The sequence below is a fragment of the Arundinibacter roseus genome (genome assembly GCF_004348825.1).
Classification (GTDB): domain Bacteria; phylum Bacteroidota; class Bacteroidia; order Cytophagales; family Spirosomataceae; genus Arundinibacter; species Arundinibacter roseus.
On sequence record NZ_SMJU01000002.1, the window covers coordinates 287,175 to 344,845 of the forward strand.

Below are 57,671 nucleotides of genomic sequence, written 5' to 3' on the forward strand. Positions count from 1 at the left end.
TTCTCCACGCAGCGAAACCCGGCGGGTGTCGCCCTCTAAATTGTTTTCAAAGGAAAGTGTAGAGTTATAGTTCAAATGCACAACCGTGCCATCAGGTAATGTTTTTTCATACGTATTTTGTTGGGTTGAAACCGCCACTACCGGAGTAGTGGGTTGCTCTTTGGAAAAATAGAGCCAGCCCCAGGCTGCCATGAGTAACGTTAGGGTAGCGGCCGCCCAGAAAATGGGGTTTAATCGTCTCGATTTTTCGGGAAGTTCCTGCGGGCTGGCAGCAAAGTTTTCTTCTATTTTGGGTATTTCAGGTGCAGAACGAACGGATTTTGCGTGCATATTGGCCTGCATTTTTTTCCAGGCCGCCTCCGTATCTACCTGCCGACGGGGCTGCCCCACGGCCTGACTATGCTCCCAAAGTTTCCGGTAGCCTTTTAGCTCCTGCACACGGTCCGGCGATTGCTCAAGCCAGGCTTGCACCTGCTCTATTTCGGAGCGGGTAGCCTGATTGGCCATGTATCGGGCCAGCAGTTCGTCGGTTAATATGGGTCCAGGTTTATTCAAGGATTTATTTAAAAATTGAGGTTAAAAAACAACTGACCAATGGCAACAAGCACCGGCAGGTAATCGGCCAATTCTTGTCGCAGAATTCTTAACGCTTTACCAATCTGATTTTCAATCGTTTTGATCGAAAGCCCCAGGTGATCAGCAATTTCCTGGTATTTCATTTCTTCAAAACGGCTCATTCGGAATACCAACTGACACTGTTCGGGCAGTTTTCGAACGGCACGTTCGATACGTTCTTCCAGTTCCTGCCCATAAATCGCTTCCGCCACCGAATCCTGCCCGTGCGGCTGTACATACAGCGAATAGTCCCGGTGCGCTTCCCGAACGCCGTAGTGTTTGATGCGGTTGAGGCAGTGGTTGTGCACAGCCCGGTAGAGGTAGGCTTTGAGCGATAACGTAATTTCAAGGTCCGCCCGTTTTTCCCAAATAGTCAAAAAAACCGTCTGCACCATTTCTTCGGCCTCGTCGCCATCTTTCAAGAGCGAAGTCGCATACTGACACAGGCGCTCGTAGTATGTACGAAACACCTGCTCAAAGGCGGACTCTTCTCCCTGACGGATAGCGCTGACGAGTTCTGGGTCGGATAAGGTACTCAATGCGTTCGGTTTTTTTCTCCGCAAAAATACATATTCCGGGGCAGGTTCAGCTTCTTGATTGGGAAGAGCGGTTGCTATCAAGTTTGAATTTCTTTTTCCCTGCGACAACCAATCGCCTGCCTTACCCCTATGGCTATGTTCTAAAAAAGTTTTTTTACCGGTCGTGGGGGGATTTACTCCGTAGATTGTCCCAAAAGAAAGAACATTTATTTAGTACGTTTATAGCCATTTGTACCTATTAGCCATGAAACAATCTATTTTTAATTCCGCCCTGCGTCTCACACTCCTGACACTTTTTGTGAGCACACTGCACTCGTGTATTTACATCAACACCCGCGACAACGATATTCCGCCGCGCGGAGTGACAAGCAAGGAAATTGATCTGATTAACTTTGATGGAATCTCCCTGGGAAATGCGTTTGTGATACATGTTTCGCAGGGAAATGAATTCCAGATTCGTGCCACCGGCGAACTGAACGACCTGGATGATTTGGACGCCCGGGTTACGCGCAGCGGTGTTCTCGAAATCCGGTACCGCAACACCTGGCGAGCCCGGCGTGAACGCATGGAAATTGATATTGTAATGCCAGACCTCCGTTCAGCAGATTTCTCGGGTGCGTCCGTTTCTTCCATTCAGGGTTTTAGTAGCCTTCCCTCGCTCGATTTAATTTTGTCAGGAGCCTCAAAACTGACCTATACGGGATCTGTTAGAAATCTTGACATCAATCTTTCGGGAGCCTCGGAGCTGGATATTGCAGGAGCAGGCAGCTCACTTTCAGGCGAGATGTCGGGTGCATCGCAGCTGTATGCCTTTGATTATGAGGTGTCAAATGCAGATTTAGTCCTTTCGGGAGCAAGCCGGGCACGCGTACTTGTGACTGACCTTCTGAAAATTGATGCGAGCGGTGCCAGCAATCTTCGCTACCGAGGTACCCCTACGGTAGATCAGCGGCTGTCGGGAGGCAGTACCTTAATTCGGGAATAGTTTCTTCGCCCAAATCCTACTTGATGATGCCGTAGCGAGCTTTGGCTTGGGCGCGTGACATTCCGTCAAAATGCCACCACTCGGTTGTATTTACGGTAAAGCCCGCCTGCGTCATTGCCTTGCGCAAAATCGCCCGATTGGCTACTTGCTGTCGGGTGAGTTTTCCCTGATTGAGCATTTGCTGCTCCATGCGCGGATAGGCAAGGGGTCCAAAAAAATCGTAGGGAGTACCCATGTCCAGGGGTGCTCCCTTTGTTGTTGCTACGGTGAGGTCGATGGCGCAGCCAAAATTATGGATTGATCCCACGGCCGGATTAGCCACATACTGAGGTTTTTGCTTTTCCGGAATGCGAAGTCCGTCCAGTGCATCCCACAGAATATACTGCACAGAATTGGGCCGGGCTGCGTCGTATACTAGCAACCGGAGGTCCGGATGCGACGTTTTCAGCAGGCTATGTGCACGCAGAAGTTTCCTGGCAATGTCAGGTTGTAAGTACGCTTTTTCCAACTCACCATAGACATCTTTTTTTACAAAATTATCAGTTGTTGAGTACTTCAAATCTACCAAAAGTGTAGGATCCAGTTTTTGAATATCCACCAGACCTTGCTTGATCATTTGCTGTTCAAGTTTCGGAAGAGATTGATTAACAGGCTTTACTGTCGAAGTTTGTGGCACAGAATCCGCCTTGCTTTGGGTTTCCTGACTGGTTTTAGGTTGACAGGCGAGTTCAATGAAAATGTAGAAAATGACTAAAAACATGCGTTGGAAGTACATACGTTATGAATGGTTTCGGGCTGACAAAGTAGTTTTGTTATTCTTTCATTTCCACTACTTAATCCACAATGATCGGTTGTTTACGTCAAAAAGCCCCTGCAACTATTGCCTTGTTTAATAAGATTACAAAAATATATTTATCCTGATTCGATTGTAGTAAATTATAATGTATCTTTCTTGAATCATTTTTTTAACCCCAAGAAAGTTTGCATTTCATGTAAACAACTATTCCTGTATACCCTACCACTACCTATGAAAGAAATACGCGTGCTACTTGCAGATGATCATGAAATTGTGTTGGATAGTTTGGCCATGATGATATCCTCTATTAAAGGTATCAGCGTGTCCACTACGGCAACAAATGGCATGGAAGCTCTCGAAAAGCTTTCACAATTCCCGGTCGATATTGTCTTGTCAGACATGCACATGCCGAGTTTAAATGGCATTGAGCTTGCCCTTCGTATGCGGGAGAGTTACCCTCAAATCAAGCTGATTTTGCTGACTATGGAAGAAGGCCCCGAGATTATTCGTTCTGCGTTGCATGCAGGTGTATGGGGTTATGTATTCAAAAAAGTATCGCGGCGGGAACTGGAAACGGCGCTATTTACTGTGGCCGGAGGGGAGCGCTATTTTACCGAAGATGTAAATCAGCAATTATCTCAGCTCAGCAACGATGGGGCCGTCAACGGCTACGAATCATCCGATACCATTAATTCGCTCAGTAAGCGTGAAATTGAGATTATTCGCTTGATTGTCAATGAAGTACCAACGCAGGAGATTGCGGATAAACTGTTTATTTCTCCCAAAACGGTAGACACGCACCGTCGAAATATTTTCAAAAAACTGGATATTCATACCGTTGTTGCACTTACCCGGTTTGCCATTAAATACAAACTTATCTAAGCAAATAGTTTAGTAGTTGGTTTTACCAGTTTTCGCGGAATACGCAGCGTTACGGTGGTGCCCTTTTCGTTTTTCATGGGATAAATTGAAAAATGACCTTGCAGGGAATTAATCCGGTGAAGAATATTTTCAAGCCCATTTCCATACACCAAATTCTTCGGGTTAGGAATCCCGACGCCATCGTCGGTGATCAGTACTATGTAAAAACGCTCGGTTTGGACAATTTCAATCACGACCTGACGGGCATTGGCGTGTTTCAAGATGTTATTTACCAATTCGAGCACACAGCTGTACAATTCAAAAGATATTTTATTATTCTCAATATGTATATCTTTTGGATAATTAAGTTCAAAATGAGCCTTTCCGGTCCGATTCAGATCATTGACTAATTTTTCAAGCGCCGGCATCAGCCCTTTCTTTTCCAGAATCGAAGGCATTAAGTTGTGGGAAATATGCCGGACCTGATTATAAGCATCGGTGATGAGCCTTACGACACTTTCGTGTAATTTTTCTTCCGAAGGCGATAGGTGATTGAAATCGATGGCTTCAAGGCGCCATTTCAGAGCCGATAGTAAGCTTCCTAAATTGTTGTGTAGTTCTGCCGCAACACGCTTGCGTTCTATGCTTTGCCCGCGAATCAGTGCTTCCTGAATCTCGTTATTTTTGAGCGTCAGGGCCCGGTTTGCCTGCATCAGTTCCCGCGTGCGCTGCTCCACGCGTGTTTCCAGCGTAGCATTCGTCTGTTGAAGCAGTTGCCCCATTGCCAGCAGCTGACGATTGGTATGATCCAATTCTTCTTTTCGTTTGCGCAGCAAGCTATTGATACGAAAAAGGGCCAATACCAGAAGCAAAAAGATGATAATGCCGAGAATCAGCCCATTTCGAATATGACTTTGCTGCACCATGTCCTGTTCAAGGACCTGCATTTGGGCATCTCTTTGCTGTGCATCATACTCATAGCGCAAAGTCTCAATCCGCTTTTTTTGTCCTTCGGCCATAGCATTGTCCCTAAACTCAACAAATTGAACATACCATTGCAGAGCGCTATCGGGATAATTCAGGTATTTATAGGTTTCATACAGATTAAAAGCAACCCGCTCTTTCACGTGCGGCCACTCATAAGCAAGGTACAACTCTGCCCGGCCTGCGTAGTTTAGGGCCTCTTGCTCGGCATTCTGTTGACTCTTTATCAAACTCAGCAACGACAACAATTCAGCATTGGCGCGCCCATTGAGCTGTTGTTCAAGAGCTAATGCTTTCAAACCATACTTTTCGGCACCCGCAATTTTTTCCATGTTCAAATAGGTGGCGGCAAGATTGAAGTAGGCTTTTCTTTCAAATCGTGGATTTTGAACCTCCTGATTGACCTGCAAGCCTTCTTCCAGAATTTGTAAAGACTCCTGATATAGGCCTCTTGCCCGCAAAATGGCGCTCAGGTCGTTGGAAGCGCCAAGAAAATCCGGGAGGTTTTGGGTGTCTTTGTATAATTTTTTGGCCTTGGTTTCCGCGGAAGTTGCCTTTTCAAAATCTTTCAGATCGGCATAGCAATCTCCGATCATATCCCAGCTGAAAGCCTGCTGAGAAGTGTCATTGGCAAGTTCAGCGTATTGGAGTCCCTTAAAAAAATACTCAATGGCATTAAAAGTTACACCTTTTCGCAAATAGATCTTCCCGATTTGGTTGTGGGTGTAGGCAAGCCATGTGTAGGAGTGAAGATTAAGAGCGACTTTATAGCCTTTGTGCAGCCACGCAAGCGAACTGTCGATTTCAGAAACTAGTTCGGCACTTTTGGCATACAATCGGATCAGCGTGGTGTCCCGAAGCTGAGAGCCGGGTTGACTTTCCCAGTATAAAATGGAAGAGCGCGGTACGTCTGTGGCATACAAAGGCGGGAGAATCCCGGGGAGTAGAAAAAGCAAACCAACGAAAAAAAAGGTTTTTTTCATGCAAAATCAGGATTTCTACGTCACCTTTTCCAAAATACAGTCGAATATACAAGGAAAATACCAGAAATACAGTATTGTCAGTTGCAACATTTAATTCGACTTTTGTAACACAATAATTCAAAGATAGATAATTAATGCAAAACATGTAATGCTTCTGGCACTTGTGATGCATCCGATATAAAAGCTGTCAGCGAGACCCACTCTATCCATAAAAAAGAACGTTGATTATCGTTTCAATACATTGATATCAACTTTTTTCCGTGATTTCATTGCGCGGCAGACGAAAATGGTTTGCTAAACATATGGTTACTTATTAATCTGGTTTAGTAAATCCGTCTGCCCACGGTCTGACATACTATTAATTAACTTATAAAGTCGTTCCCTTATCTCATTCCAAGCAATACGCTTTGCCACACCTTACACACACACACACACTAATTTTCAATCATTTAATCCGGTCAGCAATGACCGGATTTTTTGTTGGTTCTCGGCCTTTCAACGATCAGTTCTCCTTATCTTCTTTGGTCCAATCTACCTTAAACTTCCCGTTCGTAATCGTAATCGTGTCGGTCTCGCTGGTTTTTTTAGAATTTTCGTGATAGTGCGGATCGGTATTTGCCACCATGCCTGCACCGGCTTTGGTCAATAGCTTCTTTTCAAGATTTCCGCGCAGGCCTGTTCCTGTCATTGTTGCCAGTGCTCTTTTCTGATAGTAAACTCCTTTCAATGTGGCCTCAAAAGTACCTTCTACGGAAGTTTCGGTGGCTGCCGTAATTGTCACAGTTCCGCTTTGCGATTCTCCATCATGAAATCCGTGCCCCATTTTTTTGGTTTCCTCGCTATAATCTACCAACGCCCACATTTTCCCTTCTGACTTGGGTTTGTAGCCCTTTTTCTCCATTTCTTCGAGCGATTCAATCGGGTAAGTTCCCGGTTGCAGGGCATCACCCGAATAGTAAAATCTGAGCCATAGCTGCACATCAGGGCTTATTTCAAATCCTGCCAAAGCCAGGTATCTGACATTCTTAACCGGAATTTTAAGGCGTTTTGCTTCGGCTTTCCATTCTTTACCGTCAATTGTTGCCGAAATATAATTGCCTGATTCCTGTGCGAAAATCGGCGCAAGTGTCAGGAAACCCAGCAGGAGAGTTAAGGTAAAATTTTTCATTTGGTAAAAGTATGTTTGATGATTAACCAAATATAGAAAAAGTTAGAGGTGGCTTCAAGCCGTTTGAAGTTCTACTTAGTAAACGGCAAGCCTGAGTTTGTAAAAAAATAAAACGGCTTCTGACCGGGTGATTCCGGGTCAAAAGCCGCTATATAAATGATTGAAATTAAATGTATTAGTAGCGTCGAATCTTTACTTCCGACAATCCTGCTTCGTAACGAATGATGATTTTGCGACTTGTCTGCTCAAATCCGGGCGAGCGGTAAAGCCCGTCCGAAATTTTTACCAGATCGTCTAGTTTTTTTACATTCAGGGCACCATCCAAACGTACTTCACAACCCACAGATTCGGGCACTTCGACCGTGACGGAAGCTACGCCTGACTCAATTTCGACGTCCATAGTTTCCAATTTGTCGCCAAGTTTAAGGTCAAGATCCGCCACACCGGTACTTACTTTGAGTTTTTTGACTTTAAAATTGCTCAAATCAAAATCAGCCGTTCCGGCGCCAACGCCCATGTCAATTGTCCAGATCGGGCTTTCGCTAAGGGAAAATTCAACGCTGTTTTCGATATTTTTCCCTTTGAGATTGACCTTGTTGTTTTCCATTTTGAAATCAATCTCCGCCGACCCAACGTTGCGGTTGTTGCGAATTGTGGAGGTAAAGCCACCGAGAGATGAGCGAGTATCGGCCTCAAAAAGCTTGTTGGTGTTTCCTTTGAGTTTGAATTCACCGGCTCCTCCCTCAAATTTCAGGGTAGCCTGTTGCAAACCCGATTCCAGATCGTACTCGTAGTGATCGTTGCGGCTACCGCGCCGGCTGCTTGAAGAATCTGCATCGTCGTCCTCATACTTTTGTCCGCGCGGGTCAGATTTTCGATCCCTTTCACGGTTACGGTCTTTATCCCGGTCGCTGTCCCAATCCCAGTCTTCGTCATCATCCCAGTCAAACCCCCAATTGTTTGAGTGGCGATCGAGTGCCCGTTCGGTCCGGTGGGTAATTCCGCCCAAAACGGCAAGTACGATGAGGATTCCGGCCACGCCGCCCCCAATGCCGCGCCGCTCGCCGCCGGAAGCCAGCAGGCTCAAACCCGCCAAAATGAGTAATGCGGGCCAGAAACGGGATACTTCCTGCCAGTCCAGGTAAAGGTAGCCCATGTTTCGCAGGAGCCAGACAACTCCCATCACGACGAGCAGCCCGCCCCAGAATATTCCATTTGATCGTTTCATAATACGTTGAGTTTAGTAGTTGGAGTTGGTATTTTGACCCGAACTAAACTGATGCTTTATAAGAAGCATACCACCTGACACGATAAGTACGATGGGCAAAAAGTAGCTTCCAAAATCAAAATCGGAGAGTTCTTCCACCAAAAATAAGGTACCAATGACAATGAGCATAATGCCCCAGAAAACGTTTTTAAAATTCATGGCTATGATCGGTTTTAGGTTGTAAGGTTTTTTTAAATCAGGTTTTGGGATCAGCCCACATGCGTTTATTTAATCTGTGGTGAATCGCCGTCGGTTCCCGAAGGTAAATCTTTGTCCGGATCAATAGGCATTCCGGGCTCATTGCTGTCAAACGGACGGTAAGGTACGGGATCCGGGTCGACGGGCGGCATTGGATCAACGGGCGGCGTGGGAGGAGGTGATGTAAAATCCGTTCCGCTACTTTGGGTATACTGCTCTTTATCGCGCTGCCGCAGAAGCAGATACGCACCTGCTCCAATGAGCGCTACCGGCCATACATACTCCCGGAAACGATACCAATAGGGGAGTTCGTCCAGCAAAAGAAATGCACCAACGGCCAATAGTGCGATACCGAGAATTTTTACGGTCCGGTCCGGATTGGTTTTCGCATCCGAAAAGTAAGAACGGGAGGGAGGTGTAGTCGATGGGTCTTCACCAGGCATATAGGTTGTGGATGGATGGCTTTCGGGCAAAACTGCCCAAAAAATGATATAGGCGACAGTTGTCCAGAAAAAACTGGGAGGAACCGGCAGAAGCAGCGCTACTACCCACAAAATGCGGATGATGGTTTTGTCAATGCCAAAGTAGTGGGCCATTCCCGAAGCTACGCCACCCAAAACAGCATCTTCGGGTATGCGGGTTAATTTCTTTTCCATGGTTTATAAATGTTCAGGTGATTGTTTTTTTGAAGGACGATGGCCGTTTTGACCTGCGCCTTTTCTTCAAAGTAATAAAGTTTTTCCTTTATTTGCAATCAAAGGTAGTAGGTAATGCAAGATACCTTCATCAGAAAACTTATAAATGGTTTTTGAAACGGTTGAATGGCGATTTTTATGGGTGAACTTTGCGACAATCTATCCGAAAATCAGGAAGTTTAGCGGCTAGTCATCCGTTTCGAGCGCTTCCAGAATATCCATCAACGCGCCAAAATCTTTGTAGCCGGGCCGGAGTTCGGCGCTTCCGCGCAGGGCAATGCCGGCCACCTTGGTTTGGGACAAGGCTTCTGTGACCTTATCTGCATCATCAAGCCCAAAGCCCAGGAGAATAGGATAATCGCGCACGAGTGCACCAATCATCAGTTTCCAATGCTCGGTCAGGGGCTCATTTTTCTCGGTTTCCAGCAAAAAATACGTTACATCCGACGCATAGCGCCCCATGAGGGCTTCCAGTTCTCCGGCTTCATAATGATCCACATCCACGCGCAGCAGCAGCGGCTTATTTAGCTCAGTTGACAAAAATGGCAACAGGTTAGGATCCTCAACCTGCACCGCTTCGCAGGGGTATAGCGAAAGTTGCTGCACTAACCGATTTGGGTCGGTTTCTCGGGTTTCGATAACAAGCTGCACGCCAGCAATCCATGCCCGCATTTCTTCGTACTTTTTTGGGGAAATATAAAACGTTGAGGATTCATCCATGGAAAAACCCAACATATCTACGCCCATCCCGGCACAATAGCGGGCGTCCGAAAGGTTAGTCACATTGCTGATTTTTACAAAGGTCGATAGCATACTAGATACGGGAAAATGAAAATTAAAGCCGTTAGTTTCAGGGTCAGGCAAGTTCCGAATATCCATGATTTGACAGGATCGTGAATTGCTTCAATATGCCAAAACTAGTACAATCTTCTGTTCTGTTCTAAAAAGGAACTAAATTTGCTGTCCGGAACGTTTCGTTCCGATACCATTCAATCAACCTAACCAATCGGAAGGCTTTGACCCTTCGCAGATTACCTATATGAGTAAACACGGACGAATTCTGGTCGCTATGAGCGGCGGTATTGATAGCTCGCTTGCGGCTGTGATGCTTCACGAAGAAGGTTACGAGGTCATCGGAATGACCATGAAAACCTGGGACTATGCCGGCAGCGGCGGCACCAAAAAAGAAACGGGCTGCTGCTCGCTCGATTCCATTAACGACGCCCGAAGCATTGCGGTGCAGCTCGGGTTTCCCCACTACATTCTGGACATACGCACCGAATTTGGTGACTATGTCATCGATCACTTTACAGGCGAATACCTGGAAGGTCGAACGCCCAATCCTTGTGTTTTGTGTAATACGCACATCAAATGGGATGCCCTGCTGCGTCGCGCCGACCGTCTTGACTGTCAGTATATTGCCACCGGGCACTACGCCAACATTCGCCATGAAAACGAACGCTATGTGATTTCCAAAGGCAAAGATGCCTGGAAAGATCAGAGCTATGTGTTGTGGGGCGTTTCGCAGGAAAGTCTGAGCCGTACCAAACTTCCGTTGGGACATTTGCACAAATCCGACATTCGGGAAATGGCCAAAGAACGGGGTTTTATTGATTTGGTCAATAAATCGGAGAGCTACGAAATCTGCTTCGTGCCCGACAACGACTACCGCGGTTTTCTCAAAAGACGACTGCCCGGTTTGGAACGGGAAGTCGCCGGGGGGAATTTTGTGCTCGAAGACGGCACCGTTCTTGGCAAACACGAAGGCTATCCGTTTTATACCGTAGGCCAACGCAAAGGCCTCGGAATTGCACTCGGAAAACCCGCCTTCGTTACCGAAATCAGAAAAGAAACGAACGAGGTTGTTTTGGGAGATTTGCCCGATTTACTTCGGAATGGCATGTATGTCAGCAAATTAAATATGCAAAAATACGCTGCGCTGGATCAGCCCCTCGAAACTGTGACCAAAGTACGCTACAAGCATGAAGGAACGTCGGCCATTATAACGCAGGAAGAGCCGGACCGCATGCGGGTTGATTTTCACGACGGCGTCAATGGCATTGCGCCCGGTCAGGCAGCCGTTTTTTATGAAGGCGACGATGTAGTAGGCGGCGGCTGGATCATGAAAAGTTTTCGGCAGTAAATAGCTGCTAGCTTTTAGGTTATTAGCAATTAGTCTTGTTGTCATTTGTGATTGCCTAAAATAAGTTGACCACAAATCAACTTATGACAAGGGGGGAATCTATTTAATAAACTGAATATCAATTAGATGAAAAAGCTAACAGCCGGGCGGCGTTCCGCTAATCGCTAAATGCTCATAGCTACTAATATGAAACCAACGGTTCAAATCGAATATTGTCCGCAGTGCGGGTGGTTGTTGCGGGCGGCCTGGATGGCGCAGGAATTGCTCACCACGTTTAGGGATGAGCTTTACGGCGTAACGTTGCACCCTTCCGAAACCACCGGACGATTTACCGTAAGTGTAGGTGACGCTATTTTATGGGATCGAAAACAGGAAGGCCGATTTCCCGAACCCAAAGAACTCAAACAGCGGCTGCGGGATCAGATAGCGCCGGACAAAAAGCTGGGCCACAGCGATCGGTAACAGGTCGGGGAGGATTTTCTTCCCCGACTTTTTTTTGTCGGCCACTTCCTTACCGTCGCAGGACTTCTGTATATGTTTTTTTGTAGACATCCATGGGGATTCTTCGCCACTTTTCTTCACAGTATAAAATTTATTTAGTAGCCTAAGGCTATTTATAAAGCATTGAAATTCAGATGGTTAAATTTTATTTTAAAATATAACTTTAACTAACTTATCCCCAGTAAATGAAAAGCCGGACTGGTTCGATTTTTTAGCTTTGATACCTGAACAGATACTAAAAAAGTATCTGATGAACTTTCATCAACTAAAACATTAAGAACCATGTCGGATAAAATGAAAAATCTGGATGATTTGCTGGAACATCAGCTAAAAGATTTGTATAGTGCAGAATCACAGATTATTAAGGCTTTGCCGAAAATGGCAAAGAAAGCTTCTGACGAGCAACTCAAACAAGCGTTGACCGATCATTTAGCAGAAACCGAAGAGCAGAAAAAACGTTTGGAAGAAGCCTGCAAGATTTTGGGCTTTAAACCCAGCGGAGAAACCTGCAAGGCGATCGAAGGAATTCTCAAAGAAGCCTCCGATTTTCTGTCCGAATCAGCCGAACCTGCTGTAATGGATGCCGGAATTATTGCCGAAGCACAGCGTGTGGAGCATTACGAAATCTCAGGCTACGGAACTGCCGCCCGCTACGCCAAGCAGCTAGGACATAAAGAAGTAGCTAAACTGTTGGATCAGACACTCGCCGAAGAGCAAAATGCTGATACTAAACTGAACAATTTAGCAATTGAACGCATAAATGTTGAGGCAGAATAAATGCCTTCCCAATACCTCTAAGGTAGGAATTCAGGAGCGTCGAAGAAATTTTTCTTCGACGCTATTTTTTTGCTTTTACGCATCAAGCAAAGGAAAGTATCGTTCCTGCAAAATCCGACGATGATGTAACGCATGTCCGGCGATGGTAAAACCCAACGCTGCTACCGAAATAGCCTGCCCCGAAGCCGTCCCCTGACGAAGTAATACGTCAGCATCAAAGCACTTGAATTGCAGCAATGTACACATGCGGAGCGCTTCAAATTCTTCCATTAAATCTGTCAGGCTGCGTTGTTGGGCGCGGGCTTCCTGTGCGAAATCGTTTTCTTCAAAACCGGGCAGAGGCGTTTGATCGTTTCTTGCAATCCGCAACGCCCGGTAACTCATGATTCGCTCGGTATCGATGCAATGTTGCAGAATATCCCGAACGGTCCATTTTCCTTCTTCATATACCTGATCGCCAAGTTGTTGCAAGCGTTGCTGATCTGCAAAAAGTTGGGCAGGACGAAACTTTTCGAGCGCCTCCAACAGCGGAATATCCTCGACCTGATGTATATAGCGATCAAAAAAAACGGGCATGAAAGGCAAGGTAGATTTTTCCATAATTTGCTGAATTTTAGTAGTAGAAATTAGCGGGCAATGGCGGTTTTAATTCGTTGACCTTTTAATTTTTCCTGCGAAATCCGGGCTACGACACGTTCAATTTTGGAGCGTTTGACCGCCGCAAATGAGCCAACATCCTTTATTTCTATCAGCCCTACTTCGTCTTTGGTAAGTTCTCCTTTTTTCATCAAAAGTCCGGCGATATCTCCTTTACTGATTTTATCTTTTTTTCCAGCCGAAAAGTAGAGCGTTTCCCACTCAGGTTCGGCGGGTAGCCGGTCGTATTCGGGTAGGGTCAATTCTTCCGGTTCAATCGATACATACGACGGTTTTTCGTCTTCTGCCAAAAGTAGATAGGCATGTCCCGAAGCGTGCATACGGGCGGTTCGTCCGTTTCGATGTACAAAAGCCTCTTCGGTCAAAGGCATTTGGTAATGTATAATTGACTGTATTTCAGGAATATCCAGCCCGCGCGAAGCCAGATCTGTGACGATCAAAATTCGGGAACTGCCATTTCTGAATTTCATTAGGGCCCGCTCACGGTCGGGTTGTTCGAGCCCGCCGTGAAAAATGGTGTGCACAAGCCCGCGCGTGGTCAGTACCTCACTGATGCGTTCGACGGCGTCGCGGTGATTGCAAAAAACCAACGTAGACGTAGAGCCTACTGCACATAGCAACGAGAAAAGCGTACTGAGTTTTTCGGGGCCCGTGGTCAGTACCGTTTGCAGGTGCAGGTCGGGAGCAGCGGTACGGTCTTCCAGAAAATTAACTTCGGTCAACGATTCTGTTTGGGCAAAATCGGGCAGCGGCGAAATCGTCGTAGCTGAGGTATATATTCTTCGTTTAAGGGTGGTCAGTGATCTGATAATAAAGGTCATATCGGCCTGAAAGCCCATTTCCAGCGCTTTATCAAATTCATCAAGTACCAAAGTCTGAATCGTTTCGGGCGCCACATTTCGCTTTCGAATATGATGCGCAATGCGGCCCGGCGTACCAATCCAAACCGTGGGTGGCTCAATCAGGCTATTTTCTTCGGTCTTGACGGCATGCCCACCGTAGCTGCAACTAACCTTTCGGCCTGTTCCCATAGACTTAAAAACACTTTCGATCTGCAAAGCCAACTCGCGCGAAGGCGCTACCACAAGCACCTGAATACCTACCGGTTGGGCAGGAAGTTGTTGCAGCGCAGCAAGCAAAAAAGCCAGCGTTTTGCCCGATCCGGTGGGAGAAAGCAGCAGCAAATCCTGGCTTGGGCTAGTGTGTAGCACGGCCTCCTGCATGGCGTTCAGGGCGGTGAGCTGTAAGGTTTTTAGAATAGATTCTACCATTGGTTTCGAGTCTCGTTTGAACAGGCAAAGGTACTTTAAATAATGCGAGCTACGGGTATTCAGTAAATATTAGCTTTGAAGGCAAGTGCGGTAAAAGAAGTCCGTTTAAAAGGCCTGCAAAAGATTATTTCATTCAGAAAGTACGAGTCGTTGGGTAAAGCAAACGGGGCGAATTATCTTGCACAAAAGACTAAAAACAACCGTAAACTCTATGAAGAAATTACTGCCCGCCCTGGGTTTGGCTTGTATAGCCCTCCTTTTTTTTCCTGCCCACGCACAGCTAACCGTGGAAAAAATCATGCGGGATCCTAAAACCTGGATCGGTACTTCGCCCTCAAATGTGCATTGGTCGGAAGATTCACGCACCATCTTTTTTGACTGGAATCCCGAAGCCGCACCGGGAGATTCTCTATACCTTTATTCTCTGTCGGATAAAAAAACTATGAAGGTATCGCAGTCGGAACGCCGTAAATTGCCCGCCGCTCAGGGTGTCTATAACCGACTATTTACCCTGAAAACCTACGTGAAAAATGGCGATTTATATTTGCTTGACTGCAAAACCAATCAGGTCCGGCAGTTGACCAATACCGTTGAAAATGAGAGCAATCCGACATTCAGCGGCGACGAGCAAAGCGTTCTTTTTGAAAAAGATGATAATATTTTCAGTATTTCACTTTCAACCGGATTGCTTACGCAACACACTGATTTTAAATCGGGTAAGAAAAAAGAAGAAGCAAAAAAATCGATTCAGGATACATGGCTGGAAGCCGATCAGCTGGCGATGTTTGAGATTCTTAAAGAACGAAAAGAGAAGAAAGATGCAGGAAAGAAGATCAGCGAAGCCGAAAAACCAACCCGACCCAAAGAAATTTACCTGGATGAAAAACGGGTCAGCGGGCAGCAGCTTAGTCCGGATGGACGGTTTGTGACCTATCAACTAAGCAAAGCCGACAAATCTGCCAAACGTACCGTTGTGCCAAGCTACGTGACGCAGTCAGGTTTTACGGAAGACCTGCCCGCTCGCGGGAAAGTCGGCGCGGCGCCTACGGCTTTTGAGTTTTGGGTGTATGATGTAAAAAAAGATACAACCCGGCAGGTAAGTACCAAAGAAATTGTGGGTATTTCGGACAAACCGGACTACCTGAAAGATTACCCAAAACAGGATTCTCTGTGGAAAAATAAAAAACGCGATGTGGTCGTTTTGGGTCCGTTCTGGTCACCCGATGGTCAAAATGCGGTGGTCGTGGTGCGGTCGCTGGACAACAAAGACCGCTGGATTATGCGGTTTAATCCTGATTCTTTGTCTCTCTCGCTTCTGGATCGTCAACGCGACGAAGCCTGGATTGGCGGCCCCGGTGTGGGAGGCTATTCTATGAGTGCCGGAGAGTTGGGGTGGGTAAATTCCCAAACGCTTTATTTTCAAAGTGAAGCCGATGGTTACTCGCATCTCTACACACTAGATGTGAAAACCGGAAAGAAAACGCAGTTGACGCGTGGAAAATTTGAAGTGCAGAGCGTGCAACTTTCACGGGATAAGCAGTGGTTTTATATGACAACCAACGAAGTACACCCCGGCGAAAAACATTTTTACAAAATGGCCGTCAGCGGAGGTGAGCGTCAGCAATTGACCAAAGCCAAAGGGGCGCATGAGGTCGTTCTCTCGCCCGATGAAACGCAGCTTGCCATTCGATATTCGTCGAGCAATCAGCCCTGGGAATTGTTCCTGCAATCAAATGACGCATCATCAAAGACCGAACAACTCACGAAATCAACTACCGAAGAATTTAGAAAATATGCCTGGCGGGAAGCAAAAATTATTACCATAAAAGCCTCCGACGGCGCCGATATTTATGCCCGGATTTACGAACCCAAAAAGTCAAATGGCCGTGCGGTGGTGTTTGTGCACGGCGCCGGTTATCTGCAAAATGCGCATTTCTGGTGGAGTAACTATTTTCGGGAATACATGTTTCATAACCTGCTCACCGACAAAGGCTATACGGTACTGGACATGGATTATCGGGCGAGTGCCGGCTACGGTCGTGACTGGCGCACGGGAATTTACCGGTTCATGGGAGGAAAAGATTTGACCGATCATGTGGACGGAGCGGCTCTTTTGGTGAAAAAATACGGCATTGATCCTAAAAAAATTGGCGTGTATGGAGGTTCTTACGGAGGATTCATTACCCTGATGGCGCTCTTTACCACGCCTGATGTGTTTACTGCCGGAGCCGCACTTCGGCCCGTGACCGACTGGGCCGCCTACAATCAGGGCTATACGGCCAATATCCTGAACGAGCCACAGGCAGATAGCCTGGCGTATCGCCGCAGTTCGCCGATTTATCATGCCGCCGGGCTAAAAAATCATTTGCTGATGTGCCACGGAATGGTCGACGTTAACGTGCATTTTCAGGATGTCGCGCGTCTGTCGCAGCGCTTGATCGAGCTTGGCAAATCCAACTGGGAGCTTGCGGCCTATCCAATGGAGGATCATGGCTTCGTGGAGGCCTCTTCATGGACGGATGAATACAAGCGAATTTTGAAGCTTTTTGAGGAAAAATTGCGCTAAACTCTTGGAATAGAGTATATAATGGTTTTGAAAAAATAGTGAATAACCAAGAGTTATTCACTATTTTTTGTATTTTAGAAGTACCAAAGAACTATTCACCCGAAAGTTAGGTTAAGCAGAAAGATGTATATACATTTATTTTTTCAAATACAAAATAGCATAAAAACATGAAGACATCTTATCTATCTCTTGCCGTACTGGGTTCAGCGCTGGTTTTATTTACTGCCTGTTCATCCAACGAAACTACTACCGAAGAAACCGCCGACTCTACTGCTTCCGTGGTTGCCGATGGCTCTATGAGCATTGATACTGCCGCCAGCAATGTGATGTGGAAAGGGACAATGGTTGGAATGTACGATCACTCGGGCGACGTAAAACTGAACTCGGGTAACGTAACTGTTGCTGACGGTAAGGTAACGGGAGGTACGTTTGAAGTCAACTTGAAATCGATTGTCCCTACGGATAAAAACTACAAGCCCGAAGAAGATCGTACGCCGGAGAAATTGGTAGGTCACCTGTCTTCCAATGACTTTTTTAACGTAGAAGAGTACCCAACGGCAACTTTCGAAATTACCGGTTCGGAAGGAACCACGATCATGGGGAACCTAACCGTACGTGGAAAAACGAATCCTGAAAAAGTTGAAAATGTAACAATTTCGGAAGAAAACGGGCAGGTTGTTATGACTGGTGACCTCACCTTCGACCGGACCAAATACGATGTGTCTTTCAAGCACCCGATGCAGGAAATGGTTCTGTCAAACGATATTGAACTGGCCGTTAAATTGGTAGCAGCCAACTGATTTTTGAGTGAAATAAGTCGATAATTCAGAGAAAAGAAAAGCACTTCTACCTTAGGAGTGCTTTTTTGGTTTTAAGCAATTACGTTTCTAAATCTTACCTATGGAGTAGTAAATCATAAGGAACCAAGCCTTATGAAAACAGCTAAAACTACACGTAGGATGCAAAACGATTGGACAACAAACCGCCGGAAATTTTTACAAAAATCTGCACTTTTGGCTGCCGGTACTTTCGCCCTTGGCAACCAACCAACCTGGGCACAACCAACACCTTTGGCCAATCCGCTTCCTCGCTGGAAAGGTTTCAATCTGTTGGATTTTTTTGCGCCGGATCCGGCCAATTCACGCCCGGCAACCACCGAGCAGCACCTGAAATGGATGGCAGACTGGGGCTTTGATTTTGTGCGCCTGCCTATGGCTTATCCTTCGTACGTATCGTTTGACCGTAGTAAACCCATTCAGGTTGAACAGGTCCGAAACATTGATACACAGGCCACTGATAAAATTGAGCAGCTGGTATTTCTCGCCCACAAGCACGGCCTGCACGTCAGTTTAAACCTGCACCGTGCACCGGGGTTTTGTGTAAATGCAGGATTTGAAGAGCCTTACAATCTTTGGCAGGATGCGCAGGCAATGGACGATTTTGTGTTTCACTGGTCGTTCTGGGCGAAGCGTTTTGCACAAACCTCTCCTGACAAAATAAGTTTTGACTTGCTGAACGAGCCCTGCACACGGGAAGATATGAACGATCAGCACTCCAAACGAGGGCCGATTCCGGGGGAATTATACCGAAAAATGGCGATTCAGGCTTCGGAAGCGATTCGGGCGGCGAACCCTAAACACCGGGTTATTGCGGATGGAAACAACGTGGGAAGTAATGTGATTCCGGAAATCACGGATTTAGATATCGGCCAAAGTTGTCGGGGCTATCATCCGGGCATTATTTCGCACTACAAAGCGCCCTGGGTTTTTAAAGAAATGGATCAGCTACCGGAGCCCAAATGGCCCGGGCAAGTGGGCAATCAGTACCTTAGCCGGGCTATGCTCGAAACCATGTACGAGCCCTGGATTGCGCTTACCAAACAGGGCGTGGGTGTTCACTGCGGCGAGTGCGGGTGTTTCAATAAAACTCCTCATGCAGTATTTCTGGCCTGGTTTGAAGATGTACTGGATATACTGACAGAGCACAAAATTGGCTATGCGCTCTGGGAATTCAGAGGGAGTTTTGGGATGTTGGATTCTGGCCGGGACGATGTGGCCTATGAAGATCATCATGGCTATAAACTGGACCGGAAACTCCTGACGCTCCTTCAAAAGTACTAGGTAATTTTGGGAAAATACTCCTCCAAAACTCAGCCACAAAACAGTGTAAAATATGTCGCACGAATTGCAGCCTTTATTACGGTACCTCGAACTTTTGTCGGTAAAAGTAGCCAAACTGGAAGCTGAGCAGATTGTGGCCCGTAACATGATTGGAAAACTCACGGCTACATTACATCAGGCCGAACTGACTGATATTGAGGCCTTACAGCGACGATTGGAATATACCACAAAACTGGCGCTTCTGCCATCCATTATGGAAGGAATGGCGGTCTTGTCCGAAGCGGAGGTACGCCGGTACCTGGGTGTTGAAGATGTCTGAGGGTTGGGTTTTATCTGGCATAACAATTTCTCTGTTCCGGTAAAATTAATCGACCATGATTGTTAAACCGATTGAAACCGGCTGGGAAGTTATTTACCAGCATGCCCACGGATTACTGGCTGCCGAACTAGCCCTGCATTGGAAAGTCAGCGAACGACCACCCTATTTTATGCAAACTTTGGTGGCAATTGCTGAGCACGACGACGGCCTGCTCGACTACCGGCAAACCGACACCCTGACCGCTGCCGGGGCTCCTTTGCCTTTTCAATTCCGAAGCTATAACCTCGAACAGTGCAAAGGCGCAATGGAAGTAGCTTCTGCCAAAAACCGCTGGAATGCCCTGCTGACTTCTCATCACCTGAGTTTTTTATATTCGGATAAGAAAGATCTTGACGCTGAAATGAAGGCATTTTTGAAGGAGCAACGAATCCTGCAAAAAAAACTTACCCGCGATTTGGGCCTTCAGCAAGAGGAAGTGCTGCAGGCATATCGGTTTGTAGAATGCTGCGACGCGCTGTCGCTGGTACTTTGTCTGGATGAGGTATTGCCCGAAAAACGTCAGCAGGACGTCAGTAAAACTCCGCAGGGGGAAATAATTAAGATTTGGGAAGAGCAAACGCTGCGCCTGGAACCGTGGCCCTTTGAACAGTCTCAGGTAAAGGTAAAGGTAGAGTTCCGGGAACTTCATCAATTGCAGTTTACCGATTCGGCTGAACTTTGGCGCTGTTTGCACGAGGCAGAAGTAAGCGAACGCTGCTGGACATTTACCAAATCGTGAGTCAGGTGGGTGGTCTTTCCGGGTGGCGTATGGTTAGTTTTTGATAGTAGGCTGCTTTTCTTGCCAAATCTGTTCAACTCTTTTCAGTACTACTACCTTATGAATCGTCGTCAAGCGCTTGCCGGACTTACGGCCACCACGGCTCTGGCTACCGTGCCCCAAATCGCCTCTGCTCACGCCAAGCGTGATGCTTTCAAGTATGCGCTCAATATGAGTACGTTGCGTGGCCACAAGCTGGGTTTTATGAAAGAAATCGAGGTCGCTTCCAAAGCCGGATACCGTCATGTCGAAATCTGGATTAATACTTTGCAGGACTATCTTAAAAATGGAGGCACCACCGCCGAAGCCCGCCGACATCTCAACGATTCAGGAATTGTGGTCGAAGATGCCATTGGCTTTGCTACCTGGATTGTGGACGACAACGCGGCCCGTACGAAGGCAATTGAACAGTTGAAACAGGAAATGGGGATTTTGGCCGAAATCGGTTGTACGCGCATTGCTGCGCCGCCGATGGGAGCTACCAACGAAGCAGGTTTAGATCTTAAAAAAGCAGCCGAACGCTATAACACCATTCTTGACCTGGGCGATCAGTCCGGCGTAGTGCCTCACCTGGAACTTTGGGGTTTTTCAAAAAATCTGAGTCGGGTGAGCGAGCTGCTTTACGTAGCCGTAGAAAGTGGACATCCTTCGGCAAAAGTGCTGATGGACGTATATCACCTGCATAAAGGTGGCTCCGGATTGCAGCAGGTAGGTTGGGTTGGCAAACCATTTATTGAAGTTTTCCACATTAACGATTACCCGGCATCTCCGCCCCGCGAAACGATTGTTGACGCCGACCGCGTATATCCCGGAGATGGAGTAGGGCCGTTGAAGGACCTATTGAGTATTTTAAAGAATCCTGAAAAACCGGTCATTCTTTCACTGGAAGTATTTAACCCAACCTACTATGCACAGGATGCACTTCTTGTTGCCAAAACGGGCCTTGCCAAAATGAAGCAAGTCACACAGGGAGTCTAATATACAAATATCCCCACAAGGTTTCAAAAGCCTTGTGGGGATATTGATTTTTAAACAAGTTTTGGTGATTAAATAGTTACCGGATTTCTAAAAATTGCCGCAACTACTGCACCTTCTTCGGGCATATCTTCCCTGGCGCACATATACACCTGACCATTTTGCAAGATAGTTTTCACGCAGGCTTCGGTCAATAAATCTTTGTTTTCTGCCGTAGACTCTTCTTCGAGCGTGAGCGTATAGAGTGATTCATTGTAGTGTCCCCAAATAGCCTCTTGCTTCCGTACAAAAAGCGTATCAACCTGTCCGGTCAGTGCGGCCAAAATTACCTTTTCGGGTTCAAACGACGCCCATTCACCAAACTGCAATTCTTTGAAACGATCCTGAGCATCCTGCTGCTTCTTTTCAAAAATCGGCTCCATCACTTCCAAAGCTTTTTCGTAGAGCGAAGCGGCATCACCCTCGGCAAAACTTCCCTGCACATAGCCTTCAACATATCCGTTATAATCAGCCGTTTTTCGGTAAATCGGAATCAGATATTCTACACCCGCCAGCACGACGGGAAGGGGCTCACAAGCAATAATTTCTTCTACTTTTTTAGATAACTCATAAAAGTATTGTTCGATATCAATCTTGTCGGTATTTGCAGCACCGTGACCATGAAACATAGCACCGCCGTTTCCACCACTACTTCCACCACTTCTGAATTGGAGTGATTCCTGCCGGTGAACATACACTAGATAATCATCAATTGTAGCAGGAACGTCCTCTGGAAAGACTACTTCCGAATAGGAGTGCATACCTGCTTCGTAAAGGCGAACATCATTTTGATTAAGGTTGAGTATGTAAAAACGCGAATTTGCATTCAACAACGGTACAAGTGGTTTCAGCATGAAGTTTTTGCCGACAAACGAAGATGGAGCGTCCAACTCAAAAGGCAACTGCTTAATGATTGTTCCTGCGGAACTATGGAAAAAAGCTACCGCATCGGAGCTATGTTGCCAGAAAGCAACATCTTCCAGGAGTTCATAGCCGGGGGCCAGAAAAGTCTTTGATTCCTCCTCTTTCCACTCATATTTTTCCATCAACTGCGTAAGCGCTTCTTTGAGTTGATTTTTGAAATTGATCTTATCTTGCTGATAATTATCTGATGATGAACGACTTGTTGGTGAAAAGATACTCACTTTTTGCTCTCCTTCCATTTCCAACAAATCGTTGAACTGATCTAATCTGAAAATTTCCATAAGTAGTTGGGCTTTTATTTGATAAAATGTCAATATTGATTTATGCAGTACCACAGGATTTTTAGCCGGGTAAACATTTTGTACTGTTAGATAAGAGAAGATTATTCCAAAGGTGGTAAAAAAGCCTTGTTAGCGTCTAACAATCTGAAAAACGGACAGTTAACAGAGAGTGAGCAGGCGGTATGTATCTCGTGTTTTGAGGAATATGTGCCCCTTTTGAGGAGAAAAGGTAATAGGTAAATCCTTGATTTACAGATTCCCCCGTTTTTATTAACTAACCAAATAGAGCCATGAAAAAGATAGAACAATTTCAAAACATTAAGTTGGATATTCAGGCGGAGAATTTTGATCCTGAGAACTATATTTTATCCCGGGTCAGGCACGAGCTCAAAAAACTTATGCGATTGTATGGCAACATTGTTGGCGCAGATGTGTACCTGCAGCAGGAAGGAATCGTAGGTCAGGAGCATAAAATGGCACGTATCCGCGTAGGCGTGCCGGGCAGAGATTTAATTGCTGAGGCGATTTCCAGCAATTGGCTAGAAGCCATTTCGGAAGTAGGGGCTAAGCTTCGGAATCAGATTCAAAACCGGTAATAGTCAAAAGAAATGAGTTTGACAGAACTAATTTCTTTGCAGGATTGAAGATGCTTTTTGATTAAGGTGTGTCATTATGTCCGTATGTTTTTTAGCATACGGACATTTTGTCGTTTATTGAATCGCAGAATTTTCTGGTATGGAGTTTTTAAAAAATAGCCTTATCAATAAACATACACAGGCTATGAAACGTAAACTCAATATATCAGAAGAAATTCTCATTCAGGCCGACGTAATGAACACGATGTACGGAGGAATGAGCGAACCGCAATTGGATATTCAGAGTCATGAGGAAGGCTATGAAGTCAAGATAAAAACGCCCGGCATTGAAGCGGACGCCCTACAAATCGAAATTTTACAGGATAAACTTATGGTTTATCACGTGTTGCCGGTTTTTTCAAAAGTAAGGGGCGAGAAAAGCGCCCATCAAACGGCTCGTTTTATCAGTCGGATGGTTATTCCTTCGGACGTAGATCTTGAAAATATATCGGCCCGGTACGACGAAGAATCCCGGTGTTTGAAGGTAGTTTTCCCTTTTAATAACCTCCATCAGGATTTTCACCGCCGGGTGGACATTGAGCGCTTTTAAACAGAATATAAGTAGTGTAGAATTTTATACACAGAAAAAGCTACCCGTTTGAGGTAGCTTTTTCTGTATTAGATTATTCCATATTTCAGGAAACCGTTCCGCCGTCCCAAATTTGTTTGCCGGGTTGTACAAAAGTCAGACTTCCGTCCCGATCCTCGGCCATCAAAATCATCCCTTTTGACTCCATGCCCATCATTTTGCGGGGAGCGAGATTTGCGAGGTAAAGTACCTGACGCCCAACAACTTCTTCGGGTTTAAAATGTTCCGCAATTCCGCTTAGAACGGTGCGTTCTTCCGAGCCTATCGTCAACTTTATTTTTAGCAATTTTTTACTTTTGGGTACTGTTTCGGCTTCCAGAACGGTCGCTACCCGAATGTCCATTTTTGAAAAATCATCAAACTGAATTTCTGGTTTCAGGTCAGGAATCACCTTACTTGCCAGTTCGTTTTGGCGCTTGGCCTCGTGGAGTTTATCAATTTGTTTCTGAATCACGTCATCCTCCATTTTTTCAAACAATAGACTCGACTCGCCCAAAACATGCCCGGCCGAGAGCAGATCAGGCGTTCCGGCCTGTTCCCATCGGGCCGTTTGCGCACCTAGTTGCATGTTGATTTTGGCGGCAGTAAATGGCATGAACGGCTCCATCACAATTGCGAGCGAGGCCGTAATTTGCAGCGCAATGTTCATGATCGTATCCACACGGCGATTGGTTGTACCGTCGGTGTCGGTTTTGATGGCGTGCCAGGGCTGCGTGTCGGCCAGGTATTTGTTTCCCAATCGCGCCAAATCCATCGTGAGCGCCAGCCCTTCTCTAAATTTATAGGTTTCAATTGCCTCACCGATTTTTGCCGGGAAAGCGGCCAATTCACGAAGAACAACCTGATCTATTTCCTGCAAATCGCTGAGTGCGGGTACTTTTCCGTCACAGAATTTTTGGGTCAGGATCATCGCCCGATTGACAAAATTTCCAAATACCCCTACGAGTTCGCTATTGTTGCGGGTCTGAAAATCTTTCCACGTAAACTCGCTGTCCTTGGTTTCGGGCGCATTAGCCGTCAGGGCGTAGCGCAGCACATCCTGTTTTCCCGGAAACTCGGCAAGGTACTCATGCAGCCACACGGCCCAGTTGCGGGAGGTCGAAATCTTGTCGCCTTCCAGGTTCATAAACTCATTGGCCGGCACCTGATCGGGCAAAATATAGCTGCCCTCTGCCATGAGCGTAGCCGGAAAAATAATGCAGTGAAACACGATATTATCTTTCCCGATAAAATGCACGAGCTTGGTGTCTTCCTGTTTCCACCACTTTTCCCAGCCGTCATCCTTGCCTGTTTGTTGCATCAGCCAATCCTTTGTAGCAGAAATGTAGCCGATCGGCGCTTCAAACCATACGTAAAGTACTTTTCCGTCGGTGTCGGGCAAAGGTACGGCAATGCCCCAGTCGAGGTCGCGGGTCATGGCGCGGGGTTTCAGGCCTTCTTTCAACCACGAATTGCACTGCCCCAACACATTTGTTTTCCAGTCGGGATGCTGATCGAGATAGGCCTGAATGTCAGGCTGCATGCGGTCCAAAGGCAAAAACCAGTTGGTCGTGGCCTTCATGACGGGCTTCGCTCCTGAGAGCATCGAACGCGGATCTTTCAGTTCGGTGGGGCTGAGGGTAGATCCGCAACGCTCGCACTGATCGCCATAGGCATTGGGATTTTCACACACCGGACAGGTGCCCACAATGTAGCGGTCGGCCAGAAATTGCTGTGCAGTTTCGTCGTAGTATTGCTCCGTTGTTTCTTCCAGAAATGCCCCTTTTTCGTATAGCGTTTTAAAAATTTCCTGCGAAGTCTCATGATGCACCGGCTTGCTGGTTCGTGAGTATACGTCAAAGGAAATTCCTAATTCTTCAAAAGCGTCTGCAATTTGAGTATAATACGTATCTACCACTTCCTGCGGCGTAACGCCTTCTTTTTTTGCCCGAATCGTGATCGGTACGCCGTGTTCGTCGGTGCCGCTGATGAAGGCAACCTCAGCGCCGCGGGAGCGAAGGTAACGCACGTAAATATCTGCCGGAATGTAACAGCCCGCCAAATGACCAATATGAATCGGACCATTGGCATAAATGAGCGCTGCCGTTACGGTATAGCGTTGGGGGTTTTTTAGAGACATATAATTTTTGGCGTTCAGCCTTTGGGTATCAGCTTTTTGCGGGTAGTTGTATGAAAATGTAAAGCAAATTTCCTGCAAAAATAACAAATCTGAATGACCAACCAGTCATATTCAAAAGTTGGTCCTGTATCATCAGCACTTTTGGTGAAAGTATTTCTACCTATAAAGTCATATTCTCCAAATTCGTTAATCTGCCAGTTTTGTAAAATATCTTTGTCTTTTTGTAAAAAATACTTGACACTGATGTAAAATAAACTTTACATTTGGAGAAATAAACTTTTAATCTATTAGCCATGAAAACAAAAAATCTTTTACCAAATCGCTGGAAACCGATCGGTTGGGCGCTGTTACTTATTTTTATTCCGTTGGGATGTTGGTTCATGGTAGCCGAAGAAGACTTTCCATGGAAAGTTGAGGTGAGAATTCCGTGGCCAATTGTTGAAGCCGAGAAGGAAGTTTTTTCTGGAAATATTAGCGATGGCGGAACGAATTTCGAAGGTAACATCAGCGTGAGCAACGAACCAACCGGAACCATGACGTTGCAATTAATTGATGAAATTCTTTCGATCTTCCTACTAGCCGGGTTTCTGATTACAGGATTTGCCCGAGTTAAAAATGAAGACGAACGAATTGCACACATGCGGCTGGAATCCTTGCAGTGGGCGATGTACGGAAATACCTTAATTTTGGTACTTTGTATAGTTTTTGTGCATGGTTTTACCTTTCTTAACATCATGATTTACAATATGTTCACGCCGTTATTGATCTTTGTATTACGATTTCACTGGCTTCTTTGGCAGGAATCCCGCGAACTAAAACGGCAGGAAGGGAAGGAGGTTGCCCTATGAAAAACAACATAAAAATTCAGCGGGCGATGCACAACATGACTCAGGCCGAACTGGCCGAAAAAGTTCAGGTATCACGGCAGACGATTAATGCCATTGAAGCTGAAAAGTACTCGCCTTCCCTGGTTTTGGGGTTAAAAATCGCCCGGGTTTTTTCCAAAGCCGTGGATGAAATTTTTGAGCTGGAAGAAGGCGAATAGCCAGGAACATCAGACCGGTTTTTCGCCCCATTCGAGGTTGTCTTCTATAATATCTTCTGTTTCCTGAATATTTTCAAAAGCGTAGTGCATTTTGGCCCGGTCAAATTCATTTTCATTGTTGGCAATCCAGATGGTTGCCACGCCATTGCCGATGAAATTGGTGATCGCGCGCGCTTCTGACATAAATCGATCTACCCCAAGCAACAGCGCCAAACCTTCCACTGGAATAACTTTAATGGCCGAAAGCGTAGACGCCAGCACTACAAAGCCGCTTCCCGTTACGCCGGCTGCTCCTTTGGAGGTAATCATCAGGATGCCAATAATCGTAAACATCTGCGCAATCGTTAGCTCCACGCCATAGACCTGCGCCAGAAAAATAGTGGCCATAGAGAGGTAAATGGTGGTGCCGTCGAGGTTGAACGAATAGCCCGCCGGTACTACCAAACCTACCACCGGTTTGGAGCAGCCCATGCGTTCAAGTTTTTCCATCAGAGAAGGCAAACCGGCTTCGGACGACGAGGTGCCAAGCACAATCAGAAGCTCTTCCCGGATATAGTTCAGATATTTGAGCAGGCTGATTTTGTAGTAGCGGAGAACCAGATATAAGATGACAAAAATGAACAAAGCCATGGTGACGTATACCGATAGCATCAATTTGCCCAAAGGCAGCAAAGTTTTGATTCCGTACTTGCCAATGGTAAACGCCATGCCGCCAAATGCTCCGATGGGCGCAAAAAGCATGACAAAATGTAACGCCTTAAATACATAACCCGACAGCAGTGTCAGGACTGAAACTATCCGTTGACGGCCAGTATATTTGCTCAAAAAAATACCAAAGGCAATGGAAAACAGCAGCACCTGAATGGTGAAATTGTCTTTCAGAAACTGCCACCAACTAAATCCTTTTTCGGCACTTTCCTGGAATTTAGAAACGTCACCACCTCCCAGGCCGCTCGTAACAACACCGTCGCCGGGACGGATAAAATGCGCAACCACGAGTCCAATCACGAGCGCAAAAGTGGTGATTACTTCAAAGTAAATCAAGGCTTTACCACCTACTTTACCCACTTTCTTCAAGTCGCCCATACCGCTGATACCCAGGGAGATCGTTAGAAAAATAATGGGACTGATGAAAAGCTTCACAATGTCAATAAATCCTTTTCCAAGCGGCTGCATTTGTTGGCCCGTTTCGGGCATAAAATGCCCAAGCAAAGCTCCGGCCGTGATGGCGGTAAGCACCCAAAAGGTGAGGTTTGTGAAAATTTTTTTCATCAGTAGAAGTCTTCAATAAATAGTAGGGGGTAGGAAAATATAAAGCAACCGGTATTAGACCTATTTCAAAGAAAGGAAGAAACCGCTTCAATTCAAAAGCCAACCGCTATTTTTACGCAGCTAAATTCCCGAACTTTGCCAACACCAACTGGGTTTTACTTCTATGCATGTATTAATTACCGGAGCCACAGGGTTGGTCGGCAGTGCCACGGTCAGGCGTTTTTTGGCTGCTCAGCATCAGGTATCGGTGCTTCATCGGTCTGCCTCAGATCGGTCGCTGTTACGGTCTGTGGAAAGCCAAATTCAGTGGATCGAAGGGGATATTCTGGATCTGCTATCTCTTCAAAAAGCATTGGTCGGTATTGATGCCGTGGTTCATTCGGCGGCCGTGGTATCTTTTGTTCCCAAAGATAACCCCCTGATGTTCAAGGTAAATGTGGAAGGTACAGCCAATGTTGTCAATGCCTGTCTGTATATGGGCGTTGCAAGACTATGCCACGTCAGCAGTGTAGCCGCATTGGGTCGACCGCCCGCTGGACGCGAGACGACCGGCCATGAAAAAATCAGGATTGACGAAACTCAGCGTTGGGAAGATTCTCCCAACAATTCGGCTTACGCAAAATCCAAATACCTGGCCGAGCTGGAAGTTTGGCGGGGTATTGCCGAGGGCCTTACGGCGGTAATCGTGAACCCGTCACTGATTTTGGGTGAAGGTGACTGGACCAAAAGCAGCACGCAGCTTTTCAAATATATTTATGACGAAAAGCCCTTTTATACCGAAGGAACCGTCAATTTCGTTGATGTACAGGATATAGCCGAATGTATATTTCAGTTAATTAATTCAGATATTCATTCCGAACGCTTTATTCTCAGTGCCGGAACGGCCTCCTATAAGCAGCTTTTTGACGCAATTGCGCGTTCGCTCAACAAACCTTCGCCCCGCTATTTGGTAGGTAAAAATCTGGCGGCGGTAATCTGGCGAATTGAAGCTGCCCGCTCATGGCTCACCGGAAGTCGTCCGTTGATTACCAAAGATACTGCCCGCTCGGCGGTACATCATTTTGAATTTGATCCCACAAAAATTAAACGAACGTTACAAACTGATTTTCAAACGCTCGATCAAACGGTTTCGCGAATTGGCAAAAGTTTTTTGAAACAGGTTTGAAAAACGCATAAGTATTATTACTAACTTTCTACAATCGTACGGATTGATACGTTTTGGTATCAGCTACATTAATCCTCGTCAGTAAGCATGGAACAAGAGTTTGATGAGAGAAAAAATTATATGAAAGAAACTTTACGGCGGTTTGAGCGCATGCTGAAAACCGACGAAAAGGAATTTTTTGACCTCGATACCTACGAGCAGGTGGCGGAACATTACCTGGATCAGGGCGATTGGGAAAAAGCGATCAAAGCGTGTGACCTTGGACTGGAAAATTATCCCTATTCCCTGGAACTGATGCTCAGCAAAGCGCAGCTTCTGGCCAATCGGACACAATTTGAATACGCCCTTGACCTGCTCGAAAAAGCCGGACTTTTTCACCCCGGCGATAGCGAGGTACTGTACATGCAGGGGGCAATTTACAACCTTATGGGCGAATACGAACTTGCTGTGAGTATTCTGGAAGGTATCCTGGAAACAGCCGAGGAGAAAGATGACATTTACTATCAGATTGGCCAAACCTATCAAAATTGGGGAAAGTATGACAAGGCCATCGAAAATTATAAAAAATCTATTGCCGGAAATCTGAATAACGAGCATGCGCTCTACGAGTTGGCCCACTGCCTCGACCTGCTCGGGCAGCTCGAAAGCCACCTCGATTTTTACCACGAACTTGTCGATCGGGATCCGTTTTCGCATCATGCGTGGTACAACCTCGGCATTGCATTCAGCAAGCTTGACCAATTTGACGAAGCCATAAAGGCCTACGAATACGCTACGCTGGTAAAAGAAGATTTTGCTTCTGCTTTTTTTAATCTTGGAAATTCATACATGAATATCGAAGCCTATGAAAAAGCCAAAAGTAACTACCTTCGTGCCATTGAGCTGGAAGGTCCGCAGCCCGAAACTTGTTGTTGTTTGGGTGCATCCTATGAAAAATTGGGGCAGTTTGAAACGGCAATTGGGTACTATCATCAGGCTGTCAAAATTGATAATCAGTGGGACGATGGATGGTATGGTTTGGGGGTGTGCATGAGCGAGCTTCATCGTTGGCACGAATCAGTCGGGTTTTTGAGAAAAGCTATTCAAATCACGGAGCTGAATCCTGATTATTGGCTGGCGCTGGCCGAATCAGAGTATCGGTTAGGAAACATAATTTCTTCGTTTGAGGCTTTTGAAAAATCAGCTGAAATCGAACCCGCCAACCCGGATGTATGGTTAAAATGGTCGTTGGTGCTTTTTGATCAGGGGAATTACGCCCGTGCCTGCGATTTGTTGCAGGCGGCCGTCGATGAGTTGCCGCAAGAGGCAGATTTGTACTATCGGCTGTGTGTGTACCTTATTCATGCCGGTGAATACCGCGAAGCTCTGCTGAATCTGGAAATCGCCCTGACGCTCGACTATGATGCTCATATTCAGCTTTTTGAATTTTTTCCGGATCTGGAAAAGCAAAAAGCGCTCTACCGAATAATTGAACAATATCGGCAAAAATCATAAACTCGTGCTTTGTATTGGCACGTTCAGGTCTTAAAAGTAACAGGCAGCTCCTTCGGAGCTGTTTGTTTTTTGGGGGGAGGGTTATTGTATTGAATACAGTGCTCCTGAAATATTGCCAAATCGACTCTCCTAATGCTAATGGTTGCAGAATGTTTTTTTAATATATTTAAGAAAAAAATGAACAAGTAGTTGAATAGATTTCCCCAAAAACGAAAAATTATATTTAGTATTTATTGATACGTGAGTAGATTTGTAAAGAAAGTATAAAGTTCAGGAAATTTGTCAGGCTGAGCGAAGTCGAAGCCAGTCTGCCGGTCGGCCTCGACTTCGCTCAGCCTGACATTCAAAATTATTTACATTTCAATTCACTCATCAATAAACAAAATGCTTCAAAAACTAACAAAGGAAAATTTAATTAAAGAAGCGCAATTATTTTGTGTTGAGCAGTCAAAATTCCATCATAAAGAATTGTATGGAGTTACAGACGGGAAAGCCGTTGGGACTCTAATTGAACAAAAATTCCAGTCATATTTAAAATTGAAATATGATGTTACGATTGGTTCTTCTGCAAAAGGTATTGATTTGCCTTCGGAAGATATAATGACTGATATAAAAGTCACTTCAAATAAGCAACCTCAGTCATCAAGTCCTTTCAGAGACGCAAAACAAAAAATCTTTGGACTTGGGTATAATCTATTGGTGTTTGTTTACGATAAAATAGACGACCCAACAAGTAGAACTTCACAATTAAATTTTGTGAGTTGTTCTTTTGTTTCAAAAGAAAGAACTGCTGATTTTACTACAACAAGTATCTTGAATGAAATGAAGAGAGTTGGGGCAAATGAATCTGATATAATTGCATTTCTTGAAGGAATAAAGTTGCCTGCTGATGAAATAGCTTTAAAACAAATAGCCGAAATGATTTTAACTAAAGAAATACTAATTGGATATTTAACAATTTCAAATGCGCTGCAATGGAGATTGCAATATGCCAGAATTAGAGATTTAAAGAATGATATACCTGGTATTGATAAAATTATAAGCTATAACAAACCTGACTAATGAAAGTATTTGAAGCAAATATTACGGATCAGGTTTCATATTTTTTGAATGATACTCTGAAAAATACCTTTTCTTTGGAAAAGGCAAATCAAGAAATTTTTGATAGATTTGGAATTAGATTTTTTTTTAATAATGATGAAGAATTAGAAACACTTAAAAAATTAATTTCTGACACCTGTATCAGTGTTGAAGAACCCGATAGGGCAGAATTTGGCGACTTTCAAACAAATTTAGATTTAGCTAACAAAATTACCATATACTTAGCATCAAAAAATATTTCTCCAGAACTTGTAATTGAACCCACTTGCGGAAAAGGGAATTTTATTATTGCTTCCTTAAATAATTTTCCTGATATTAAATATTTATACGGTATTGAAATTTATAAACCTTATGTTTGGGAAAGTAAGTTCAATATTATAGATTTCTTCCTTTCAAATCCGCATGTCAATAAACCCGAAATTTTAATTGTTCATTGCAATGTTTTTGACTTTGATTTCAAAAAAATAGCCAAGGAGCATTCTATTAACAATATTCTAGTGATTGGTAATCCGCCTTGGGTAACTAACTCAAAGTTAGGTAGTTTGAACTCAAAAAATCTCCCTAAAAAAACTAATTTCAAAAATCATAGTGGTTTAGATGCAATGACAGGTAAAGGCAATTTTGATATTGCTGAATTTATAACAATGACTATGATTCAAACCTTTCAAAATCTGAAAGGGAATTTATTGTTATTGGTCAAAAACTCCGTAATCAAAAACATTATTTTTGACCAAAGTAAGAATAAATTTAAAATTTCTTCTATTGAAAAACTTTGTATTGACAGTAAGAAAGAATTTAATGTTTCGGTAGAAGCTGCTTTGTTTTATTGTAAACTAAACTCACCCCCAACATTTGAGTGTAGAGAATTCGATTTTTATGAAAATCAAGTTTCAAAAATTAAATTTGGATGGTTAAATGATAAATTTGTTTCAAATATTGAAACTTATATACATACAAAAGAAATTGATGGCAAATGTCCTTTTGTTTGGCGACAAGGTTTAAAACATGACTGTTCAAGTGTGATGGAGTTGGATAAAGTAAATGGATATTATGTAAATGGATTGAATGAAGAAGTTAAATTGGAAGAAGGTTTGGTTTATGGTATACTCAAAAGTTCAGATCTTAAAAATGAGGTAATAAATCATTCAAGAAAATTTACTATTGTTACTCAAAAGAGTATTGGTCAGGATACTAAGTATATTAAAACTGAATATCCAGAAACTTATCAGTATCTCAAAGATCATACTTCATATTTTGAAGCAAGAAAATCTAGTATATATATTAATAAACCTTTGTTTTCAATTTTTGGTATTGGCGATTATTCCTTTAAATCGTACAAGGTTGCTATTTCAGGCCTATATAAAACATTTCATTTTACTCTTATCTTACCACAGGATGATAAACCTGTGATGCTTGACGATACGTGTTATTTGGTAGGTTTTGATAAAATTGAATATGCCATTTACACTCTGATTTTATTAAATTCAGACTTAACAATGCGATTTTTGCAATCGGTGACTTTCCCAGATGCTAAAAGAACTTTTACCAAGGATATATTGATGAGAATAGATTTATTGGAATTAGCAAAGCAGATTAGTAAAGCAGAATTACTTACAAAAATTGAATTACTAAATATCAAATATAAACTCAATGTTAAACTTGAATTATGGGACAGTTTCATTAAGGAAATGATCCCAAGAAACAGTGGACAAATGGCAATTTTTGCGTAAATTGAATGGACGATATGAGCTTTTAGGTAGCGAAATAGAACTATTTCAACGTTTATTTAGGTAAACAGGAAGTTCTCATTCCCTCGCCAAACTCTCCCTCAAAACATCCAAAAACTGACTTTCTTTAATCTCCACAGCACAGCGAAAATGCCCTTCGGGGCACGCCCGGTGGCCGTGCAAACCACAAGGGCGGCAGGGCAAAGAGTCGGTGATTTCAAGGACCCGCGAATTTTCTGACAGCGGGCCAAAACCAAAGTCCGGAATCGTGGAGCAGTACACTGCACAAACGGGAGCATTCAGGGCAGAAGCCATGTGCATCGGGGCTGAGTCATTTACAAAATTCATTTGCGCAGTTTTCATCAGCGCTGCTGATTCCAGAAACGACAATCTCCCGCAGAGATTTTCGCTTCGCCCGGTACGATGGGCTTTTTTCAAAATGTCTTCACCCAGGGTTTTGTCATCCGGACTTCCAAGAATGTATATAGCCACGGAGTCGGGAACGGAGCGCAGCCACGCAGCCCATTTGTCGGCGGGGTATTGCTTGGTAAACCACACCGAAGCGGGCGCTACACAAATGTAAGGTTGCTGTTGAAAGCCTTTTATTTTTTCAAAATCAGCAGGTGTAGGGTAGAGCCGCGGGCGCAGGACCGGAGTCTGTACCAGAAATTCTATGAGGGAATGATTGCGGGAGGTTTCGTGTAAACCCGATTCCAGATCATGAGTTGCTGTTGCCGTAAAGGCAAAGGATAATGGGTTTTTATCAAAACCAATTCTGTTTTTTGCACCCGAAAAAGCCGTTAAAAATCCAGTGGATGCAAAGCGCTGCACAGTAATGACGTGCTCGTAGCGCTGTTTCCGAATGAAGAGCAGCAGCTTCCAAAGGCCCCGATACCGATCTTTTTTTTTGTCCCATACCAAAACTTGATTCAAAAAAGGATGCTTTGTAAAAAGTCCTTCGTGGCCTTTGCGAACCAGAAAATCGAGTTGAGCGTCAGGAAATGCCTGATGAAGATTTTCCAAAAGGGCCGTAGCCAGGATTGCATCGCCCAAGAAGGCCGTTTGAATAACTAGAATACGAGATGGCATCATGTGAAAAACAGTATCCGGCAAAAATCCGTAATTTTGTACACACCACCGAAAATTATCGGGAAGGTTTTTGTGTTTGAAAAGAATGAAGAGAAATAATAGCCGTAAACGTTTGCCCAGTGGCCAGGCCCTTTCTACGGTTCTGGAAGAATACCATTTACATACGCTTTCCAACGGAATTCGGGTAGCGCACAAGCAAGTGCCTCATACTCAGATTGCCCATTGCGGAATTATGCTTGATATTGGCAGCCGCGACGAATCGCCGGAACAGCAGGGCCTTGCGCACTTTTGGGAGCACATGGCTTTTAAAGGAACCGAAAAGCGGCGTTCGCACCATATCATCAACCGCCTCGAAATTGTGGGAGGAGAGCTAAACGCCTATACAACCAAAGAAAAAATTTGTTTTCATGCCTCGGTGCTTGACGAGCATTTTGAAAAAGCGCTGGAACTACTCACGGATATATCTTTCCATTCCGTTTTTCCGGAAAAACAAATTGAGCGCGAGCGAAACGTGATTCTGGAAGAAATGTCGATGTACTACGACTCGCCGGAAGATGCCATTCAGGATGATTTTGATACCCTGATTTTTCCTGAGCATTCGCTTGGGTATAATATTCTGGGCACTACTGAAACCGTCAAACGTTTCACGCGTGAAGACCTCCGGGCGTTTATTCTGGAACACCTGGATACCGAACATATTATCGTTTCGTCGGTGAGTCGGTTGCCTTTTGCAAAAGTTGTAAGGCTGGCCGAAAAGCATCTTAGCCATATAGAGTTCAAGAAAACATCGGGATTGCGGGTTGCTCCCAGGCTTTATATTCCAACTCAGGAAGTGGTTAAACGCTCTCTGACGCAGGCCCAGTGCGCTATGGGTGCGCCTGCCTATGCCCTAAATGACGACCGTCGACTGCCATTTTTTATGCTCGTGAACCTGCTCGGCGGGCCCGGCATGAACTCCCGATTCAACATGGCTCTGCGCGAACGCTTCGGTTTTGTGTACGCCATTGAGGCCAATTATACGGCTTATCTGGATACGGGTTTTATGGGTATTTTCTTTGGAACTGAACAAAAACAGCTGGAACGAAGCATTTATCTGATCCACAAAGAACTCAAACGACTTCGCGAACAACCGCTGTCTACCATGCAATTGCACCACACCAAGGTACAGCTGATGGGACAAATGGCGATGTCGGAAGAAAGTAACCTGAGTTTTATGCTGATGATGGCCAAGAGCCTGCTTGATACCGGACGCGTGGATACTTTACCCGAAATTTTCTCCGAAATTCAACACGTTTCGGCAGTGCAGTTACAGGAACTTGCACGGGACATGTTCGACGAAAGTAAGTTTAGCTACCTGACGTTCCTGCCGGAAGATTCAGCCGAATAAATGAATTAGTAACCAAACAAGAAAAGGCAACCCGAGGGCTGCCTTTTCTTGTTTGGTTAAGCACAAAAACGATTATTTTTTCGCTGCTTTGGGTGCAAGAGAATTAATGTACGCTGCCAGTTTCAGGGCGTCAGGCTTAGGCACCTGCGTCATAGGTGCCATCGGTGGATATCCGGGCCAATTGGCAGGTACAGGCTTGTATATCAACTCTACAATTTTTTCATTCGTATATTTTTTCTTGGCAACATCGGTGTAGGCGGGTCCCACAAGGCGGGCGTCTACCCGGTGGCAAGCGCTACAGGTATACTTATTCATGAGAGTCGTAATTTCTTCCGGCACTTTAACCTGGGCATTGGCAGAGCTGATTCCCATCACGGTGGCAACGGCAGTTGCCCACAACAATCCGATGTTCTTCTTCATTTTTTTGTTCAAGTAATTAAAAAGTAAGGAACTGTAAATTTTTGGAAAACAAAAGTACACAAGGAGTATCAGGAACGGAATTTTATTCGGAAGTTTTTTCCTCCATTTCCGGAATCCAGTCAACCCGCAATACTTTACTTCTAACGTTAATTTGTTCAAAAAAGTGTAGCCAGTTTAGCTGCTGCGACGACAGGTGATCCGTGGGCGATTTTACTTCTACCAGACTATAAAAATCATCTTTCCAAACCAAAAGGTCAGGAAAACCACGGGTGTTTTCGCGCAGATTCAGCGCCATCTCCATCAAGATCAGGTGTAATTGTTCTGGTTTTATATAACTGGTAAGCACAAGCACCGCTTCGAGCAACCCTTCGTACCAGGCCACGAGCACGTTGGTGGTGCCGAGTTTGTCGAGGTAAGTCTTTACTATCAGGCTTTCAAATGCTTCCGCAGAGCTCAGTTCGACCAATCGTTGACGGAGTAATTTTTCACGTTTTGTAAAAAAATCAGGTAGAAAAAAATCAGACGGAACGCGCTGCAGCGGGTGATGAATCGCCCGAACGTTGGTATCATAAATAATATCCCAGAACACCAGCCCAAACAGCGCGCGCCAGGGTTCATTTTCACTAAAAATAGCTGCATAGCCCTGTTCCAGATAGTAATCAATCACGCCTTTTTCTACCTGATGCCGATATGAAACCGCAATTTCGACGGCATCAGCCGCTTTGAGGGCAAGCGTCGTTTGACGAATGACCCGCTTCTTTTTATTCACTATTTTTTCACGATAATCCAGCCCCAAAAAACGCTCGTCGGCATTTTGCGGACTTTGGATCATTTCGTCACAAAGGGCGAGTGCTTCTTCCAGTTCGCCAATGCGATGCAGCAGGCGCGCCCGGCGCTCGCGCGAAGGTGCGTCAGAGGTAAGCTGATACACGGTGAGCGCCTGTTCGGGCATTTTTTTACGTTCGAGCCACGCACCAATGCGCAGCACAAGGCGGCGGTAAGAAGGAAGCGCCACCTCGCTCAGCTCGCCCACAAGTCCGCCCTGCCAGTTCATGAACCAATCGTAGATTTCTTCCGGAGGTACTTCTTCTTTCAGTTCATAAAAAGTTTCAGCCGTGAGCGAAAGCATGAGCCGATCTTCTACGTCCTTGCGGGTTTCGAAACGTACCGAAAAATTTTCTTCCTGAAACGATTGATACCTCACATAGCCCAAATCGCGCACCACAAACTCCGTCATGCCGTCGTGGCGATTGCCAAAAAACAAAAATTTCATCATCATGACTTCTACTTCGTAACAGACCTTTATGACGGGTTCGCCGCTTTGCATCGCCGTTAAAAGTTCTTCAAACGAAAATTCGTGCAATAGCCACCGTACGAGATCAGGCTTACGAATATTTTTGGGTGGAGGAACGGCAGGCATCAGTACCTGCGAAAGTAAAAGCAACTCAGGCTTGCTGAACAGGTCAATTACTTCTCCGGCGCGTGGCGCGTGTTGTTCACTCAGGTTTTCGGCAAAGCCCTGCGTCAGGAGTTCGGTCAGACTAGCCGGAATATCGCTTAGTTCGGCGTAGGAAAGGGAATTTACCTTAAAAAAAGCGCCCCGCCGATTACTAAACCGCACAAACAAACATTGAGCATCCTCGGAAAGCCGATCAAACATATCCAGAAAATCAAGCTCCGGTGGAGTTAGCAGCGGCAGGTAAAGTTTCCGGACGAAGTCGAGTACGTACCGAAAATTTTCCAGATAATATTTTGGTGGTAATTCGGGACGAGTGGTTTCGGACATGAAAAAAGTTTTATGAAAAAAGCCAAAGAAATCTCACGCCTATTTAATCAGGCATTTTGAGAGTTTCTTTATAAAGTACAACATCGGGAGTAGTCTTTGAAAAAACCATTACAAAGACTAATGAGTTTCATAATAATAATCAATCATACAAATAGAAAAATTAAATGTAAAAATTGTACTATTTTGATCTAAAATGCCAATATACTATTGATTATCTAGTATTTTGTTAAGAATTGGATTACATTTGTTTTCAGCTAAAAAAATCTTAAATACCTTATGAAGACACTAGATACGTATGATTTTTCCGGGAAAAAAGCCCTGGTTCGTGTTGATTTTAATGTACCTCTAAACGAGAAGTTTGAAATTACGGACGATACGCGCATCAAGGCCACGATCCCCACGATTACAAAAATACTTACTAGTGGAGGAGCTTGTATACTGATGTCTCATTTGGGACGGCCAAAAGATGGCCCCACCGAAAAATATTCGCTGAAACATCTTGTAAATCCTCTTTCCCTGATTTTTGGTCGGCCAGTAAAATTTGCTTCTGATTGCATCGGCGAGCAAGCCACTGAGCTGGCAGCAAGCCTGCAACCGGGTGAAATTTTGCTCCTCGAAAACCTGCGTTTTTATAAAGAAGAAGAAAAAGGAAACGTAGAATTTGCTGAAAAACTTTCCAAATTGGGCGATGTGTGGGTAATGGACGCCTTCGGCACTGCTCACCGGGCACATGCTTCCACAGCCATCATCGGTCAGTTTTTTACGGATAAAGTATGTGGTTATGTGATGCAGGCAGAAATCGACAACGCACAGCGCCTGCTCGAACATGCCGAACGTCCGTTTACAGCTATCATGGGAGGAGCCAAAATTTCGGACAAAATGCTCATCATCGAGCGACTGCTCGATACGGTCGATAATCTCATCATCGGCGGCGGCATGTCCTATACATTTTCAAAAGCGCAGGGTGGCCAAATCGGAAAATCTTTGCTGGAAGCCGACAAGCAGGAACTGACGCTCGAACTGATCGAAAAAGCCAAAAGCAAAGGTGTAAACCTGATTTTGCCCGTTGATACCGTCATTGCTGATGATTTCAGCAACGACGCTGCCCGCCAAACGGTTAAGGCCGGACAAATTCCGGACGGTTGGGAAGGACTTGACATTGGTCCCGAAACTGTCGCTTTGTTCTCCGATATCGTTTCTAAATCCAAAACCATTTTGTGGAATGGGCCAATGGGTGTTTTTGAATTCCCGAACTTTGCCATCGGTACAGATGCCATTGCGAAAGTAGTAGTGAAAGCCACCGAAGAAAACGATGCCTTCTCGCTCATTGGCGGTGGCGACTCGGCCTCAGCGGTAAATAATGCAGGCTACGGCGACCGCGTCAGCTACGTGTCAACCGGCGGCGGTGCTTTGCTGGAATACATGGAAGGTAAAATTTTGCCCGGAGTAGCTGCTCTTGACGCATAGAATTTTATGTAAGAAAAAAGAAAAAAGATATAAGAATTGAAAAAGGTGGAAGGCTCAAATGAGTTTTTCACCTTTTTTTTGTCCCTGAAAAACAAAAAACCCACCCCTCAATGAGGGATGGATTTCCACTTTCTTAACCTAAACTAATCGTATAAGAATTAGCGTCCTGAATTCTAACCATTCGTTTTTACTCGCTGTTGTAACTCATCAGCACCGGTGTTGCGTTGACGAGCGCCTTTAACGTTCTGATTTCCAAAACGATAGGTGAACGTTACCCGTACCTGACGGCTCGGCCACGTTGAGCGAATGGTAAAATTTATATCTTTATATTCGGTACTTCCCCGAAATTTGTTGGTCCAGAAAATGTCGTTCACATTCAGACGAATTGTTCCTTTTTTATCCAGTACATTTTTTTGTAGTCCGGCACTAATCATGCCTTGCGGCTGCGCCACAAAAAAGCCGTAAACCGAACGGCTGTTGTACCAGCCCGATAGCTCTGCCGACCAGCCTTTGGGAAGTTGAAATTGATTATTTGCAAATACGTTCCAGGTAATTTGCTCAATTTCAAAAATATCGTCCAGATAAAATGTCTTGTATCGATTGTAGGTTCCGGTCAGGTTCATCTGAATGTTCCACCACTTAGCGACCGGAATCGGTGCCGAAATCGTCACGTTCAGATTATCCTGATTGTCCAGGTTTTCGGTCGTTACGAAAGTTTTGTTTTCCGCGGCAATCTGCTTTGGTACTTCCCTGGCAATCAAGTCGTTGATGCGGCTGTACGAGATGCTTGTGTTCAGAAAGCTTTTGTACACGTGCGTCAGCTGAAACGAATTGGTATACTGCGGGCGCAGGTTGGGATTTCCGCGCTGAAACGTGTACGGATCCAGATAAAATTCAAATGGATTGAGCGATTGATAATCCGGGCGGTCAATGCGGCGGCTGTACGAAAGATTGAGGACGTTGCTGCTATCTAACTGTCTGGAAATGAATATGCTCGGGAATAAATTCAGGTAGTTTCGATCCCGAACGTCATTCAGCGTCACGGAGTTTCCGATAGAGTGGGTATGCTCCGCCCGAACACCCAGCTGATACTGCGTTTTGGTTCCGAGTTTGCCGCCGTAATTTACGTAAGCGGCGTTGATATTTTCTGTATATTTAAATTCATTGGTTCGGTTTGGATCTACTACCCACTCATCCTGCATCACTTCAAAGGTCATGTTGTTGTCCGAAGCTACAAAGCTGGTTTTCAGTCCGGTTTCAAATTTCCCCTTGCCTAGCGGTTGAGTATAATCTACTTTGGCTACCCCAATTTTGATGTGGCTGGGCATACGGTTGCGTACCATATCGGGCAGGCCTTCCATTTCGCCCGAAGGATTGAAGTACCTGGTATCCAGATTATTGAAGTTCCGGCCATCGTATTGTACATAGTCCGCATCGGCGGTCAATTCTTTCCCATTCTCATTGAACTGATGTTTCAGGTTGATATTGGCCGAAGCATTTTGCATATTTTCGCCACTTTCGGTAAGGGTCGTAAAGGTTTGGCGCAGGCTCAAATCGCCATTCAGAATTCGGTTGTTATTCACTCCGGAAGGTGTTTCCCATTTATTTTTAAATGCCGAAACCAATACGCCTACTGTCGTTTTTTTGGTAATGCTATAATCCAATCCGGCCCGAATGCTATAATTTTCAGCTTCCCAGCGGCGATCACTGAATTGGTCAAAAATGGTCACATTGCCTTCAAACGGGATTGTACGGTAGAGTTCCGTGGTATTGAAACCTCCACCTGCAAACACACTGGCATTGCCAAAGGCACTGATTTTCCCGTGGCGATGATTGAGCGAAAGCGATCCATTGCCTCGACCGTAACGGTTGTAGCCCGCGCCAAGGGTGAGGTTTCCATTGGTGCCAAAGTTCTGATTCCGTTTGAATTTGATATTGATAATCCCCGAGTTTCCTACGGCATCGTACTTCGCCGAAGGATTGGTAATCAGCTCAATTTTCTCAATGTTATCGCTGGGTGTATTGCGAAGCAAATTCATCAGTTCGGTCTGTGAAAGGAAGGTTTGTTTGCCATCAATTTGCACAATTACCCCTTCTTTACCGCGTAGTTGCAAACGGTCGTTTTGCTGGTCAACCACCACACCGGGTGAGCGTTCCAGTACTTCAAGAGCTGTGGCGCCTGCTGATACAATGCTGTTTTCGACATTCACAACCGTGCGGTCGATCTGTTGCTCAATAAACGGTTTTTTGGCAACTACGGTTACTTCGTTAAGCACTTCCGCACTGGTTGAAAGGGTAACGGTCGATAGCTGTACGTCAGAATTGGCAACTACAAAAGGCTGACTGTAAACCTTTGTATAGCCCACCATCGACACGAGCGTCAGGTAGCGACCTGCTTCCACCTGTTCAAAGGCAAAACGGCCTTCGGTGTCCGTAGTCATGCCTTTGGCAAGCGTCGAGTCTTTGGCTTTGAGCAGAAGTACATTTACAAAAGGAAATGCTTCCTGTTTTGCATCAAGCACGGAGCCCGATACTTTCCCTTTGTTGGCGCTCTGAGCCCATAGCAAGGGTGTGATTAGTAGCAGTGAAGCTACCAAAGATGTAAAAAATTTCATGGCTAATAGTTGGTTATCGTATCGACTGGAATTTTGTTCCGAGTCTTAATTTTGAAACAAAGTTAGGTAGTGTGTATAACCTAGAACCTTTTAATACATAAATGGTATTTTAGGTGTATGAGTGGAATACAGCTGACTAAGTTTGCCAGGAGGGAAGAAGGGCGCTTCGGTGGTATAGATGTAAAGAGAATACATAAAGTTGCACGGGGACAGAAATTTATTTTGGAAGGAATAAAATAAGTAATGAATGGTTGCTTAAATGACTTATTAGTTCGGAACTATCTCCTTAAATTTTTTTTCATCCCTCTCTTTTGAAAAGTATTGCCACGCAGGAAGGAGCCGTCAGGATTTTTTGTAATGTTGTATTTTTTAAGAATCAAGATCAGAGATGCATGTTTACAACATGATTTTTCAGCGCTCTTTATTTGTCAACTAATTGATTATTAGTAATTTATATTATTTAATTTGGACTAATATTTTCCAACTTCTCTGAAATGATAAACCCAACTCACGAAATCTCCGACAGCCTGCTTACCGATTTGTACCAATTTACTATGGCCTACGGCTACTGGAAAGCAGGAAAAGCGGAGCAAGAGGCCGTCTTTAATCTATATTTCAGAAAACATCCCTTTGGTGGTGGTTTTACTATTGCCTGTGGCCTGAGCAGCGTAATTGAATACTTAAATTCGTATACTTTTCAGGATTCGGATTTGGACTATTTGGGTACATTAACGGGTAGTGACGGACAGCCTTTGTTTGACAAAGATTTTTTGGTGTATCTACAAAACATGTCGTTTCAGTGCGACATAGAGGCAGTTCCGGAAGGAACGGTGGTGTTTCCCAACGAACCGATGCTACGCATTCGGGGACCTATTTTGCAATGCCAATTGCTGGAAACTCCGCTCCTGAACCTTTTGAATTTTGAATCACTTGTAGCTACCAAGGCAGCACGCATGCGGTTGGTAGCGCCGCAGGATTCGCTGTTGGAGTTTGGCCTTCGCCGTGCGCAGGGCCCCGACGGCGGCATGACCGCAAGTCGGGCGGCCTACGTTGGTGGTTTTGACGCTACCTCCAATGTATCGGCCGGCAAACGATACGGTATTCCCGTCAAGGGCACGCATGCCCACAGTTGGGTCATGTCGTTTGACTCTGAGCTTGAAGCATTCCAAACGTATGCCCAATATCTACCAGCCAACACCACACTTTTGGTAGATACCTACAATACGATTCAGGGAATAAAACATGCGATTTTGGTTGGAAATGAACTCCGGAAAAGAGGCCACGATTTGGCGGGAATCCGGCTGGACTCGGGCGATTTGGCCTACCTGAGTATAGAAGCCCGTCAACTACTTGACGCTGCCGGATTTGACCAAACGGCTATCGTCGCAAGCAACGACCTGGATGAGTACATTATTCAAAGTCTGAAACTGCAGGGTGCAAAGATTAATGTGTGGGGTGTGGGCACCAAGCTTGTCACCGCCTTTGATCAGCCGGCTTTGGGTGGAGTGTTTAAATTGGCGGCAATCCGGCAGCCTGACGGTTCCTGGTACTATACCCTCAAACTTTCGGAACAAACTCTAAAAATATCAACGCCGGGAATTCAGCAGGTCCGGCGCTACTTCGACGCTAACGGTTTTGTAGCCGATATGATTTATAATCAGGAAAATATGCCCGAAAGTTCTGCTACGATGATTGACCCTTATGATTTTACGCGGCAACGGCAGTTTGACAGCAGCTTTGCGTGGGAAGATTTGTTACAACCTATTTTTAAACAGGGAATTCCCTGCTACACCTCACCATCTATCCACGAAGTACGGGCGCGTGTGCAGCAGCAATTGGCAAATCTACACCCCGGTATCAAGCGATTGGTCAATCCGCATACCTATCCCGTTGGCCTCGAAGCGAAGTTATTTGACTTGAAAACCGAGCTTATTTTGAAACTTAGAGAAGCAAAATGAGTTTGATTGATTACGATGAAAACAAAGAATCAGAAGTCCGAACAGAAAAGAGCAGGTATTGTTGGCGCAGGTATCGGCGGTTTGGCGACGGCTATTCGGCTGGCAGTCAAAGGGTATAGCGTAGATGTATACGAAGGGAATCCGTATCCGGGAGGAAAACTTTCGGAAATAAAGCACAACGGCTACCGCTTCGATGCCGGCCCTTCGCTGTTCACCTTGCCTGCGCTTGTGGATGAACTTTTTGAAGTGGCCGGGAAAAATCCTGCCGATTATTTTACGTATCAGAAATTGCCCGAAACCTGCCGGTACTTCTACGAAGACGGCACCCGTTTTACGGCTGATTCTACGCCCGAACGTTTGGCAAAAACTATCGAAAAACACCTCGGCGAACCGGCGGCACATGTGCTGGCGCATTTGCAGGATAGTGCCAAAAAATATGATGTTACCGAAAAGCTATTCCTGCATCGTTCACTCCATCGACTTGCTACCTATTTTAATAAGGATGCATTAAAAGGCTATTTAAATCTACACAAACTTGATGCGTTTCAAACGATGAACCGTGCAAACGCCACTCGTTTTCAGGATCCGCGGGTGGTGCAGCTATTTAATCGCTATGCTACCTACAATGGTTCCGACCCGTATCAGACTCCCGCCACGATGAATATTATCCCACATTTGGAGTACAACATTGGCGCTTTTTTTCCAAAAGGTGGAATGGTATCAATTACCAATAGCCTCGTAACCTTAGCCGAAGAACTGGGCGTGCGGATTCATCTAAACAGCCCGGTAGAGAAAATTCTGACGCAGGCGGGCCAAATTTCGGGCATACAGGTGGCCGGGAATTCTATTCCTTTTGATGTGGTCGTTAGCAATATGGATGTAGTCAATACCTTCCGTAAACTATTGCCCGAAGCAAAGCAGCCCGAACGAATTTTGCGGCAGCCAAAGTCAAGTTCAGCCTTGATTTTTTATTGGGGAATTAAAAAGGAATTTCCTGAGCTGGGCCTGCATAATATTTTTTTTAGTCAGGATTATGCCGCTGAATTTGCCACACTTTTTAAGCAAAAAACCATTCACGACGATCCAACGGTTTACATCAACATTACTTCAAAATATGAAAAAGCCGATGCGCCGGATGGTGGTGAAAACTGGTTTGTGATGGTAAATGCACCCGCAAACGACGGACAAAACTGGGAGGAACTCATTGCCACGACCCGCAAAAATATCCTGGAAAAACTGAGCCGTCACCTGGGTGAAAATATTGAAGCGCTACTTGAAACGGAAGATCTGCTGGATCCCCGCCTGATCGAAAGCCGCACGTCGAGCTCGCAGGGAGCATTGTACGGCAATAGTTCCAACAATCGGTTTGCGGCTTTTTTGCGGCACGCCAATTTTTCGTCGCAATTTCCCAATCTGTTTTTTGTAGGAGGAAGCGTTCATCCCGGCGGCGGGGTGCCGCTGTGCCTGTTGTCAGCAAAAATCGCAACGGATATGATTCCGGCCTGACGGGCCTTACTACTTCGTGGCCACAGTTTTTTCAACCTCCCGCAAACGGGTATTCTGTCGCCGGATTCTTTTACATAAAATACTCAGAACACTTTTTAGTAATTCCGTCCGCTCTTCCATCAAATCGTAAAAATCTTCCTGATCAATCTTCAAAAGAAGCGCATCGGAGGTTACGACCGCAGATGCTGAGCGGGCCTCGGCATCGAGCAGGGCGAGTTCTCCAAAAATGTCGTTTTTGCCAAATTGTGCCAACCGTGTAGAACCATCCAAAATGTCAACTGTACCCGAATAGATGACATACATACAGGTTCCTAGTTCGTCTTTTTCAAAAAGTACCTCTCCCGACACACAAAGCTGCTCCTGAACAATAGGCACAAGCGCAGATAATACATTTTCGGGTGTATTTTCAAAAAGCTCCGTTCTTTTTAAATCCATTACTTTTTCAAGGGGCGATACCGCCGCTGCCGAGCGTTCAATTTCGTGCATAGGATTGATGGATTGATTGTCATTTGGTAAAAGCGCGTTCATACGTACCTGACAAGCGTCCCGGATAAGCGCATCTGGATGTTGCATATAGGACGCCAAAAGTGCCTGTAAACGTCCTGTTTCAGGAAAATCCCGGAGCGACAACGCAACTGTCCACGGACTAAACCGTGCTTCGCCCTGCTGAATAATATAGGTAAATAGCGACGGCGGCTGAAACGTTTTGCCTAGTGTCTTGAACAAAATCGCCTGCTTTTTTTCGGGATCTTTTTCTTCCAACAGGGCATGTAAAGCAAGGTATTCGTTTCGGGGAATAACATTATCAAGAATTTCAATGGCATTGGCTCGCTTTTCGCGCGATGCATGCTCCACATGCAGCATGGCATTTTCTACCATTTTTGCGTCATATTTCAACATAAACAAATGGAAGATTCGGCGAATACTTTCGTTGATTTCAAAGGAAATGCTTGCCGAAAAGTCTGTCGAATAGGAAGATTTCATACCTTCCAGAAGTACATAGATATGTTCAAATTCCTGCTGAACCAGTGTAGAAAGTCCGGCAGAAACTTCTGATGATGGTTCAAGCCGGGTCAGTGATTTCAGGGCCGGACTACGAAGAGTCAGGCTTTCATGATGAATTAGCTGATTTAAAAGTCGGTAAGAATCCGGCGAAGCCAAACGCTCACAGGCCACAGTAATGAAATAGATCAAACGACTTTGGCCCGTTGAAAGTAATTTTTGCAGGTATATTTCTCCCGCCGCACCCGCGTAAAGCAACCCGAAAACGGCTGATTTGCCGTGGGTGCGATGATCTGCCAAAGAAAACAAATCCGGTAGGAAAGGTTCTGATGGCAAGCGTGAGGCTACGTCAATTGCTTTGGAAACTATTTCGTTATCAGAGTTTTGCAGACATTTCAGGACAAAGGGAGTGTAGGCGGCATCGGCCAAATCCTGCACAACATTCAGAGCAGTAAGAATATCTTCGGGGTAAGCAGAGGAGGTAAGATAAGCAAGAGTTTTTTGACTCTGTGCGTCAAAGCGCCCCTTGGCCCGGCAGCCCGTGATACTGCCTTGAACCGTTGCCAAATCCGCAGCATGTAGAAAATCCAGAACGAGGTCTTCCGAAATGTTCGGATTTTGGCAGGCAATTTGGGCGGCAAGCGTCCGATTCACAGGTTCGGGTTCCAGTTGTGTGAGTGCAAATAGTTTTGCAGGGTCATACGAATCCTGACGCTGCAATAAGCCACGCAGCGTTTGCTGTCGAACCATCGCTGACGGGTGAGAGAGTAGTCTATTGTACTGACTGACAAGCTTTTCGGGCTGATTGGTAAAAATCCAATCCAGCGAAAAGAGTACATCGCTCGGGGTGTCGCTATGGAGATTTTTGAACAAAAGCTCCACCGTATCCTGCTCCACCACGAGGTCATTTTCATTCAGGAATCGTTTGCTGAGCGCATCTTTAAGTTCATGTAGGTAATGTCCGTAGGCTTTTACCAGAAAAAGTAATCCCAGCAAAACAAAACCTCCGATAATCAAAAAAGAACCTGCTTCCAGGTGAATGTGATTGAAGTAGGCAATCAGACCAATAAGTCCTGTGAAAGCCATGCCCAACGGCTCATAAAAACCTTTGGCCAGGGTATGCGCTTTGAGTCGCTGCTGCAAAAACAAGGGCTGAAACATTACCAGAAAAACGGGGTCAAAGGTTGTTTTTCGGATAATCTCAAAGGCAAGATACAGCCCGCTGAACATGTTGAGCAAGATGACTTCATCGGTGGTTAGAAAGGAAAAAGAATAGAGGGCTACGGAGCCGGCAAGTGTAAGAACTGGCAGCACAAGCAACACGATGCGCAAACCAAAACGGTCAATGACGCGGCTGGAAAGCAGGAGTTTAATCAGCGTAGCAATCCCAAACGTAATGCAAAGCAGATAGCCAATATACTGCATGACATCGTCCTGATGATGGTATTTGTGCTTAACATTAAAGAAAAAGCTGTATTCAATGAATAGGGCCGAGGCAGAAACAAAAACCAACCCTGCACACAACGAAAATACCAGCCAACTTCCGCCAAATAACCGGTTGATCAGTTCGGGTTGAGGAGCACGCATACCCGGTGTAACCCGCTGATGATGATCGGGAATTGCGGTAAATCGGAAGGTAAGCGTTTGCATGACATATGCCAGTAAAAATGCGATGCAGGCAATCCAAAGGAGAATATACAGCGAGTACGAAGAATGAATCAGTACGGCCAGTAAAGCACCAATTGCCTTGGCGGGCAGGTCGCCGGAGCCAATAATCCCAAAAATACGCTTGCTTTGACGCACGTCAAATACCAGGGCCGACAAGCCCCAGAATTCCAGCCCCGAAAGAAGATACAAAGCCCTGTAACCCACCATCAATGCTACCGAGATGACGAGTGGCGGAAGCACATACAGGCCCATGGAAAGTACCAAAAGTAAACCCACACTGACAAGCATTAAGCTTCGTACCAGCTTTTTGAGTGGCAGATGATGCTCGTAATATTCATAAATTTTGCCCGTCAGCATACTTCCCAGGGCGGCGAGAAAATACGCCAGCGGTAGCGAGAAATCCGGGTTATTTTGCAGCAACATTACCGTTGCGCACACGTACACCAGGATTGTACCTATGCTGATAAAAAAATTATGAAGGAAGAAAAGGAGCAAGGTATTTGACTTTTCTCCGGGCTTGGGGATCGTGAAATTCAATCGAACAGGAGTTAACATAGCTAGCGGTCAGGCTACAAAAGTTGGTAATTTACCACCAACCACTCATTTTTCAAATTGCCAATGTGTGTTTAGAGCTTTTGGGAGGCGAAAGATCTCTTTTGCAGGCTATGCTGTTCAGGTTTATTCCAATTTGATAAAGCTGCTAAGAGACTTCATTCCTGGATTGCTATCCGGTTAGTTTCCTGACCGAATAGTAAATTTTAGAAATATTTATACTTTAATAATACATGAAATAAGCGTATGCTTTACATTAATTTATATCTTGCTCATGAACCCGCTACGCATGTATAACAAAATATCATACATTTTTTTAAACCACACCTTACCAAACCTTAACAACAAAAGGTATGAAAGTAAAGTATGTCGGGTCTCGTTTAGAACGGTTGAAGGGATTATTGGAAAGGGCTTTGGAGCTACCTAACATATCGAATGAGCCTGCGCAGACGGAGCAGCAGCACTTGTTGGAAGCGCATGTGATGATGTCGAATATAAAGCCTTGGAAATCAGAAATGATTCAGCCCGCATGGGTTTTTAAAGCACTCGAAATATGTATTGATACGCGGGATTATATTCAGAAAACCTATGGCTCAGAAAGCCCGTATCTTGAACTTTTGAATAAGCTCTTTTTTGTTCCCACTCAACCTTTGCCACTCATTTTCCTACATTCGCCCGGCCTTCGGGAGCAGTGGGAGCATGCGCGCAAATCCCTGATTGATCTGCTGAAACAGGTACTCGAAGAGGAAATGTCCCGCCGAAAGAATAGATTACTAGTGTTTAATGGAAATTTTTTTTCAGGGATTTTTGGTTTTTTTCGACTACTTACTTTTTTGGCATTCCCTGCAACGACTACCCTCTGCGAGTGCAAATTCTCGGTTTTTTCGCAGATGATTTTACATTCAATTACTCCTTTCTTTCAATGTGAGATGGCTTTTTCAGGCGTTTGACTGGTGTTTGTGTGTGTTTATTTTGGATACCTAATTTACTATTTCTAACCGATTGTGCTATGAGTATCAAGCCGTTATTGATTCTATACTTGTGTGTAGCAGGTGATTTTTTTAGCGGACAAAGCCTGGCACAACGTCCGTCGAATACCTGCGAACGATTTGTTGCCTCCGAGGTCTATCGTGTAAAGGGTTCTTCTACGGGTAAGGTATCTGAGACTCAGAAGTTCCGGGTATATTTTAGCGTCACAGAAGGATGTGGAGAATTCGCCCGCTTTACACAAACCGCTCAGGGGAATACTTATCAGGTGTCGGTTACCGCTCGCTACCGGGGATGCCGATGTTTAAAAAGTGAATTATTGGTAGAAACTATCTACACTTTTAAGCCTACACAAAAAGGAATGCATTATCTGCAATTTGCAGGAAAGAATGGCACCTTCGTACGAGACTCGATACTAATTCAATAGTTTTTTGCTGGAATATTGCAAGAATTACAGTCAATAACTCATTAGTTATAAAATATTTTTTTTAACATACTAATTTTTGATTTTTCTAAAACAATGTGAATTATCCTCAAAGGAAGGATAATTCACATAAAAAGCCGTTGGATAAATTAGGAGAACTTGATAGGAAAAATTCTTACTTAAATAGTAAATTAGACTATCAAGCTATGAGTATTAATTCACACTAATAATTTATCCAACCGTTATAATGAAAAAAGTATTTACCCTCAGCATTTTTATACTTCTGATTTACAGTAGTATACGTGCCCAAACCATCGTCATTAACGAGCTGATGGCGAGTAACAGCCGCACAATTGCGGATGCCGCCGGAGACTATTCGGACTGGATCGAACTACGAAATACGACCGGAAATACCATCAATTTGTCCGGGTATTACATCACAGACAACAGTAATCAGCCTACGAAATTTCAGCTGCCGGCAGGGGTTAGTGTTTCGGCAAATGGTTACTTACTTCTATGGGCAAACAGCACACCCGAACGCGGTCCTACGCATCTGAGTTTTGGATTGTCGGCGGGTGGGGAATACGTAGGACTATACGCACCTGACGGCAGTACACTTCTCGACGAAATCAGCTTTGGCCCGCAACAACCGGATATTTCGTGGGGTCGGCAGCCGGATATTACAGGGTCGTGGTTTTTTCTGACTCCCGCCACGCCGGGTACGAGTAATGCTTCATCAACAGCGTACGAAGGGCTGCTTCCTGCTCCGGAATTCTCGCATACGGGCGGTTTTTATTCAGCCTCTTTCTCTCTGACACTCAGAACTTCGGAACCGGGAGCTACGATTTACTATACATTGGATGGCTCCGAACCCGATCCGGCTCATGTGAATATTCAAAATTACTCGTATAAAAACCGCTATGAACAAGTGCCGGGTCAACCAAACGGACCGCTTCTGAATAGCACCTATCGCACCTATATGTACGAAAATTCATTGCAGGTAGAAGACCGTAGCACTCAGCCGAATTCGCTGGCAAATCATTCGTCTACCTATGATCATACCCCAACTTACATACCTGTTTCACCGATTTTTAAAGCAACGGTTGTGCGGGCCAAAGTGGTGAAGCCCGGCTTTTTGTCCGGTCCCTCGGTCACACATACATTTCTTGTGAATTCAGAAGGGAGTGCCCGGTTTAGTCTGCCGATTGTTTCGGTGGTTACACCACCACAAAAGCTATTTGATTATACCAATGGCGTGTATAATGCCGGGGTTACGTTTGATTCCTGGCGAGCGGGCAACTCAACTACCTCTGCCTGGGGAACGGGTTTTCCCGGAAATTTTCAACGGAGTGGCGGTGAATGGGAAATTCCCGGTAATGTAGAATTTTTGGATGATTCAAATCAGGAAGTGATTGTTAACCAGTCTATTGGGATACGGCTTCATGGCGGTTTTACCAGAGGTTTGCCCCAAAAGACACTTCGTTTGTACAGTGCAGATTATTTTGATGCGCCGTTTTTTTCCGGTCAGTCCAACGGCTTTCACAAACGATTGATTTTGAGAAATTCAGGAAATGATTGGGGCGCAACTATGTTTAAAGATGCCGTTTATCAACAGTTGGTAAGGCATTTGTCGATTGATACACAAGGTTATAAGCCTTCACTTCTGCTTATGAATGGAGAGTATTGGGGCATTCATAATTTGCGCGAGCGGTATGACAAATACTATTTATTCAATAAATATCAGGTCGATCCTGACAGTGTAGATTTGATAGAAAATAATTATGAAGTAAATGAAGGCGATATTACTCATTATAATCAAACCATAGATGCACTCATTGCCGGAGTTCAGGGTGCTGATTATGAGAATATTAAAAACAGGATTGATATTGAAAACTTTATCGATTACTTCATTTCCGGAATTTATATAAGCAACACAGACTGGATTGAGAATAATATCCGATGCTGGCGAAAAAAAACCACAGGAGTGCAACCCAACACTCCCTACGGACACGATGGACGCTGGCGGTGGATGCTCTACGATACTGATTTGGGCATGATAACCGGCCCCTCGCACAACGGCCTGGCCTTTGCCACAAATGCGGATGTCAATCAATATCCGCATCCTGCCCGTACGTTTATTTTTCGACGGCTGCTCGAAAACGCTACTTTTCGGGAACAGTTTATCTCGCGGTATGCCGATATGCTCAATACGACTTTTCTGCCGGATCGTATGACCAATGGTATTTTGGCGCAAAAAGCGGTTCTTGAACCCGAAATACAGGAACATATTGACCGCTGGAAAAAACCCGCATCTGTTACGGAGTGGAATAATGCTATACAAGTAATGCTGACATTTGTGGCACAGAGGCCCGCCTTTGCCCGAGATCATATTCGCTCAACGTTTGGGTTGTCAGCTACACACAACCTGACTGTCAACGTCAATTCCACGGAACAGGGCTATGTTCAGGTGAATACACTGGACATTTTGCCCACCACTCCCGGCGTTTCCGAAGCTGCTTATCCGTGGACGGGACAGTATTTTCAGGGCGTACCCGTTCGGCTGACGGCCAAAGGCAAGGCCGGCTATCGTTTCAAAAACTGGAAAGATGGCGGCGCTGTGCTAAGCACTGACACTCTGCTGACCCTCAGCCTGACATCGGCCCGAAGCCTGTTGGCGGAGTTTGAGCCTGACCCTGATTTTGTGTATGATCCGGTTCCATTTGATCTCGCCACCTGCAACTACTATTTCCGGGAATGGTCGGCAGCGTCTGCCGCTACGGCCAATCCTGAGTCGATGCGCTTTGTGTACATGGACGAGCAAGATCCGCAGATAACCGCTGAAATTGAGGGTTTTACGGAAGGCCTATTTGATTATTCAAGCCGTAGCCGAGTCAATGGGCTGGGGGCCGATGGCGTTTCTTTTATCAATACGACAAGTAATAACGCAAGTAATTTCAATCCCGGCTATCCGATGGGGAAAGTAGGTGGTGCTTTGCTGGGAATTTCTACGTTGGGTCAATCAGAAGTAAAAGTGCAGTGGGTTGGCGGGACGGTGGAGCCTAATAATCGGGAATACGCGCTTCGACTGCAATATCGGATAGGTGAGAGCGGCCCGTTTGTAGATGTACTGGATGGTGCGAATCAGCCGGTAGAATATGTTCGCAATGCGACTGCCGGTCACAGTCAGGTAATGGGCCCGGTGGCTTTGCCCGCTGCGGCTCTTGACAGACCTTACGTACAGTTGTTTTGGCGCTACTACTACCGGAGTGGTTCGGGCAGCCGGGCGCTGCTCAGGCTGGACGACATAGTAATAAGCCGTGCGGTGTGCCAAAGTGTACAGAGCGGCAGTTGGCACGCAGCATCAACGTGGAGCTGTGGCCGCATACCTACTTCCTGCGACCCGGTAATCATTCGTGATGGACACGTGGTGGAGGTTTCGGCGGGTAATGCGGAGGCGCAAAGCCTGGAATTGAGCAACAGCGGGCATCTGAACTTTGAACTAAACCGATCGCTGGAATTAACGTCCGTAGAGTAATTACACCATAGAATTTACGCAATTGTAGTCTCTTTCTGTGGGCGAGCGTGTTTCCAGCGGCGGTGGCTCCAAAGCCAATTGAACGGTTGCTGCCGAATGTCGCGTTCCAGTAATCGTACTTGTTTTTCAAGAATTTCATTTTTTTTCAACTCCCGGCAATCGGCTGCAATTTCAGAAATCGTGACGGTGTAGAAGCCTCTTTTTTCTTCAATACGTTGAAAGTCTGCGTACAAAACGGTCAGATTATTGCGTCGGGCAATGACCTCAACGCCGCGAAAAACACCTGTATCCTGATTCAGAAAAGTGGTCCAGTAGGCCGTGGCGGGTGGAGGAGATTGGTCGTTTGCCAGTACTACCACGTAGGGTTTTATGCGGGGTTTTTGTAGCTCAGCGGCAATGTGTTCCATCGGGACAAGCCGCGCGCCGAAGCGAGTACGCAAAGCCAGAAACCAGGCATCAAAAGGCTTGTTGCTCAGAGTTTTATACACCACAATGCACTCATGAGAAAAGCGTAGGGACGAAAATAGATTAGCCAATTCCCAGTTGCCACGATGCCCCATCAAAAAGACGGCATTTTTCTTTTCCTGAAAAAGGCGATCTACCAAACCGATGTCGCCCTCAATGCGTTGGAGTACTTCCTGAGCCGAACAACTGCGGTATTTGATGGTTTCAAGAATTATATCGGTAAAATGCAAAAAGAACTGACGGGAAATTGCCTGTATTTCTGCGGGAGATTTATCCGGGAAACTTGCTTTTAAATTGGAAAGGATCACCTTTTTTCGGTAGCCAACCACCCGAAACAGCAGAAAACTGAGGCCGGAAGAAATCCGGTAGAGCGTCGACCACGAAAGCCCGGAGATGGAATTCAGCAGACGAATGTAAAATTTGTTTTCGGCAGGTTTCATGCCTGAAAGGTTAGATTGCACAACACAAGGCGCCGAACGCCTTTAAAATATGTGTAAAGTTTTTGGTATTTTGCAGCCATTAAAACATAAAAACCAATGAAAAAAAAGGAATGTCCTTCCTGCGCCATGAACATTGACGCCGCCAGCAAAACCTGTCCGATTTGTCAGTACGAGTTTCCGGTACAAAGTAAATGGTTGCAGTGGACAGCCATATTGCTCGCTGCGCTCTTTCTTTATTTTATGCTGTTTCGATAAATCGTTCAGTATTTTGGAAGCAGCAATTCCTGACCAGCCATAGCCGCACCGATAATACCCGCATTGTTGCGGCTTTCTGCAACCAGGATTGGGACTTCTATTGTCAGTACATCTTCAAATTTGTGGTATTTGCTGCTTGCTCCTCCGCCCAAAATAATCAAATCAGGAGAGAAAAGACGGACCACGTGATGCATAAAAACATCGAGGCGCTTTCCCCATTTTTTATAGCTGAGTTCTTTCCGAATCCGGGCCGAATCCGCGGCAAAATACTCAATCGGTTTTCCATTGGTATAGAGCAGCCGGCCAAGCTCAAAGTTGGGAAGTAGCGTGCCATTGTGAAAAACGCCCGACCCAATCCCCGTGCCCAGTGTAAGCACAAAAACCAGCCCTTTTTTGTCTTTACCTGCGCCAAAACTCATTTCGGCCAAACCGGCGGCGTCAGCGTCGTTGATGACTTTGAAGGCGTTGCCCGTATGTTTATGAAATAAATCATCAATTTGAACCCCGACCCACTCGGGGTCCATGTTGCTGTGGCCACGGGCTTTGCCATTGGTAATGACCGTGGGGAAGCCGCACCCCACCGGACCTTTCCAGTTGAAATGATCCAAAAGTTCTTTCACAGCCTTCGCCACATCGGTAGGTTTGGAAGGCATCGGAGTCGGAATCCGCACCCGATCGGCTGTGAGCTGCCCCGTTAGAATATTTACAGGGGCACCCTTGATGCCCGATCCGCCAATATCAATTCCAAAAATCTCCATGTTTTTCAAAGTTAGGGTTGCGTGATTGGTAAGTTTAAATAGAGGGTTAATCTAACTATGTTTTTGAACCTGCTGCCAAAGGCTGTCCGGCCAAATATACATAAATAGTTCATATTTAGATTTTCCTACTATTCTTCGCAACATTCATTTTTCCGGTATTGGGAATAGGAAATCGGTAAAAGAACCATGCTTTTGGTTTTGGCACAAAAATTTAACTGATCCTGAAAACGAATATTTATTTCGAACTAAACGATCAACTGATTATGAAAAAAATTGCGTGTAATGTATTGCTTATGGCCACTTTGCTTTCTGCGGCCGCTTGCAATCAATCCAACGACAGCAGCACCGATCAGGCAGAAGAACAAAATGAAGCCATCTATGACGGCGCTGATACAGAAGATGATATGGAATTTGCCGTTGCAGCAGCCGACGGTGGTATGTTTGAAGTGCGTTTGGGACAATTGGCTCAGAAAAATGGCGCATCTTCACAAATCAAAGAGTTTGGCAAGATGATGGAGAAAGACCACACCACGGCCAATGAAGAGTTAAAAGCACTTGCGGAGCAAAAAAGCATTACTTTGCCCACCACGCTTAGCGATGAGAAGCAACGTAAGTACGATGATTTGGCAGGCAAAACCGGAGCCGATTTTGACAAAGCTTACGCAGATATGCTTGTAAAGGCGCACAAAGACGATATAGACAAGTTTCAGGAGCAGGCCAACGAAGGAAAAGATCCGGATATAAAATCCTGGGCCACCGGAAAAGTACCAACTCTGCAAGCCCATCTCACGCAGGCGGAACAATTGCAGGATGCCGTAAAGTAAAATCAGGTAAGTAGAAGTGGGGAAAGCCCAGGCAGAATAGCGTAGATTTTCTACGACTATGGGGCCTGGGCTTTCTGCTTTTAGAATTTTTTACGCAAAGAATCCCGTTGCAGCGTATCCGGCAGCACGGGTCGGCCTTCGGTTTGGTCGCCCGACATCACGGGCGTTTCGTTGTCTTCCACGAGTTGGGTGGAGTCTTGTTTTTGACAGCCTGCCAACAAAATGGCCGCCCAAAAGAAATACTTTATTGAATTTTTCATGCGTTTATTCAGATTGGTTTAAAACCTGATTCATGAAAAAACCACACCAGTTTATTTTTCCCTGCTGGGAATCCACAGTGTACTTTGGTTGAAACCCGCAAAAACTCCCAAACCGTTGGTAACGTTGCTGTACACAAGGGAAGGTTCAGAAAAGGGATTGTCCTGCCTTGCATCCTGAACCGATTTGTGAAACAGGTAGTAAGGTGCATCCGTGTTCAGCAGCAGCAGCGAAATGCCAAAACTCACCGGAGGTTTTTTGGGTGTGATAGGACTACCATTCAGAAAGCCAAAGGTTTGTGCAACTTCCAGCTTTTTTCGTCCCTGGGGAGACAAAAATACCGTGCCGTCCAGTTGCCCGTCGCTCTGCAAAACCGTTCGATTGGCGATGCCCGTCCACGAAAAATAGAATTTTCCTACTTGCCGGCTTTCGGTAATGGATTGATTCTTATCATCAAAACCCACAATCGAAAATTCGACAAGTTCGTAAGCTTTTACGCGGTAATAGTTGGTTTGCTGGCCGGGATCCTGCCACGTAAAGCTAAGCGAGAGGGTTGAGTCGCGTAGGCCAAAATTAGAAACCACGAGTGTATCCAGGGTATATTTTTGAATAGTAACCGCATTTTCAGGAATAGTACAGGAAGCCTC

51 protein-coding genes (2 of these 51 cut by a window edge) are annotated in these 57,671 nt (G+C 45.3%); 28 read left to right on the forward strand and 23 right to left on the reverse strand.

Annotated elements, in window-relative coordinates; all coding sequences use genetic code 11:
- Together EZE20_RS03750 and EZE20_RS03755 are read right to left on the reverse strand one after the other, a co-directional pair.
- Positions 1–555, reverse strand: the 5' portion of a protein-coding gene (locus EZE20_RS03750) for a FecR family protein (protein WP_228713514.1). It extends 489 nt beyond the left edge of the window; the window shows 555 of its 1,044 coding nt (coding positions 1–555); it begins with the start codon at positions 553–555; its stop codon lies off the left edge, out of view.
- An 8-nt stretch (positions 556–563) separates the two neighbouring features.
- Entirely contained in the window at positions 564–1,154 is a 591-nt protein-coding gene (locus EZE20_RS03755) for an RNA polymerase sigma-70 factor (protein ID WP_228713515.1), read from the reverse strand.
- 244 nt (positions 1,155–1,398) lie between these two features.
- Between EZE20_RS03755 and EZE20_RS03760 the strand changes: the two genes are divergently transcribed.
- Positions 1,399–2,139 (forward strand): GIN domain-containing protein, encoded by a 741-nt coding sequence (locus EZE20_RS03760; RefSeq protein ID WP_132114640.1) that lies wholly within the window; start codon positions 1,399–1,401, stop codon positions 2,137–2,139.
- Positions 2,140–2,155: 16 nt separating this feature from the next.
- Here the strand turns inward: EZE20_RS03760 and EZE20_RS03765 are convergent, their stop codons facing one another.
- Positions 2,156–2,914: a M15 family metallopeptidase gene (locus tag EZE20_RS03765; RefSeq protein WP_228713516.1), complete on the reverse strand. Its 759-nt coding sequence runs from the start codon at positions 2,912–2,914 to the stop codon at positions 2,156–2,158.
- A gap of 252 nt (positions 2,915–3,166) precedes the next feature.
- Between EZE20_RS03765 and EZE20_RS03770 the strand changes: the two genes are divergently transcribed.
- Positions 3,167–3,817 (forward strand): response regulator, encoded by a 651-nt coding sequence (locus tag EZE20_RS03770; RefSeq protein ID WP_132114642.1) that lies wholly within the window; start codon positions 3,167–3,169, stop codon positions 3,815–3,817.
- Here the strand turns inward: EZE20_RS03770 and EZE20_RS03775 are convergent.
- From EZE20_RS03775 to EZE20_RS03800, 6 genes are all read right to left on the reverse strand, one after another.
- Positions 3,814–5,763 (reverse strand): tetratricopeptide repeat-containing sensor histidine kinase, encoded by a 1,950-nt coding sequence (locus EZE20_RS03775; RefSeq protein ID WP_132114644.1) that lies wholly within the window; start codon positions 5,761–5,763, stop codon positions 3,814–3,816. The genes EZE20_RS03770 and EZE20_RS03775 overlap by 4 nt on opposite strands.
- 502 nt (positions 5,764–6,265) lie before the next feature.
- Complete coding sequence (locus EZE20_RS03780; protein WP_132114646.1) at positions 6,266–6,931, reverse strand: hypothetical protein; 666 nt, start codon at positions 6,929–6,931, stop codon at positions 6,266–6,268.
- Between the two features lie 175 nt (positions 6,932–7,106).
- Entirely contained in the window at positions 7,107–8,159 is a 1,053-nt protein-coding gene (locus EZE20_RS03785) for a LiaI-LiaF-like domain-containing protein (protein ID WP_132114648.1), read from the reverse strand.
- A 12-nt stretch (positions 8,160–8,171) separates the two neighbouring features.
- On the reverse strand, positions 8,172–8,357 hold the full coding sequence (locus tag EZE20_RS03790) for a LiaF transmembrane domain-containing protein (protein ID WP_132114650.1): 186 nt from the start codon (positions 8,355–8,357) through the stop codon (positions 8,172–8,174).
- Positions 8,358–8,422: 65 nt separating this feature from the next.
- Complete coding sequence (locus EZE20_RS03795; protein WP_132114652.1) at positions 8,423–9,052, reverse strand: PspC domain-containing protein; 630 nt, start codon at positions 9,050–9,052, stop codon at positions 8,423–8,425.
- 225 nt (positions 9,053–9,277) lie between these two features.
- Entirely contained in the window at positions 9,278–9,904 is a 627-nt protein-coding gene (locus EZE20_RS03800; RefSeq protein WP_132114654.1) for a beta/alpha barrel domain-containing protein, read from the reverse strand.
- 226 nt (positions 9,905–10,130) lie between these two features.
- Between EZE20_RS03800 and mnmA the strand changes: the two genes are divergently transcribed.
- The 3 genes from mnmA to EZE20_RS03815 all read left to right on the forward strand — a co-directional run bounded on the left by mnmA (position 10,131) and on the right by EZE20_RS03815 (position 12,512).
- The gene (gene mnmA, locus EZE20_RS03805; RefSeq protein WP_132114656.1) at positions 10,131–11,234 is read left to right on the forward strand and encodes a tRNA 2-thiouridine(34) synthase MnmA; all 1,104 of its coding nucleotides are present in this window, start codon (positions 10,131–10,133) and stop codon (positions 11,232–11,234) included.
- A gap of 186 nt (positions 11,235–11,420) precedes the next feature.
- Positions 11,421–11,696, forward strand: coding sequence for a SelT/SelW/SelH family protein (locus EZE20_RS03810; protein WP_132115106.1), 276 nt, complete (start codon positions 11,421–11,423; stop codon positions 11,694–11,696).
- Positions 11,697–12,017: 321 nt separating this feature from the next.
- A complete protein-coding gene (locus EZE20_RS03815; protein WP_199879868.1) occupies positions 12,018–12,512 on the forward strand; it encodes a YciE/YciF ferroxidase family protein in 495 nt (164 codons plus the stop codon).
- 75 nt (positions 12,513–12,587) lie between these two features.
- On the opposite strand, the gene EZE20_RS03820 is transcribed toward EZE20_RS03815, so the two are convergent.
- Positions 12,588–13,112, reverse strand: a complete 525-nt coding sequence (locus EZE20_RS03820; RefSeq protein ID WP_132114658.1) for a DinB family protein — start codon at positions 13,110–13,112, stop codon at positions 12,588–12,590.
- 26 nt (positions 13,113–13,138) lie between these two features.
- Positions 13,139–14,440: a DEAD/DEAH box helicase gene (locus EZE20_RS03825; RefSeq protein ID WP_132114660.1), complete on the reverse strand. Its 1,302-nt coding sequence runs from the start codon at positions 14,438–14,440 to the stop codon at positions 13,139–13,141.
- Between the two features lie 211 nt (positions 14,441–14,651).
- Between EZE20_RS03825 and EZE20_RS03830 the strand changes: the two genes are divergently transcribed.
- The 6 genes from EZE20_RS03830 (at position 14,652) to EZE20_RS03855 (ending at position 21,240) form a co-directional block, all read left to right on the forward strand.
- Positions 14,652–17,006, forward strand: a complete 2,355-nt coding sequence (locus EZE20_RS03830) for a S9 family peptidase (protein WP_132114662.1) — start codon at positions 14,652–14,654, stop codon at positions 17,004–17,006.
- Between the two features lie 167 nt (positions 17,007–17,173).
- Positions 17,174–17,806, forward strand: coding sequence for a YceI family protein (locus tag EZE20_RS03835; protein WP_132114664.1), 633 nt, complete (start codon positions 17,174–17,176; stop codon positions 17,804–17,806).
- 159 nt (positions 17,807–17,965) lie between these two features.
- A complete protein-coding gene (locus tag EZE20_RS03840; protein ID WP_132114666.1) occupies positions 17,966–19,126 on the forward strand; it encodes a glycoside hydrolase family 5 protein in 1,161 nt (386 codons plus the stop codon).
- Positions 19,127–19,178: 52 nt separating this feature from the next.
- A complete protein-coding gene (locus tag EZE20_RS03845) occupies positions 19,179–19,445 on the forward strand; it encodes a hypothetical protein (protein WP_132114668.1) in 267 nt (88 codons plus the stop codon).
- A 55-nt stretch (positions 19,446–19,500) separates the two neighbouring features.
- On the forward strand, positions 19,501–20,223 hold the full coding sequence (locus EZE20_RS03850) for a DUF3891 family protein (RefSeq protein ID WP_132114670.1): 723 nt from the start codon (positions 19,501–19,503) through the stop codon (positions 20,221–20,223).
- 99 nt (positions 20,224–20,322) lie between these two features.
- A complete protein-coding gene (locus tag EZE20_RS03855) occupies positions 20,323–21,240 on the forward strand; it encodes a sugar phosphate isomerase/epimerase family protein (protein WP_132114672.1) in 918 nt (305 codons plus the stop codon).
- 68 nt (positions 21,241–21,308) lie between these two features.
- On the opposite strand, the gene EZE20_RS03860 is transcribed toward EZE20_RS03855, so the two are convergent.
- Positions 21,309–22,481, reverse strand: a complete 1,173-nt coding sequence (locus EZE20_RS03860) for a baeRF7 domain-containing protein (protein WP_132114674.1) — start codon at positions 22,479–22,481, stop codon at positions 21,309–21,311.
- A gap of 290 nt (positions 22,482–22,771) precedes the next feature.
- On the opposite strand from EZE20_RS03860, the gene EZE20_RS03865 reads away from it, so the two are divergent.
- Entirely contained in the window at positions 22,772–23,077 is a 306-nt protein-coding gene (locus EZE20_RS03865) for an HPF/RaiA family ribosome-associated protein (RefSeq protein ID WP_132114676.1), read from the forward strand.
- 184 nt (positions 23,078–23,261) lie between these two features.
- The gene (locus EZE20_RS03870) at positions 23,262–23,666 is read left to right on the forward strand and encodes an Hsp20/alpha crystallin family protein (protein WP_165933401.1); all 405 of its coding nucleotides are present in this window, start codon (positions 23,262–23,264) and stop codon (positions 23,664–23,666) included.
- An 85-nt stretch (positions 23,667–23,751) separates the two neighbouring features.
- On the opposite strand, the gene metG is transcribed toward EZE20_RS03870, so the two are convergent.
- A complete protein-coding gene (gene metG / locus EZE20_RS03875; RefSeq protein ID WP_132114680.1) occupies positions 23,752–25,824 on the reverse strand; it encodes a methionine--tRNA ligase in 2,073 nt (690 codons plus the stop codon).
- A 293-nt stretch (positions 25,825–26,117) separates the two neighbouring features.
- Between metG and EZE20_RS03880 the strand changes: the two genes are divergently transcribed.
- Together EZE20_RS03880 and EZE20_RS03885 are read left to right on the forward strand one after the other, a co-directional pair.
- Complete coding sequence (locus tag EZE20_RS03880) at positions 26,118–26,672, forward strand: hypothetical protein (protein WP_132114682.1); 555 nt, start codon at positions 26,118–26,120, stop codon at positions 26,670–26,672.
- Positions 26,669–26,869, forward strand: a complete 201-nt coding sequence (locus EZE20_RS03885; protein ID WP_132114684.1) for a helix-turn-helix transcriptional regulator — start codon at positions 26,669–26,671, stop codon at positions 26,867–26,869. The genes EZE20_RS03880 and EZE20_RS03885 overlap by 4 nt, the downstream gene beginning before the upstream one ends.
- Positions 26,870–26,878: 9 nt before the next feature.
- On the opposite strand, the gene dctA is transcribed toward EZE20_RS03885, so the two are convergent.
- Positions 26,879–28,141 carry a C4-dicarboxylate transporter DctA gene (gene dctA, locus EZE20_RS03890; protein ID WP_132114686.1) on the reverse strand — a complete coding sequence of 421 codons (1,263 nt, stop codon included), beginning with the start codon at positions 28,139–28,141 and terminating at the stop codon, positions 26,879–26,881.
- Positions 28,142–28,304: 163 nt separating this feature from the next.
- Between dctA and EZE20_RS03895 the strand changes: the two genes are divergently transcribed.
- The 4 genes from EZE20_RS03895 (at position 28,305) to EZE20_RS03910 (ending at position 33,631) form a co-directional block, all read left to right on the forward strand.
- Complete coding sequence (locus EZE20_RS03895; protein ID WP_132114688.1) at positions 28,305–29,306, forward strand: NAD-dependent epimerase/dehydratase family protein; 1,002 nt, start codon at positions 28,305–28,307, stop codon at positions 29,304–29,306.
- Positions 29,307–29,393: 87 nt separating this feature from the next.
- Positions 29,394–30,800 (forward strand): tetratricopeptide repeat protein, encoded by a 1,407-nt coding sequence (locus EZE20_RS03900; RefSeq protein WP_132114690.1) that lies wholly within the window; start codon positions 29,394–29,396, stop codon positions 30,798–30,800.
- Between the two features lie 384 nt (positions 30,801–31,184).
- Positions 31,185–31,862, forward strand: a complete 678-nt coding sequence (locus tag EZE20_RS03905; protein ID WP_132114692.1) for a type II restriction-modification system restriction endonuclease — start codon at positions 31,185–31,187, stop codon at positions 31,860–31,862.
- Positions 31,862–33,631, forward strand: a complete 1,770-nt coding sequence (locus EZE20_RS03910) for a hypothetical protein (RefSeq protein WP_132114694.1) — start codon at positions 31,862–31,864, stop codon at positions 33,629–33,631. Before EZE20_RS03905 ends, EZE20_RS03910 begins: the two co-directional genes overlap by 1 nt.
- 75 nt (positions 33,632–33,706) lie before the next feature.
- Here EZE20_RS03910 and EZE20_RS03915 read toward each other — a convergent pair whose 3' ends face one another.
- Positions 33,707–34,720, reverse strand: coding sequence for a glycosyltransferase family 9 protein (locus EZE20_RS03915; RefSeq protein ID WP_228713518.1), 1,014 nt, complete (start codon positions 34,718–34,720; stop codon positions 33,707–33,709).
- 82 nt (positions 34,721–34,802) lie between these two features.
- Between EZE20_RS03915 and EZE20_RS03920 the strand changes: the two genes are divergently transcribed.
- Complete coding sequence (locus EZE20_RS03920) at positions 34,803–36,104, forward strand: M16 family metallopeptidase (RefSeq protein ID WP_132114696.1); 1,302 nt, start codon at positions 34,803–34,805, stop codon at positions 36,102–36,104.
- Positions 36,105–36,176: 72 nt separating this feature from the next.
- Here the strand turns inward: EZE20_RS03920 and EZE20_RS03925 are convergent, their stop codons facing one another.
- Positions 36,177–36,524: a c-type cytochrome gene (locus EZE20_RS03925; protein ID WP_132114698.1), complete on the reverse strand. Its 348-nt coding sequence runs from the start codon at positions 36,522–36,524 to the stop codon at positions 36,177–36,179.
- Positions 36,525–36,606: 82 nt separating this feature from the next.
- Positions 36,607–38,310 (reverse strand): VRR-NUC domain-containing protein, encoded by a 1,704-nt coding sequence (locus EZE20_RS03930; RefSeq protein WP_132114700.1) that lies wholly within the window; start codon positions 38,308–38,310, stop codon positions 36,607–36,609.
- A 276-nt stretch (positions 38,311–38,586) separates the two neighbouring features.
- Here EZE20_RS03930 and EZE20_RS03935 point away from each other — a divergent pair, with 276 nt between their 5' ends.
- Positions 38,587–39,777: a phosphoglycerate kinase gene (locus EZE20_RS03935; RefSeq protein WP_132114702.1), complete on the forward strand. Its 1,191-nt coding sequence runs from the start codon at positions 38,587–38,589 to the stop codon at positions 39,775–39,777.
- Between the two features lie 173 nt (positions 39,778–39,950).
- Here EZE20_RS03935 and EZE20_RS03940 read toward each other — a convergent pair whose 3' ends face one another.
- Complete coding sequence (locus EZE20_RS03940; RefSeq protein WP_132114704.1) at positions 39,951–42,392, reverse strand: outer membrane beta-barrel family protein; 2,442 nt, start codon at positions 42,390–42,392, stop codon at positions 39,951–39,953.
- A gap of 494 nt (positions 42,393–42,886) precedes the next feature.
- Here EZE20_RS03940 and EZE20_RS03945 point away from each other — a divergent pair, with 494 nt between their 5' ends.
- Complete coding sequence (locus EZE20_RS03945; RefSeq protein WP_132114706.1) at positions 42,887–44,350, forward strand: nicotinate phosphoribosyltransferase; 1,464 nt, start codon at positions 42,887–42,889, stop codon at positions 44,348–44,350.
- A 15-nt stretch (positions 44,351–44,365) separates the two neighbouring features.
- The gene (gene crtD / locus EZE20_RS03950) at positions 44,366–45,856 is read left to right on the forward strand and encodes a 1-hydroxycarotenoid 3,4-desaturase CrtD (RefSeq protein ID WP_132114708.1); all 1,491 of its coding nucleotides are present in this window, start codon (positions 44,366–44,368) and stop codon (positions 45,854–45,856) included.
- 9 nt (positions 45,857–45,865) lie between these two features.
- Here crtD and EZE20_RS03955 read toward each other — a convergent pair whose 3' ends face one another.
- On the reverse strand, positions 45,866–49,081 hold the full coding sequence (locus EZE20_RS03955) for a cyclic nucleotide-binding domain-containing protein (protein ID WP_132114710.1): 3,216 nt from the start codon (positions 49,079–49,081) through the stop codon (positions 45,866–45,868).
- A 350-nt stretch (positions 49,082–49,431) separates the two neighbouring features.
- Between EZE20_RS03955 and EZE20_RS03960 the strand changes: the two genes are divergently transcribed.
- The 3 genes from EZE20_RS03960 (at position 49,432) to EZE20_RS03970 (ending at position 54,024) form a co-directional block, all read left to right on the forward strand.
- Positions 49,432–50,028: a hypothetical protein gene (locus tag EZE20_RS03960; protein WP_132114712.1), complete on the forward strand. Its 597-nt coding sequence runs from the start codon at positions 49,432–49,434 to the stop codon at positions 50,026–50,028.
- 59 nt (positions 50,029–50,087) lie between these two features.
- The gene (locus tag EZE20_RS03965; protein WP_132114714.1) at positions 50,088–50,492 is read left to right on the forward strand and encodes a hypothetical protein; all 405 of its coding nucleotides are present in this window, start codon (positions 50,088–50,090) and stop codon (positions 50,490–50,492) included.
- A gap of 244 nt (positions 50,493–50,736) precedes the next feature.
- Positions 50,737–54,024: a CotH kinase family protein gene (locus tag EZE20_RS03970; RefSeq protein WP_132114716.1), complete on the forward strand. Its 3,288-nt coding sequence runs from the start codon at positions 50,737–50,739 to the stop codon at positions 54,022–54,024.
- Between the two features lie 14 nt (positions 54,025–54,038).
- Here the strand turns inward: EZE20_RS03970 and EZE20_RS03975 are convergent, their stop codons facing one another.
- Positions 54,039–54,929 carry a lysophospholipid acyltransferase family protein gene (locus EZE20_RS03975; RefSeq protein WP_132114718.1) on the reverse strand — a complete coding sequence of 297 codons (891 nt, stop codon included), beginning with the start codon at positions 54,927–54,929 and terminating at the stop codon, positions 54,039–54,041.
- A gap of 96 nt (positions 54,930–55,025) precedes the next feature.
- On the opposite strand from EZE20_RS03975, the gene EZE20_RS03980 reads away from it, so the two are divergent.
- Positions 55,026–55,184, forward strand: a complete 159-nt coding sequence (locus tag EZE20_RS03980) for a zinc ribbon domain-containing protein (protein ID WP_132114720.1) — start codon at positions 55,026–55,028, stop codon at positions 55,182–55,184.
- Between the two features lie 5 nt (positions 55,185–55,189).
- Here the strand turns inward: EZE20_RS03980 and ppgK are convergent, their stop codons facing one another.
- On the reverse strand, positions 55,190–55,942 hold the full coding sequence (gene ppgK, locus EZE20_RS03985) for a polyphosphate--glucose phosphotransferase (protein ID WP_132114722.1): 753 nt from the start codon (positions 55,940–55,942) through the stop codon (positions 55,190–55,192).
- A 263-nt stretch (positions 55,943–56,205) separates the two neighbouring features.
- Between ppgK and EZE20_RS03990 the strand changes: the two genes are divergently transcribed.
- On the forward strand, positions 56,206–56,766 hold the full coding sequence (locus tag EZE20_RS03990) for a DUF4142 domain-containing protein (protein ID WP_132114724.1): 561 nt from the start codon (positions 56,206–56,208) through the stop codon (positions 56,764–56,766).
- A gap of 80 nt (positions 56,767–56,846) precedes the next feature.
- On the opposite strand, the gene EZE20_RS03995 is transcribed toward EZE20_RS03990, so the two are convergent.
- Both EZE20_RS03995 and EZE20_RS04000 read right to left on the reverse strand, forming a co-directional pair.
- The gene (locus tag EZE20_RS03995) at positions 56,847–57,026 is read right to left on the reverse strand and encodes a hypothetical protein (RefSeq protein WP_132114726.1); all 180 of its coding nucleotides are present in this window, start codon (positions 57,024–57,026) and stop codon (positions 56,847–56,849) included.
- A 51-nt stretch (positions 57,027–57,077) separates the two neighbouring features.
- Positions 57,078–57,671, reverse strand: partial view of a DUF4249 domain-containing protein gene (locus EZE20_RS04000; RefSeq protein WP_132114728.1) — the 3' portion only. Its footprint extends 405 nt past the window's final position; the window shows 594 of its 999 coding nt (coding positions 406–999); the start codon falls outside the window, past its right edge; its stop codon occupies positions 57,078–57,080.

Coding starts and splice junctions, on each gene's coding strand:
- dctA (WP_132114686.1), bottom strand. CDS start 28,141: ATGAAAAAAATTTTCACAAACCTCACCTTTTGGGTGCTTACCGCCATC.
- EZE20_RS03840 (WP_132114666.1), top strand. CDS start 17,966: ATGCAAAACGATTGGACAACAAACCGCCGGAAATTTTTACAAAAATCT.
- crtD (WP_132114708.1), top strand. CDS start 44,366: ATGAAAACAAAGAATCAGAAGTCCGAACAGAAAAGAGCAGGTATTGTT.
- EZE20_RS03990 (WP_132114724.1), top strand. CDS start 56,206: ATGAAAAAAATTGCGTGTAATGTATTGCTTATGGCCACTTTGCTTTCT.
- EZE20_RS03880 (WP_132114682.1), top strand. CDS start 26,118: ATGAAAACAAAAAATCTTTTACCAAATCGCTGGAAACCGATCGGTTGG.
- EZE20_RS03995 (WP_132114726.1), bottom strand. CDS start 57,026: ATGAAAAATTCAATAAAGTATTTCTTTTGGGCGGCCATTTTGTTGGCA.
- EZE20_RS03980 (WP_132114720.1), top strand. CDS start 55,026: ATGAAAAAAAAGGAATGTCCTTCCTGCGCCATGAACATTGACGCCGCC.
- EZE20_RS03925 (WP_132114698.1), bottom strand. CDS start 36,524: ATGAAGAAGAACATCGGATTGTTGTGGGCAACTGCCGTTGCCACCGTG.
- EZE20_RS03885 (WP_132114684.1), top strand. CDS start 26,669: ATGAAAAACAACATAAAAATTCAGCGGGCGATGCACAACATGACTCAG.
- EZE20_RS03970 (WP_132114716.1), top strand. CDS start 50,737: ATGAAAAAAGTATTTACCCTCAGCATTTTTATACTTCTGATTTACAGT.
- EZE20_RS03915 (WP_228713518.1), bottom strand. CDS start 34,720: ATGATGCCATCTCGTATTCTAGTTATTCAAACGGCCTTCTTGGGCGAT.
- EZE20_RS03760 (WP_132114640.1), top strand. CDS start 1,399: ATGAAACAATCTATTTTTAATTCCGCCCTGCGTCTCACACTCCTGACA.
- EZE20_RS03775 (WP_132114644.1), bottom strand. CDS start 5,763: ATGAAAAAAACCTTTTTTTTCGTTGGTTTGCTTTTTCTACTCCCCGGG.
- EZE20_RS03870 (WP_165933401.1), top strand. CDS start 23,262: ATGAAACGTAAACTCAATATATCAGAAGAAATTCTCATTCAGGCCGAC.
- metG (WP_132114680.1), bottom strand. CDS start 25,824: ATGTCTCTAAAAAACCCCCAACGCTATACCGTAACGGCAGCGCTCATT.
- EZE20_RS03920 (WP_132114696.1), top strand. CDS start 34,803: ATGAAGAGAAATAATAGCCGTAAACGTTTGCCCAGTGGCCAGGCCCTT.
- EZE20_RS03960 (WP_132114712.1), top strand. CDS start 49,432: ATGAAAGTAAAGTATGTCGGGTCTCGTTTAGAACGGTTGAAGGGATTA.
- EZE20_RS03800 (WP_132114654.1), bottom strand. CDS start 9,904: ATGCTATCGACCTTTGTAAAAATCAGCAATGTGACTAACCTTTCGGAC.
- EZE20_RS03845 (WP_132114668.1), top strand. CDS start 19,179: ATGTCGCACGAATTGCAGCCTTTATTACGGTACCTCGAACTTTTGTCG.
- EZE20_RS03905 (WP_132114692.1), top strand. CDS start 31,185: ATGCTTCAAAAACTAACAAAGGAAAATTTAATTAAAGAAGCGCAATTA.
- EZE20_RS03790 (WP_132114650.1), bottom strand. CDS start 8,357: ATGAATTTTAAAAACGTTTTCTGGGGCATTATGCTCATTGTCATTGGT.
- EZE20_RS03945 (WP_132114706.1), top strand. CDS start 42,887: ATGATAAACCCAACTCACGAAATCTCCGACAGCCTGCTTACCGATTTG.
- EZE20_RS03820 (WP_132114658.1), bottom strand. CDS start 13,112: ATGGAAAAATCTACCTTGCCTTTCATGCCCGTTTTTTTTGATCGCTAT.
- EZE20_RS03910 (WP_132114694.1), top strand. CDS start 31,862: ATGAAAGTATTTGAAGCAAATATTACGGATCAGGTTTCATATTTTTTG.
- EZE20_RS03900 (WP_132114690.1), top strand. CDS start 29,394: ATGGAACAAGAGTTTGATGAGAGAAAAAATTATATGAAAGAAACTTTA.
- EZE20_RS03810 (WP_132115106.1), top strand. CDS start 11,421: ATGAAACCAACGGTTCAAATCGAATATTGTCCGCAGTGCGGGTGGTTG.
- EZE20_RS03965 (WP_132114714.1), top strand. CDS start 50,088: ATGAGTATCAAGCCGTTATTGATTCTATACTTGTGTGTAGCAGGTGAT.
- EZE20_RS03975 (WP_132114718.1), bottom strand. CDS start 54,929: ATGAAACCTGCCGAAAACAAATTTTACATTCGTCTGCTGAATTCCATC.
- EZE20_RS03940 (WP_132114704.1), bottom strand. CDS start 42,392: ATGAAATTTTTTACATCTTTGGTAGCTTCACTGCTACTAATCACACCC.
- EZE20_RS03830 (WP_132114662.1), top strand. CDS start 14,652: ATGAAGAAATTACTGCCCGCCCTGGGTTTGGCTTGTATAGCCCTCCTT.
- EZE20_RS03785 (WP_132114648.1), bottom strand. CDS start 8,159: ATGAAACGATCAAATGGAATATTCTGGGGCGGGCTGCTCGTCGTGATG.
- EZE20_RS03930 (WP_132114700.1), bottom strand. CDS start 38,310: ATGTCCGAAACCACTCGTCCCGAATTACCACCAAAATATTATCTGGAA.
- mnmA (WP_132114656.1), top strand. CDS start 10,131: ATGAGTAAACACGGACGAATTCTGGTCGCTATGAGCGGCGGTATTGAT.
- EZE20_RS03770 (WP_132114642.1), top strand. CDS start 3,167: ATGAAAGAAATACGCGTGCTACTTGCAGATGATCATGAAATTGTGTTG.
- EZE20_RS03860 (WP_132114674.1), bottom strand. CDS start 22,481: ATGGAAATTTTCAGATTAGATCAGTTCAACGATTTGTTGGAAATGGAA.
- EZE20_RS03895 (WP_132114688.1), top strand. CDS start 28,305: ATGCATGTATTAATTACCGGAGCCACAGGGTTGGTCGGCAGTGCCACG.
- EZE20_RS03955 (WP_132114710.1), bottom strand. CDS start 49,081: ATGTTAACTCCTGTTCGATTGAATTTCACGATCCCCAAGCCCGGAGAA.
- EZE20_RS03850 (WP_132114670.1), top strand. CDS start 19,501: ATGATTGTTAAACCGATTGAAACCGGCTGGGAAGTTATTTACCAGCAT.
- EZE20_RS03855 (WP_132114672.1), top strand. CDS start 20,323: ATGAATCGTCGTCAAGCGCTTGCCGGACTTACGGCCACCACGGCTCTG.
- ppgK (WP_132114722.1), bottom strand. CDS start 55,942: ATGGAGATTTTTGGAATTGATATTGGCGGATCGGGCATCAAGGGTGCC.
- EZE20_RS03780 (WP_132114646.1), bottom strand. CDS start 6,931: ATGAAAAATTTTACCTTAACTCTCCTGCTGGGTTTCCTGACACTTGCG.
- EZE20_RS03835 (WP_132114664.1), top strand. CDS start 17,174: ATGAAGACATCTTATCTATCTCTTGCCGTACTGGGTTCAGCGCTGGTT.
- EZE20_RS03865 (WP_132114676.1), top strand. CDS start 22,772: ATGAAAAAGATAGAACAATTTCAAAACATTAAGTTGGATATTCAGGCG.
- EZE20_RS03935 (WP_132114702.1), top strand. CDS start 38,587: ATGAAGACACTAGATACGTATGATTTTTCCGGGAAAAAAGCCCTGGTT.
- EZE20_RS03815 (WP_199879868.1), top strand. CDS start 12,018: ATGTCGGATAAAATGAAAAATCTGGATGATTTGCTGGAACATCAGCTA.
- EZE20_RS03795 (WP_132114652.1), bottom strand. CDS start 9,052: ATGGAAAAGAAATTAACCCGCATACCCGAAGATGCTGTTTTGGGTGGC.
- EZE20_RS03765 (WP_228713516.1), bottom strand. CDS start 2,914: ATGTACTTCCAACGCATGTTTTTAGTCATTTTCTACATTTTCATTGAA.
- EZE20_RS03825 (WP_132114660.1), bottom strand. CDS start 14,440: ATGGTAGAATCTATTCTAAAAACCTTACAGCTCACCGCCCTGAACGCC.